This is a genomic window from Pseudoflavonifractor intestinihominis, assembly GCF_040096055.1.
Taxonomy (GTDB): domain Bacteria; phylum Bacillota; class Clostridia; order Oscillospirales; family Oscillospiraceae; genus Pseudoflavonifractor; species Pseudoflavonifractor intestinihominis.
This window is the reverse complement of the sequence record NZ_JBBMFK010000005.1, coordinates 1-57,671: the sequence shown is the minus strand read 5'-3', so window position 1 is coordinate 57,671 and position 57,671 is coordinate 1. Positions and strand designations below refer to the sequence as shown.

At 64.0% G+C, this 57,671-nt stretch carries 47 protein-coding genes, 1 pseudogene and 1 riboswitch (1 of these 49 running past the window's edge); of the genes and pseudogenes, 39 read left to right on the top strand and 9 right to left on the bottom strand.

Annotation, left to right across the window (positions count from 1 at the left end):
* Positions 1–763: the 3' end of an FAD-binding protein gene (locus WMO64_RS04520; RefSeq protein ID WP_349231157.1), read on the top strand. 1,604 nt of this gene lie to the left of the window's left edge; only the last 763 of its 2,367 coding nucleotides appear in the window; the start codon falls outside the window, past its left edge; the stop codon is at positions 761–763.
* Between the two features lie 66 nt (positions 764–829).
* Here WMO64_RS04520 and WMO64_RS04515 read toward each other — a convergent pair whose 3' ends face one another.
* Complete coding sequence (locus WMO64_RS04515) at positions 830–1,777, bottom strand: hypothetical protein (protein WP_349231156.1); 948 nt, start codon at positions 1,775–1,777, stop codon at positions 830–832.
* A gap of 163 nt (positions 1,778–1,940) precedes the next feature.
* Here WMO64_RS04515 and WMO64_RS04510 point away from each other — a divergent pair, with 163 nt between their 5' ends.
* The 3 genes from WMO64_RS04510 (at position 1,941) to WMO64_RS04500 (ending at position 5,533) form a co-directional block, all read left to right on the top strand.
* On the top strand, positions 1,941–4,103 hold the full coding sequence (locus tag WMO64_RS04510; protein WP_349231155.1) for a Tex family protein: 2,163 nt from the start codon (positions 1,941–1,943) through the stop codon (positions 4,101–4,103).
* A gap of 119 nt (positions 4,104–4,222) precedes the next feature.
* Positions 4,223–5,146, top strand: a complete 924-nt coding sequence (locus tag WMO64_RS04505) for a helix-turn-helix transcriptional regulator (RefSeq protein ID WP_349231154.1) — start codon at positions 4,223–4,225, stop codon at positions 5,144–5,146.
* Positions 5,147–5,155: 9 nt separating this feature from the next.
* Positions 5,156–5,533: a metallopeptidase family protein gene (locus WMO64_RS04500; RefSeq protein ID WP_349231153.1), complete on the top strand. Its 378-nt coding sequence runs from the start codon at positions 5,156–5,158 to the stop codon at positions 5,531–5,533.
* 68 nt (positions 5,534–5,601) lie between these two features.
* Here the strand turns inward: WMO64_RS04500 and WMO64_RS04495 are convergent, their stop codons facing one another.
* A complete protein-coding gene (locus WMO64_RS04495; protein WP_349231152.1) occupies positions 5,602–6,552 on the bottom strand; it encodes a ferredoxin-like domain-containing protein in 951 nt (316 codons plus the stop codon).
* A 55-nt stretch (positions 6,553–6,607) separates the two neighbouring features.
* On the bottom strand, positions 6,608–8,236 hold the full coding sequence (locus tag WMO64_RS04490) for an FAD-dependent oxidoreductase (protein WP_349231151.1): 1,629 nt from the start codon (positions 8,234–8,236) through the stop codon (positions 6,608–6,610).
* 139 nt (positions 8,237–8,375) lie between these two features.
* Between WMO64_RS04490 and WMO64_RS04485 the strand changes: the two genes are divergently transcribed.
* The 22 genes and pseudogenes from WMO64_RS04485 to rpiB all read left to right on the top strand — a co-directional run bounded on the left by WMO64_RS04485 (position 8,376) and on the right by rpiB (position 35,026).
* Complete coding sequence (locus WMO64_RS04485) at positions 8,376–9,287, top strand: LysR family transcriptional regulator (protein WP_349231150.1); 912 nt, start codon at positions 8,376–8,378, stop codon at positions 9,285–9,287.
* Positions 9,288–9,449: 162 nt separating this feature from the next.
* Positions 9,450–9,983, top strand: a complete 534-nt coding sequence (locus WMO64_RS04480) for a pyridoxamine 5'-phosphate oxidase family protein (protein ID WP_294521915.1) — start codon at positions 9,450–9,452, stop codon at positions 9,981–9,983.
* Positions 9,984–10,158: 175 nt separating this feature from the next.
* Positions 10,159–10,989: pseudogene (locus tag WMO64_RS17130) on the top strand (collagen-like domain-containing protein); the annotation flags it as partial.
* Positions 10,990–10,998: 9 nt separating this feature from the next.
* On the top strand, positions 10,999–11,415 hold the full coding sequence (locus WMO64_RS04470) for a hypothetical protein (RefSeq protein ID WP_349231148.1): 417 nt from the start codon (positions 10,999–11,001) through the stop codon (positions 11,413–11,415).
* 99 nt (positions 11,416–11,514) lie between these two features.
* Positions 11,515–12,111 (top strand): helix-turn-helix domain-containing protein, encoded by a 597-nt coding sequence (locus WMO64_RS04465; RefSeq protein WP_294521689.1) that lies wholly within the window; start codon positions 11,515–11,517, stop codon positions 12,109–12,111.
* A 226-nt stretch (positions 12,112–12,337) separates the two neighbouring features.
* Positions 12,338–14,338 carry a 1,4-alpha-glucan branching protein GlgB gene (gene glgB / locus WMO64_RS04460; protein WP_349231147.1) on the top strand — a complete coding sequence of 667 codons (2,001 nt, stop codon included), beginning with the start codon at positions 12,338–12,340 and terminating at the stop codon, positions 14,336–14,338.
* Between the two features lie 92 nt (positions 14,339–14,430).
* Positions 14,431–15,645 (top strand): glucose-1-phosphate adenylyltransferase, encoded by a 1,215-nt coding sequence (locus WMO64_RS04455; protein WP_349231146.1) that lies wholly within the window; start codon positions 14,431–14,433, stop codon positions 15,643–15,645.
* The gene (glgD, locus tag WMO64_RS04450) at positions 15,642–16,760 is read left to right on the top strand and encodes a glucose-1-phosphate adenylyltransferase subunit GlgD (RefSeq protein ID WP_294521682.1); all 1,119 of its coding nucleotides are present in this window, start codon (positions 15,642–15,644) and stop codon (positions 16,758–16,760) included. The genes WMO64_RS04455 and glgD overlap by 4 nt, the downstream gene beginning before the upstream one ends.
* A gap of 130 nt (positions 16,761–16,890) precedes the next feature.
* Entirely contained in the window at positions 16,891–18,330 is a 1,440-nt protein-coding gene (gene glgA, locus WMO64_RS04445) for a glycogen synthase GlgA (RefSeq protein ID WP_349231145.1), read from the top strand.
* A 140-nt stretch (positions 18,331–18,470) separates the two neighbouring features.
* Positions 18,471–20,909 carry a glycogen/starch/alpha-glucan phosphorylase gene (locus WMO64_RS04440; protein ID WP_349231144.1) on the top strand — a complete coding sequence of 813 codons (2,439 nt, stop codon included), beginning with the start codon at positions 18,471–18,473 and terminating at the stop codon, positions 20,907–20,909.
* A gap of 123 nt (positions 20,910–21,032) precedes the next feature.
* A complete protein-coding gene (locus WMO64_RS04435) occupies positions 21,033–21,536 on the top strand; it encodes an RNA polymerase sigma factor (RefSeq protein WP_349231143.1) in 504 nt (167 codons plus the stop codon).
* Positions 21,523–22,737: a hypothetical protein gene (locus tag WMO64_RS04430; RefSeq protein WP_349231142.1), complete on the top strand. Its 1,215-nt coding sequence runs from the start codon at positions 21,523–21,525 to the stop codon at positions 22,735–22,737. Before WMO64_RS04435 ends, WMO64_RS04430 begins: the two co-directional genes overlap by 14 nt.
* A 109-nt stretch (positions 22,738–22,846) precedes the next feature.
* Entirely contained in the window at positions 22,847–23,983 is a 1,137-nt protein-coding gene (locus WMO64_RS04425) for a cysteine desulfurase family protein (protein WP_349231141.1), read from the top strand.
* Positions 23,984–24,005: 22 nt separating this feature from the next.
* Positions 24,006–25,406, top strand: coding sequence for an MATE family efflux transporter (locus WMO64_RS04420; protein ID WP_349231140.1), 1,401 nt, complete (start codon positions 24,006–24,008; stop codon positions 25,404–25,406).
* 37 nt (positions 25,407–25,443) lie between these two features.
* Entirely contained in the window at positions 25,444–26,202 is a 759-nt protein-coding gene (locus tag WMO64_RS04415; protein ID WP_349231139.1) for an MBL fold metallo-hydrolase, read from the top strand.
* Between the two features lie 234 nt (positions 26,203–26,436).
* Positions 26,437–27,498, top strand: coding sequence for a heat-inducible transcriptional repressor HrcA (gene hrcA / locus WMO64_RS04410; RefSeq protein WP_349231138.1), 1,062 nt, complete (start codon positions 26,437–26,439; stop codon positions 27,496–27,498).
* A gap of 17 nt (positions 27,499–27,515) precedes the next feature.
* A complete protein-coding gene (gene grpE, locus WMO64_RS04405; protein ID WP_294521657.1) occupies positions 27,516–28,082 on the top strand; it encodes a nucleotide exchange factor GrpE in 567 nt (188 codons plus the stop codon).
* Between the two features lie 187 nt (positions 28,083–28,269).
* Positions 28,270–30,141: a molecular chaperone DnaK gene (gene dnaK / locus WMO64_RS04400; protein WP_349231137.1), complete on the top strand. Its 1,872-nt coding sequence runs from the start codon at positions 28,270–28,272 to the stop codon at positions 30,139–30,141.
* 65 nt (positions 30,142–30,206) lie between these two features.
* Complete coding sequence (gene dnaJ / locus WMO64_RS04395; RefSeq protein ID WP_294521652.1) at positions 30,207–31,373, top strand: molecular chaperone DnaJ; 1,167 nt, start codon at positions 30,207–30,209, stop codon at positions 31,371–31,373.
* A 162-nt stretch (positions 31,374–31,535) separates the two neighbouring features.
* On the top strand, positions 31,536–33,752 hold the full coding sequence (locus WMO64_RS04390) for a phospholipid carrier-dependent glycosyltransferase (protein ID WP_349231136.1): 2,217 nt from the start codon (positions 31,536–31,538) through the stop codon (positions 33,750–33,752).
* Positions 33,753–33,763: 11 nt separating this feature from the next.
* Positions 33,764–34,570, top strand: coding sequence for a PHP domain-containing protein (locus WMO64_RS04385; protein ID WP_294521648.1), 807 nt, complete (start codon positions 33,764–33,766; stop codon positions 34,568–34,570).
* An 18-nt stretch (positions 34,571–34,588) separates the two neighbouring features.
* Complete coding sequence (gene rpiB, locus WMO64_RS04380) at positions 34,589–35,026, top strand: ribose 5-phosphate isomerase B (protein ID WP_349231135.1); 438 nt, start codon at positions 34,589–34,591, stop codon at positions 35,024–35,026.
* A gap of 65 nt (positions 35,027–35,091) precedes the next feature.
* Here rpiB and WMO64_RS04375 read toward each other — a convergent pair whose 3' ends face one another.
* Positions 35,092–37,446, bottom strand: a complete 2,355-nt coding sequence (locus WMO64_RS04375; protein WP_435412049.1) for a vitamin B12-dependent ribonucleotide reductase — start codon at positions 37,444–37,446, stop codon at positions 35,092–35,094.
* A gap of 444 nt (positions 37,447–37,890) precedes the next feature.
* Between WMO64_RS04375 and WMO64_RS04370 the strand changes: the two genes are divergently transcribed.
* The 6 genes from WMO64_RS04370 (at position 37,891) to WMO64_RS04345 (ending at position 43,887) form a co-directional block, all read left to right on the top strand.
* Positions 37,891–38,895, top strand: a complete 1,005-nt coding sequence (locus WMO64_RS04370; protein ID WP_349231134.1) for a methionine ABC transporter ATP-binding protein — start codon at positions 37,891–37,893, stop codon at positions 38,893–38,895.
* Positions 38,888–39,619 carry a methionine ABC transporter permease gene (locus WMO64_RS04365; RefSeq protein WP_294519863.1) on the top strand — a complete coding sequence of 244 codons (732 nt, stop codon included), beginning with the start codon at positions 38,888–38,890 and terminating at the stop codon, positions 39,617–39,619. The genes WMO64_RS04370 and WMO64_RS04365 overlap by 8 nt, the downstream gene beginning before the upstream one ends.
* Positions 39,620–40,222: 603 nt before the next feature.
* On the top strand, positions 40,223–41,113 hold the full coding sequence (locus WMO64_RS04360) for a MetQ/NlpA family ABC transporter substrate-binding protein (protein ID WP_294519858.1): 891 nt from the start codon (positions 40,223–40,225) through the stop codon (positions 41,111–41,113).
* A gap of 112 nt (positions 41,114–41,225) precedes the next feature.
* Positions 41,226–42,161, top strand: a complete 936-nt coding sequence (gene cysK, locus WMO64_RS04355; protein ID WP_349231133.1) for a cysteine synthase A — start codon at positions 41,226–41,228, stop codon at positions 42,159–42,161.
* Between the two features lie 208 nt (positions 42,162–42,369).
* Positions 42,370–43,320 (top strand): hypothetical protein, encoded by a 951-nt coding sequence (locus tag WMO64_RS04350; protein WP_349231132.1) that lies wholly within the window; start codon positions 42,370–42,372, stop codon positions 43,318–43,320.
* A gap of 69 nt (positions 43,321–43,389) precedes the next feature.
* Positions 43,390–43,887: a hypothetical protein gene (locus WMO64_RS04345; RefSeq protein ID WP_349231131.1), complete on the top strand. Its 498-nt coding sequence runs from the start codon at positions 43,390–43,392 to the stop codon at positions 43,885–43,887.
* 58 nt (positions 43,888–43,945) lie between these two features.
* Here WMO64_RS04345 and WMO64_RS04340 read toward each other — a convergent pair whose 3' ends face one another.
* Positions 43,946–44,455 (bottom strand): nucleoside-triphosphatase, encoded by a 510-nt coding sequence (locus tag WMO64_RS04340; protein ID WP_349231130.1) that lies wholly within the window; start codon positions 44,453–44,455, stop codon positions 43,946–43,948.
* A gap of 117 nt (positions 44,456–44,572) precedes the next feature.
* A riboswitch (molybdenum cofactor riboswitch) is annotated at positions 44,573–44,714 on the top strand.
* Between the two features lie 109 nt (positions 44,715–44,823).
* Here WMO64_RS04340 and WMO64_RS04335 point away from each other — a divergent pair.
* The 4 genes from WMO64_RS04335 (at position 44,824) to WMO64_RS04320 (ending at position 48,570) form a co-directional block, all read left to right on the top strand.
* Positions 44,824–45,852 (top strand): FecCD family ABC transporter permease, encoded by a 1,029-nt coding sequence (locus WMO64_RS04335; protein WP_349231129.1) that lies wholly within the window; start codon positions 44,824–44,826, stop codon positions 45,850–45,852.
* A complete protein-coding gene (locus WMO64_RS04330) occupies positions 45,849–46,673 on the top strand; it encodes an ABC transporter ATP-binding protein (RefSeq protein WP_349231128.1) in 825 nt (274 codons plus the stop codon). Before WMO64_RS04335 ends, WMO64_RS04330 begins: the two co-directional genes overlap by 4 nt.
* Before the next feature lie 11 nt (positions 46,674–46,684).
* The gene (locus WMO64_RS04325) at positions 46,685–47,833 is read left to right on the top strand and encodes an ABC transporter substrate-binding protein (RefSeq protein WP_349231127.1); all 1,149 of its coding nucleotides are present in this window, start codon (positions 46,685–46,687) and stop codon (positions 47,831–47,833) included.
* Positions 47,834–47,964: 131 nt separating this feature from the next.
* Positions 47,965–48,570 carry a hypothetical protein gene (locus WMO64_RS04320; RefSeq protein ID WP_349231126.1) on the top strand — a complete coding sequence of 202 codons (606 nt, stop codon included), beginning with the start codon at positions 47,965–47,967 and terminating at the stop codon, positions 48,568–48,570.
* Positions 48,571–48,573: 3 nt separating this feature from the next.
* Here WMO64_RS04320 and WMO64_RS04315 read toward each other — a convergent pair whose 3' ends face one another.
* On the bottom strand, positions 48,574–48,999 hold the full coding sequence (locus WMO64_RS04315) for an RrF2 family transcriptional regulator (protein WP_294519829.1): 426 nt from the start codon (positions 48,997–48,999) through the stop codon (positions 48,574–48,576).
* A 328-nt stretch (positions 49,000–49,327) separates the two neighbouring features.
* On the opposite strand from WMO64_RS04315, the gene aroF reads away from it, so the two are divergent.
* The gene (gene aroF / locus WMO64_RS04310; protein ID WP_294519826.1) at positions 49,328–50,344 is read left to right on the top strand and encodes a 3-deoxy-7-phosphoheptulonate synthase; all 1,017 of its coding nucleotides are present in this window, start codon (positions 49,328–49,330) and stop codon (positions 50,342–50,344) included.
* Between the two features lie 15 nt (positions 50,345–50,359).
* The gene (locus tag WMO64_RS04305; protein ID WP_294519823.1) at positions 50,360–51,226 is read left to right on the top strand and encodes a prephenate dehydrogenase; all 867 of its coding nucleotides are present in this window, start codon (positions 50,360–50,362) and stop codon (positions 51,224–51,226) included.
* A 42-nt stretch (positions 51,227–51,268) separates the two neighbouring features.
* Here WMO64_RS04305 and WMO64_RS04300 read toward each other — a convergent pair whose 3' ends face one another.
* Together WMO64_RS04300 and WMO64_RS04295 are read right to left on the bottom strand one after the other, a co-directional pair.
* Positions 51,269–53,218 carry a sulfatase-like hydrolase/transferase gene (locus tag WMO64_RS04300; RefSeq protein ID WP_349231213.1) on the bottom strand — a complete coding sequence of 650 codons (1,950 nt, stop codon included), beginning with the start codon at positions 53,216–53,218 and terminating at the stop codon, positions 51,269–51,271.
* A gap of 231 nt (positions 53,219–53,449) precedes the next feature.
* Positions 53,450–53,923: a hypothetical protein gene (locus WMO64_RS04295; RefSeq protein ID WP_294519816.1), complete on the bottom strand. Its 474-nt coding sequence runs from the start codon at positions 53,921–53,923 to the stop codon at positions 53,450–53,452.
* A gap of 286 nt (positions 53,924–54,209) precedes the next feature.
* Between WMO64_RS04295 and WMO64_RS04290 the strand changes: the two genes are divergently transcribed.
* Positions 54,210–56,273 carry a serine hydrolase domain-containing protein gene (locus WMO64_RS04290; protein WP_349231125.1) on the top strand — a complete coding sequence of 688 codons (2,064 nt, stop codon included), beginning with the start codon at positions 54,210–54,212 and terminating at the stop codon, positions 56,271–56,273.
* 91 nt (positions 56,274–56,364) lie between these two features.
* Here WMO64_RS04290 and WMO64_RS04285 read toward each other — a convergent pair whose 3' ends face one another.
* A complete protein-coding gene (locus WMO64_RS04285; protein ID WP_294519811.1) occupies positions 56,365–57,534 on the bottom strand; it encodes a phosphoglycerate dehydrogenase in 1,170 nt (389 codons plus the stop codon).
* Positions 57,535–57,671: the final 137 nt, after the last annotated feature.

Here is a 57,671-nt window from a genome sequence, read left to right as displayed (position 1 = left end):
CGCCTACCCCATGAGCCACCAGCGTATGGGCGAGCAGTTCATCACCGCCTTTGAGGTCCAGACCGCCGACGACGGTACCCAGTGGTCCCCCAACGACCTGACCGTCATCCTGGCCTGCAACCCCGACGGCGTGTTCGTGGAGGACGACGGCACCTCCTTCCGCCCCGAGGACTATGACGCCTACAACCCCATGGGCGGCTTCTCCGGCGCCATGGGCACCTACTCCATCGGCTCCTCCTACTATGTGGTCTACTCCGCCGAGCAGCTCCAGGCCTACGCCGAGAGCGGCCTGACCAGCAACGCCATGGGCTTCCAGAACGTGGGTCTGGGCATCCCCGCCGGCATGGCCCTGGGCGACTGGGTGGATACCGTCATGGAGCAGGCCGTGAGCCAGGGCTTTGCCTGGAAGGTGTCCTCCCTGTCCGAGGGCGACGCCCTGCTGGGCTTTGAGGACGGCACTCTGGCCGCCGCCTACGGCACCAGCACCTCCGATGCCAATGCCGACGGCAGCGAGTACTACTATGTGATGAAGTGCTGCGGCCTGGCCATCAGCTCCTGCGGCGGTGTGGAGGTCAACAGCAACATGCAGGCTGTCCGTGAGGACGGCACCGCCATTGAGAACCTGTTCGTGGCGGGCAACGACGGCTTCGGCAACATCATGGCCACCGGCGCCGAGTACCCCATCGGCGGCGACGCCGGTATGTGGGTCTTCGGCAGCGGCTATATCGCCGGCGAGCAGGCCGCCGCTGTGGCGGCAGGCTGAGCCCCTTTCCATAAGCAAACAAAGGCGCGGCCCGGATTGCTCCGGGCCGCGCCTTACTGTCTGGATTTATCCCGCTTCCGTGATGCGCGCCAGCTCCGCCTGAGCCCGGGCAATGCCCGTCTCTTCCTCCCCCTCCAGGCCGGCCAGCTGCTGGAGCACCGACTTCACCTCCATCCCCGCCCGGACCACGCTGTCCCGGGACTGCTCGATCTGTTCCTGCACCGCCAGGTCGGCAAAGAGTCCGTCAAAGAAGTAGTCGGCAAAGGTGGCGAAGTCCCCGATGGACACCTGGGCCCGGGAGATCAGGTCCACGTCGGCCAGCTCGGTGCGGAACCGGGACATGGCCTGCTGGGCCCGGTCCACATAGTTCCGCGCCTCGTCCAGCTTGTCGTGCTTCATCATGGTGACGAAGACTCCGCCGCCCAGCATGTCCCAGGTGCCCAGGCCCTGGGCCTCGTCCAGCTTGTCGTCTGCCACGTCCAGGCAGGAGAACACCTCTTCCCCGGCGGCCGAGGCCTCCCGGAGCTCCTTGATCCTGTCCTTCCGCCGGGCGATCTCCTCTTCCAGCTCGGCGATCCGCTCCCCGGTCGGGCCGCCCGCAGTGCGCAGCAGGGCCCGCTTCTCCTCCAGGGCCGCCTCCAGCTCCGCCGTGCAGTCGGGCATGCCCTCCAGCTCCCGTTCCATTTCGGCCAGCCGGTTTTGGGCCGCCTCCACGTCCCGGAGGGCCTGCTCATACTTGGCCTGGGCCGCCAGCGCCTCCGCTTCCTCCTTGGACAGCCGCACCTCCCGGTCACCGGTGATGCGCAGCCACAGCCCCTTCAGGCTCACGCCCTCCAGCTCCTCCACATCCCGCCGCTCCTTGGCCAGCTGCTGGGCCAGCTCCTCCGCCCGGGCGGAGCGCTCCCGCGCCTCGTCCCCCAGAGCGGACCGCTGGACCAGCAGCCGCCGCCGTCTCTCCTGCCGCTCCCCCAGCTCCGCCAGGGTGCGGTTGAGCTCTTCCAGTGTGCGCGCCATGTTCCGTCGCTCCTTTCGCCGGTTTTCTCTCTTTTATTCTACCTGTTCCCCTGCCGCTGCGCAAGCTTTCCCCTGGACTTCCGGGGGGAGATGCCGTAAAATATACCTCACAGGACAAGCCTGCCGGCGGCACCGCCGGGTATTGATATAAAGGAGTTTTGCAATGGAGACCATTGTTCAGATCCTGGCCCGGGAGCTGGGCCGAAAGGAAGAGCACGTCCAGAACGTCATCACCCTGCTGGACGAGGGGAACACCATCCCCTTCATCGCCCGGTACCGCAAGGAGATGCACGGCACCATGGACGACACCACCCTCCGCACCCTGGCCGACCGCCTGACCTACCTGCGCAACCTGGACAAGCGGCGGGAGGAGGTCAAGGCCTCCATCGAGGGCCAGGGCAAGCTGACCGAGGAGCTGTCCGCCGCCATCGACGCCGCCGCCACCCTGGCGGAGGTGGAGGACCTGTACCGCCCCTACAAGCCCAAGCGCCGCACTCGGGCCACCATCGCCAAGGAGAAAGGCCTGGAGCCTCTGGCCCAGCTGCTCTTTGCCCAGGGCAGGGACTGCCCCGCCCCTGAGACGGCGGCGGCGGACTATGTGGACCCGGAGAAGGGGGTCAACTCGGTGGAGGAGGCCCTGGCCGGGGCGTCCGACATCATCGCCGAGGCCATCAGCGACGACGCGGACCTGCGCAAGCGCCTGCGGGAGCTGTGGCGGAGCAAGGGCAGCCTGGTGTCCAAGGCGGCGGACAAGGAGCCCGAGGACACGGTGTACCGCCTGTACTACGACTTCAGGACCCCGGTCTCCCGGGCCATGGGCCACCAGATCCTGGCCATCAACCGGGGCGAGCGAGAGGAGGTGCTGAAGGTCTCGGTGGAGATGGACCGGGCGGCCGCCCTCATCGTGGTGCGCAGGGCGGTGCTGGTGCCCGGGGCCCCCTCCATGGCCTTTGTCCGCGCCGCCGCCGAGGACGCCTACGACCGGCTCATCTCCCCCAGCCTGGAGCGGGAGATCCGCAACCTGCTCACCGAGCAGGCCGACGAGGGCGCCATCAAGATGTTCGGACTGAACCTGAAGCCCCTGCTGATGCAGCCTCCGGTGAAGGGCTTTGTCACCATGGGCCTGGACCCGGGCTACCGCAACGGCTGCAAGGTGGCCGTGGTGGACGGCACCGGCAAGGTGCTGGACACGGCGGTGGTCTACCCCACCTTCAACGAGCGGAAGAAGGAGGAGGCCATCGACGTGCTCTCCAAACTCATCCGCAAGCACGGCGTGGCCCACATCGCCATCGGCAACGGCACCGCCAGCCGTGAAACCGAGCAGATGACGGTGGAGATGATCAAGCGGCTGGGGGGCGGCGTGAGCTATATGATCGTCAGCGAGGCGGGGGCCAGCGTGTACTCCGCGTCCAAGCTGGCCGCCGAGGAGTTCCCCGAGTACGACGTGAACCTGAGAAGCGCCGTGTCTATCGCCCGGCGGCTCCAGGACCCCCTGGCCGAGCTGGTGAAGATCGACCCCAAGGCCATCGGCGTGGGCCAGTACCAGCACGACATGCCCCAGGCCCGGCTGGACGAGACCCTGTCGGGCGTGGTGGAGGACTGCGTCAACTCGGTGGGCGCCGACCTGAACACCGCCTCCGCCCCCCTGCTCACCCGGGTGGCCGGCCTCAACACCACCACCGCCAAGAACATCGTCAAGTACCGGGAGGAAAACGGCGCCTTCACCTCCCGCAAGCAGCTGCTGAAGGTGCCCAAGTTGGGCCCCAAGGCCTTTGAGCAGTGCGCCGGCTTCCTGCGGGTGCCTGAGAGCGCCAACGTGCTGGACAACACCGGCGTCCACCCGGAGAGCTACGACGCCGCCGGCAAGCTGCTGGAGCTGTGCGGCTACGGCATGGCCGACGTGAAGGCAGGCAACCTGTCCCAGCTGCCCCAGCGGGTGAAGGACTACGGCGAGGAGAAGGCCGCCCAGGCCTGCGGCGTGGGTGTGCCCACCCTGCGGGACGTGGTGGGCGAGCTGATGAAGCCGGGCCGGGACCCCCGCGACGAGCTGCCCAAGCCCATCCTGCGCACCGACGTGATGGAGATGAAGGACCTGAAGCCAGGCATGGAACTGACGGGCACGGTGCGCAACGTCATCGACTTCGGCGTGTTCGTGGACATCGGCGTCCACCAGGACGGCCTGGTCCACATCTCCCAGCTGGGAGCGGGCCGCCGGGTGAAGCACCCCAGCGAGGTGTGCGCCGTGGGGGATATCGTCACTGTCTGGGTGCTGGAAGTGGATGAGAAGAAAAAGCGCATCTCCCTCACCATGAAGAAGCCCTCCTGAGCCCGAAAGCAGCCGCGCAACCTGAAGTTGCGCGAAAAAAATCCCCGCCGAAACGCCGGGTTGGTGGTAAAACCGGCCTTCTTCCGGCAAAATGGTGCTGAAAGGAGTGACCGATTTAAATGACTCATTTTGAACATAACCTGCCCATCCTCCGCCGCCGGGCCGGGTACACCCAGGAGGGCCTGGCCGAGGCCCTGGGGGTGAGCCGCCAGGCGGTGAGCAAGTGGGAGAGCGGCCAGAGCCTGCCCGAGGCCGCCACCCTGCTCACCCTGGCCGACCTGCTCTCCTGCACCCTGGACCAGCTGATGCGGGAGGAGCTGTCCGAGGCGGATTTTCCCCCGCCCCCTGCCCCTGACACAGAGGCAGAGGAGGCCCGGTTCGCCCTCTTCGTGGCCTACGACCAGCACATGGACCGCTTTTCCGCCCTCATGGCCGCCGGGGTGTTCCTGTCTGTGGCCAGCGTGGCCGCCCTGCTGGCGGGCTATCTGAAGTGGGGAGACACCGGCCTGATGGTGCTGCCCTTCTTTCTGTGTGTGGCGGCGGCGGTCTTTCTCTTCGTGTGGGGCGGCATCGCCCACAGCGACTTCCGCAAGGCCCACCCGGACATCCCGCCCTTCTACAACGCCGACGCCATAGCCGCCTTCCGCAAGGTGTTCCGGGCAGGCATCGCCGCGGCAGTGGCCGCCATTCTGGTGGCGGTGGCCCTGCTGATCGGGCTGTCCGTCCTGTGGCAGTCCCAGCCCAGCGGCGGCGCGGCGGCCTGCACGGTGTTCTTCCTGGTGGTGGCCGCTGCGGTGGCGGTCCTGGTCTACCTGGGCATTGAGCACAGCAAGTACCACGGCAGCGTCGCCGCCGCCGAGACCGGCAGCTATGAGTACAAGCCCAATGAGGCCGCCGACCGCCGGTGCGGCTTCATCATGTCCGCCGCCACCATCATCTTTCTTGTGGCGGGCTTTGTGTTCAACGCCTGGCACCCCGCCTGGGTGGTGTTCCCGGTGGGTGGACTCCTCTGCGGTATGGTGAGCGGAACAGCCAAGAAATGAGGAATACGCATGACTTTTGATGAAGCTGGCGATCTGCTGGACCAGATGGCGGAGGAGTTCCCCGAGGCGTTTTACACCGACCTCAACGGCGGCATCTCCCTGCTGCCAGACGAGAAGCCGGACCCGGAGTTCCCGCCGGGGGAGATGTACATTCTGGGCGAGTACTGCGACGACCAGATGGGCCGGTACATCCTCCTGTACTACGGCTCCTTTGCCGCCCTGGCGGCCAAGGAGAACTGGACCGAGGAGGACTGGGAGGAGGAGCTCTACACCACTCTGGCCCACGAGTTCACCCACCACATCGAGGGTCTGGCCGGCGAGCACGGCCTGGACCGGAAGGACGAGGCCTTTCTGGAGGCCTGGCGGGACGGCCTGGAGCCCGAATAATCCCATAAAGAGACAGACCGCCCTCCGGTAGTGCCGGAGGGCGGTCCTTGTGTTGATTGGGTGTTGGCTCAGCAGGTGGCGCCGCCGGTGATGTGCAGCTGGGCGTCCAGAATGGCCTGCTTGCGGGAGAGGATGTCGTCGGAGAGGAGCTCCTTCTCCACGTGGTCAAAGCCCAGGCGCTCGATGGTGTCGGCAAAGCGCTCACCGGTCTTGCCCTGCTCCCGGAACAGGAGGATGGCCTTCTCGATGATGCTCAGGGCCTCCTCCTTGGTGGAGATCAGCTTGCTGAGGGGCCGGCCGGTGGCGGTGTGCTTGCCCCAGCGGCCGCCGATGTAGATCTTGTAGGCAAAGGTGCCGCCGTCCATGGCGTCAAAGTGGCACTTGTCGATGCAGCGGCCGCAGTTGTTGCAGACGTCCTTGTCAATGGTCAGCTCGCCGTCCTCCAGCTTGGCCGCGCCCATGGGGCACACCTGGGCCACGCCGCACTTCTTGCAGCCGTTGCACTCCTCGGGGTCGAAGTTGGGGATCATCTGGCCGATGATGCCCAGGTCGTTCAGGTCGGGCTTGACGCAGTTGTTGGGGCAGCCGCCCACGGCAATCTTGAACTTGTGGGGCAGGCGGACATTGCGGTAGCCCTTGTAGAACCGCTCGTGGATCTCCTCGGAGAGGGCGAAGGTATCGTGGAGGCCGTACTGGCAGGTGGTGCCCTTGCAGGACACCACGGGGCGGACCTTGGAGCCAGTGCCGCCGGTCTCCAGGCCGGCCTGGGCGATGTAGGCCCGGAAGGGCTCAATGTTGTCATAGTGGACGCCGGGGACCTCCACGGTCAGGCGGGTGGTGAAGGCCACGGTGCCGTTGCCGAACTTCTCGGCGGCCTCGGCGATGGTCTGGTTCTGCTTGGCGGTGATCTTGCCGTTTACGGTGATGATGCGCGCATTGAAGCAGTCGGTTCCCTTGTTGTTGAGAAAGCCCAGGGCTTTCACCCGCTTGATATCCTCAGGGCTGATGGTGCAGGCCATAATTGTTACCTCTCCTTATGTATAATTTTATGTCTCAGCGCAGAACGTATCTCGATTACTTCACCAGCTCGGTGCCGTTGACGGTGGTGCCTCCCTCCAGCACCACGGTGTTGGCATAGCCCAGGGCGCGCAGCCGGTTCTGGGTCAGGTAGGCCCGCTTGCCCTTGGCGCACACCAGCAGGAGCTTCTCGTCCTTGCCGATGCCCTCCAGCCCGGCGGGCAGGGCGGTGAAGTCCAGGTAGGGGGCGCCGGTGACGGCGGGGGCCATGCCCACGTCCAGGATGCGGTAGCCCTCGGCCTTGCCGGCCTGGAAGTCGGCGGGGCCCATGCTCACCAGCTTGCCGGAGAGCTTGTTGAGCAGGATCTGCACCGCGGCCACAAAGGGGTGGATGGCGGTGGAGAAGGGGGGCGCGTAGGCCATATCCATATTGGCCAGGTCGGCCAGGCGGGCCTTCATGGTGATGGCGGTGACTGCAATATCCACCATCTTATCCACGGCGCCCTTGCCCAGCACCTGGATGCCCAGCAGCCGCTGGTCCTCACGGGCGGCCACCAGCTTGATGATAAACTCGCCGGAGCCGGGGTAATAGTGGGCCTTGTCGTCCAGCACGCACACCACGCTCTCGGCGTCGATGCCGGCGGCGGCGGCCTGGGCCACGCTCATGCCGGTGCGGCCGGCGTTGAGGCCGGGCAGCTTGCACACGGCGGTGCCCAGCACGCCCAGGTACTCGCTCTCGCCGCCCGCCAGGTTCACGGCGGCGCTGCGGCCGGCGATGTTGGCGGTGGAGCCCATGGGGGACCAGGCGGGGGCGCCGGTGATCAGGTTGTGGACCATGGCGCAGTCGCCCACGGCCCAGATGGCCGGGTCATTGGTCTGGCCGTGGAGGTCGGTGAGCAGGGTGCCCTTCACCATGTCCAGGCCGCTGTCCATGAGCCACTTGGTGTTGGGCCGGATGCCGGTGGACAGCACCACCAGGTCGGCCTTCATCTTCCGGTTCTCGCACAGGACCTTCTCCACCTTCTCCTCGCCGGTGATGGCGGTGACCCGCTCGTTGGTGAAGACCATGATGTCCTGGTCGGCCAGGCGGTCCTCGGCCCAGGCGGCCATCTCCTGGTCAAAGCCGGGGAGGATCTGGGGGGCCATCTCCAGCACGGTGGTGCGGATATCCCGGGAGGCCAGGTTCTCCGCAGCCTCCAGGCCGATGTAGCCGCCGCCCACCACCACGGCCCGGCGGACCTCGCCGCTCTCGGCGGCCTGGCGCAGGGCCACGGCGTCCTCAGGGGTGCGGAGGAAGAACACGTTCTTCAGGTTCACGCCCTCAATGGGAGGGGCCACGGGGGACGCGCCCACAGCCAGCACCAGCTTGTCGTAGCTGTACACGCTCTCGCTGCCGTCGGAGAGGTTCTTGGCGGTGACGGTCTTGGCAGCGCGGTCCAGGGCCACGGCCTCCACGCCGCACTTCACCGCCACGCCGGTGAGCTTCTCAAACTTGGCGGGGGTGTTGACGATCAGGGCACTCCGGTCGGCGATGACGCCGCCCACGTAGTAGGGCAGGCCGCAGCCGGCGTAGGAGATGTCCTCGCCCTTGTTGAGAATGGTCACTTCCGCTGTGGGGTCCTCGCGCTTGAGCTTGGCGGCTGTCTTCGTGCCCGCAGCCACGCCGCCGATAACCAAAATTTTCATTGGAATATCCATCCTTTCCGGCGGCTGACCCGCCTTTCACGCATTGTTTTTATTTTATCACTTGTTCTGCTATTGGTAAAATAGTAAAATTGGATACAGGCAATCAGAAAAACCGATACCGTCAAAGGAGGGGGCACAATTGATCACCATCCGCCATCTGAAAATCTTTCTCACCGTGGCCGAGACCCGGAATATGAGCGAGGCGGCCGCCCGGCTCTACGTGTCCCAGCCCACGGTCTCCCAGACCATCGGCGAGCTGGAGAAGATGTACAAGGCCCGGCTGTTTGAGCGCTACCCCAAGGAGCTCTTTCTCACCGAGGCAGGCCGCACCCTCCGGGCCCAGGCCCTTCTGGCGGTGGAGGCCTTCGACCGGCTGGACGAGGTCATGAAGGGCGAGGGAGAGCGGCCCGCCCTCCGGGTGGGCGCCACCCTCACCGTGGGCAGCACGGTGCTCTGCCCCATCCTGGACGAGCTGCGGTCGGTCCGGCCCAACGTGGACCTGTCGGTCCAGGTGGACAACACCCGCACCATTGAGGGCAAGCTCCTCCAGAACGAGCTGGACGCCGCCATTGTGGAGGGCATCATCCACCGGGAGGAGATCCTCTCCTCCCCCATCATCAGCGACTGCCTCATCCTGGTCTGCGCGCCCGACCACCCCTTTGCCGCCCGGAAGGCGGTGGAGCCGGAGGAGCTGGCCGGACAGCCCTTTATCCTCCGGGAACAGGGCAGCGGCACCCGCGCCCTCTTCGAGTCCTTTATGGCCCGCCGCCTGCCCCTGAACATCAGGTGGGAGTGCAGCAGCGCCACCGCCATCAAGCAGGCCGTCATGCGGGGGTACGGGCTGGCCGTCCTCTCCGCCCGGCTGGTCAGCGGCGAACTGGCCCGGGGCGAGCTGCGGCGGGTCAACGTGGAGGGCTGCGTGTGGCAGCGCTCCTTCCTGCTGTGCTACCACCGCAACAAGGTTATCAGCGACACCCTCCGCCGCTTCCTGGACATTGCCGCCTCCTACTCCTCCTACGGCGCCCCCTGTCCCATGGAGGGGCAGATATGAGCGCAACTTCTCTGTCAATTTTCCCTATCGCCAGTATTTGGTCTATATATTCATGCGCATTTTGTACATTTGACCTTTGACAAATTCCTGACAATACGATAGAATACCATCGTTTAACAAGGAAACGATTCTATCTGTGATTGAAAAGGAAGGAGTCCCACCATGAAAAAGAACGCGCTTGTCCTTGCCGCCCTGGCCGGCGTAATGGCCCTCAGCCTCACCGCCTGCAGCCAGCCCGACGCCGGCGAAAGCTCCCCCGCTCCCACCGACGGCAACGCCGACGCCGTCACCACCGCCTCCGTCACCACCGGCCTGTACGGCAACATGAGCCAGCAGGAGCTGCTGGACGCCATCGCCGCCTACAGCGGCGTGTCCGTGGTGTCCACCGTCAACGCCGACGGCACCCCCAACATCGCCATCTTCACCCCCGGCGCCGCCGGTGACGACAGCCACATCGTCTTCGGCTTTGCCGACAACGCCACCAAGACCAACCTGCTCCGGGACAAGGTGGCCAAGATGGTGTTCGACATCCCCAACACCGCCGCCGAGACCAAGGAGGAGCGCCACCAGGGCGCTGTGGTCAAGCTGGAGCTGGAGGAGGACCAGGACGTCCTGGCCGACCTGATGGCCAACAACGACCGCATCACCGAGAACTCCGTGGTGTGCCGCATCGTGGAAGTGCTGCCCGTGGGCTGAGCCCATCCCAACTGAAAAGCAGAAGAGCTGCCGCCCCTGTCCGAGGCTTCTCGGCACAGGGGCGGCTCTTTTCTCCCGCGCCTCCGCCCTGTCATATACTGGGGCGGAGGTTTTGACTATGAACAACTTTTCCGGCAATCCCGATCCCCGCCGCCCCTTCTGTCCCTGGTCCACTGTGACCGTATGCCCCATCCCCGGCCCTACGGGGCCCACTGGACCCACAGGCCCGGCAGGAGATTCCGGGCCCGCAGGACCCACAGGGGCGACCGGCCCCACAGGACCCGCAGGCGAAAACGGCGCTCCGGGGGCCACGGGGCCCACAGGCCCGGCAGGAGACCCCGGGCCCGCAGGGCCGACAGGGGCGACCGGACCCACAGGGCCCGCAGGCGAGAATGGCGCTCCGGGGGCCACGGGGCCCACAGGTCCGGCAGGAGACCCCGGGCCCGCAGGGCCGACAGGGGCGACCGGGCCCACAGGACCCGCAGGCGAGAACGGCGCTCCGGGGGCCACAGGGCCCACCGGGCCTGCAGGAGAGCCCGGGCCCGCAGGACCGACAGGGGCGACCGGACCCACAGGACCCGCAGGCGAGAACGGCGCTCTGGGGCCCACCGGTCCGGCAGGAGACCCAGGGCCCGCAGGGCCGACAGGGGCGACCGGACCCACAGGACCCGCAGGTGAGAACGGCGCTCCGGGGGCCACAGGGCCCACCGGGCCTGCAGGAGAGCCCGGGCCCGCAGGACCGACAGGGGCGACCGGACCCACAGGACCCGCAGGTGAGAACGGCGCTCCGGGGGCCACAGGGCCCACCGGGCCTGCAGGAGAGCCCGGGCCCGCAGGACCGACAGGGGCGACCGGACCCACAGGACCCGCAGGTGAGAACGGCGCTCCGGGGGCCACGGGACCCACAGGGCCAACCGGTCCCACAGGGCCTGCGGGTGCGGACGGACAGGACGGCCAGGCTGGACCCACCGGTGCGACCGGTGCTACCGGCGCCACAGGCCCCACACAGCCCGCCGTGTACGGCAATTTCTCCAGCAGCGCAGCCCAGACCTTCTATACCCCCCGCTACGGCTCCATCACCTTCGACCAGTTCAACGGCAAGGGCATCACTCAGAGCGCCAACGGCCAGTACGCTGTCATCCAGACCGCCGGGCTCTACCTCATCAGCTTCGGCGCCCTGTCCAACACCGACCTGCCCCACTATATCACCATCGGCATCACCCCCGGCGGCTATCTCTCCTGGGCCCGCACCCCCCTGGCCAACGGCGTACTGGTGAGCCGCACCATCGCCGTGCCCCTGCTGCCCACCTTTCTTGTGGGCATCCACGTGGACTCCGCCGACAACAACACCCCGGTCTCCCTCCCCGCCACCCCCGCCTACTCCAACGCCTTCCTCACCCTGACGCTGGCGGGCCCCTTCCCTCTGCCCTGAATTTTCCAGGCCTGTCCGCCATTTTTCAATTGTAAATTGTCTCCATACCTGCTACAATGACAGAGGAGTAAATCTCAGTTACGCAGGGAGGGACCAGCCATGACCCTTGGCCAGAAGATCCGCGAGGCCCGCCAGAGCAAGGGAATGACCCAAAAAGAGCTGGTCGGGGACTATATCACCCGCAATATGCTCTCCAAAATCGAAAATGACAGCGCCATTCCCTCCGTGCGCACCCTGGAGTATCTGGCCGGGGCCCTGGGCTTTCCCACCGGATATTTTCTCTCCGGCGCACCGGTGTCCGACGGCACCGCCCCCGACGGTCTGGACGAGGCCCGCGCCGCCTACCGGGAGCACCGCTGGAACGACTGCCTCACCGCTCTGGAGGCGGACAACAAGGCGGGCACCACGGACGAGGGCTATCTGCTCCACGCTCTGGCCGGTGCCGCCGCCGCCCGGGAGGCCCTGGACGCAGGCCGCCTGGTGGAGGCCAGAGAGCTGGCGGAGAACGCCCAGTATTACAATCAGGAGGGCATGTACGGCAGCGCCTGGCTTTCCGCCGAGCTGTCCCTGATCCTGGGGACCTGCCTCACCCGTCTGGGGGAGGAGGGCTATGCCCAGCAGCGGGCGGCTTTTCTCCGCGCTTTTGAGGCCATGGAGCAGAACCACCAGGCCGCCTCCGGCGAGCAGACGGATTGATCTGAAATCCGTCTGCCTTTTTTGTGCCCATTTCCCCTGTTTGCAGGCGGGTTTCACACCTTATTTAGTTTTTACCAGTTCCACCCTTGACTGATACCCCGTATTGTTGTATAATTTATACAAATAAGTTCCGTTAAAAACAGTCAATTGTGTCAATTCGACAATCAAAACCGCTCATTTGTCTTCTTTTTTGTAACTTTTTTCCAATTCTCTGGAGGTGTTCCCTATGACCCGCACGGATCAATCTACCCCGGCCCCCCAGCAACCTGATACACCGCTTTTTCATTTTTTGCAGGGGGATAACTGCCACACCCAGGACTATTTGGGCGCCCACCCCGCCAGTGTGGACGGGCAGGACGGCTATGTCTTCCGCGTGTGGGCGCCCCACGCCAGGGGCGTGTCCGTGATGGGCGACTTCAACGGCTGGAGTGAGGAGTCCCACCCCATGAACCGCCTGGACGGCGGCGTGTGGGAGCTGTTCATCCCGGGCATGAAGCAGTACGATACATATAAGTACGCGGTCCACGCCCGGGACGGCCGGGTGCTGGCCAAGTCCGACCCCTACGCCTTCCACGCCGAGACCCGTCCCGGCAACGCCTCCAAGCTCTACGACCTGTCCGGCTATCAGTGGGGCGACCAGAAGTGGCTGGAGTACCGGAAGAGCCATCCGGTCTACCACAGTCCGCTGAATATCTACGAGATGCACCTGGGCTCCTGGCGCCGCACCGGCGAGGGCGAGTTCCTCAGCTACCGGGACATCGCGTGCTGGCTGGTGCCCTATGTGAAAGAGATGGGCTTCACCCACGTGGAGATGATGCCCATCACCGAGCACCCTCTGGACGCCTCCTGGGGCTACCAGTGCACCGGCTACTTTGCCGCCACCAGCCGGTTCGGCATCCCCCACGACCTGATGTACCTCATCGACCAGCTCCACCAGGCCGGCATCGGCGTGATTCTGGATTGGGTGCCCGCCCACTTCCCCAAGGACGCCTTCGGCCTGTACGAGTTTGACGGCGAGCCCTGCTACGAGTATGCCGACCCCCGAAAGGGCGAACACGCCGACTGGGGCACCAGGGTGTTTGACTACGACAAGAAGGAAGTCCGCTCCTTCCTGTTCTCCTCCGCCCTCTTCTGGCTGGAGCAGTACCACATCGACGGCCTGCGGGTGGACGCCGTGGCCTCCATGCTCTACCTGGACTACAGCCGCCAGAGCGGCGAGTGGGTGCCCAACAAGTACGGCGGCCACGAGAATCTGGAGGCCATCGACTTCCTGCGCACCCTCAACACCCACATCTTTGTCCCCCACCCCGACGTGCTGATGATCGCCGAGGAGTCCACCGCCTGGCCCCTGGTGTCCCACCCGGTGGACGAGGGCGGCCTGGGCTTCAACCTGAAGTGGAACATGGGCTGGATGAACGACATCACCCATTACATGAAGCTGGACCCCTACTTCCGGCAGTTCAACCACAAGGACATCACCTTCTCGCTGATGTACGCTTTCTCGGAGAACTTCATCCTGCCCCTGTCCCACGACGAGGTGGTGCACATGAAGGGCTCCTTCCTCAACAAGATCCCCGGCCCCTACGAGGAGAAATTCGCCGGCGTCCGGGCCTTCTACACCTACATGCTCACCCACCCCGGCAAGAAGCTGCTGATGATGGGCAGCGAATTCGGCCAGTGGAACGAGTGGCACTACGAGTACTCCCTGGACTGGCACCTGCTGGAGAACAAGGAGAACCAGGACATCAAGGCCTTCTTCCAGGCGGCCAACGCCTTCTACCTGGAGAACAAGCCCATGTGGGACCTGGACTTCTCCTGGGAGGGCTTCCAGTGGATCTGTGCCGACGACAACCAGAACAACTGCGCCTCCTTCCTGCGGAAGGACAGCAAGGGCGACTTTATCCTGGCTGTGTGCAACTTCTCCCCGGTCCACCGGCCCGGCTACCGGCTGGGCGTCCCCTACCGGGGCACCTATCAGTGTGTGTTCAACTCCGACGACGAGCGCTTCGGCGGCTCCGGTCTGGGCGACAAGGAGCCCCTGAGCTCCGAGGATATCCCCATGCACGGCCAGGACCAGTCCCTGGTCATCGACATCCCCCCCATGAGCGGCGTGATCTACCGGTGCACCCGGAAGAAGCCCGCCCTCAAGAAGAAGACAGCCAAGACGGCCGGCACCGTCAAGCTGACCCCCGTGGGCAAGAAGCGCTCCACGGCCAAAAAATCCTGATTTTTCTCCGGGACGGCCTGCCCCAGCCGTGCCGCCCTGGCGGAAAGTTATACATCCAGCGCATTACCACCAAATAAGCAGAGGTGTTAGGAATGAAAAAGGAATGTGTCGCTATGTTGCTGGCCGGTGGACAGGGCAGCCGTCTCTACGCCCTGACCAGCCACGTAGCAAAACCCGCCGTCCCCTTCGGAGGAAAGTACCGCATCATCGATTTCCCTCTCTCCAACTGCATCAACTCCGGCATTGACACCGTGGGCGTGCTGACTCAGTATCAGCCCCTGGAGCTCAACGCCTACCTGGGCAACGGCCAGCCCTGGGACCTGGACCGGTCCGACGGCGGCGTGCACGTGCTGCCGCCCTACGTCCGGGAGGGCGCTTACGGCACCTGGTACAAGGGTACCGCCAACGCCATCTATCAGAACATCGGCTTCCTGCAGCTGTATGATCCCGACTATGTGCTGATCCTCTCCGGCGACCACATCTACAAGATGGACTACGGCGCCATGCTGGCCTACCACAAGGCCAAGGGCTCGGCCTGCACCATCTCCGTGCTGGAGGTTCCCATTGAGGAGGCCAGCCGTTTCGGCATCATGAACGTGGACGAGGAGGACAACATCTACGAGTTCCAGGAGAAGCCCAAGGAGCCCAAGAGCAACCTGGCCTCCATGGGCATCTACATCTTCACCTGGTCCAAGCTGCGTGACTACCTCATCGCCGACGAGGCCAACCCCGACTCCTCCAACGACTTCGGCCACGACGTCATTCCCGCCATGCTGGGCGCCGGCGAGAAGATGGCCGCCTACCGCTTCAAGGGCTACTGGAAGGACGTGGGCACCATCAACTCCCTGTGGGATGCCAACATGGACATGCTGTCCATCGGCACGGGCATCGACCCCTACGATCCCAGCTGGCCCATCTATGCCCGGTCGCCAACGAAGCCCCCTCACTTCACCGGCCCCGACGCCAAGATCACCCACTCCATGGTCACCGGCGGCTGCGAGGTGTACGGCAAGGTTGAGAACTCGGTGCTCTTCCACTCCGTCACCGTGGAGCCCGGCGCCACCGTGCGCTACTCCATCCTGATGCCCGGCACCGTGGTCAAGGCCGGCGCCACTGTGGACTACGCCATTGTGGCGGAGAATGCGGTCATCGGCCGCGACGCCACCGTGGGCACGCCGCCTCCCAGCGGCGAGCCCGGGGACTGGGGCATCACTGTGGTGGCCCAGGACATCGAGGTGGGCGACGGCGCCGTCGTGCCCGCCAACGCCATGATTACCCGTAATGTGAAAGGGGGTGCTGCGAAATGATGAACAAGCTGCATGGCATCATTTTCGCGTACCGCTCCAACGCCGACCTGCGGGAGCTGACCCAGGTGCGTAACACCTGCTCCGTCCCCTACGGCGGCCGCTACCGTATCATCGACTTCATGCTCTCCAACTTCGTCAACGCCGGCATTGCCGACGTGGGCATCATCGTCCACGCCAACTATCAGTCTCTGCTGGACCACCTGGGCTCCGGCAAGGACTGGGACCTGTCCCGCAAGCACGGCGGCCTGCGCATCCTGCCCCCCTTCGGCTATGCCAACAAGCAGCGGGGCGGCGTGTGCCGTGGCCGTATGGATGCCCTGGAGGGCGTCTACTCCTACCTGAAGAACATCAAGCAGGAGCACGTGGTGCTGGCCGGCGGCGATATCGCCGTCAACCTGCCCATGCGTGAGATCTATCAGCAGCACATCAAGAGCGGCGCCGACATCACCGCCGTGTGCACCCGCAACCCCAAGGGCGATCCCAAGTCCTCCGACTACTTCACCATCGGCGCCGACGGCCGGGTGACCGACGTGTCCGTCCATCCCTATGCCCCGGTGGGCTGCGAGTCCCTGGAGGTGTATATCCTCTCCAAGAGCCTGCTGCTCTCCCTGGTGGATCACTGCGCCGCCCACAATATCCCCTCCTTCAGCCAGGGTGTGCTCCAGTCCATGGTCCACTCTCTGAAGATCGTCCCCTACATCTTCGACGGCTACGCCGCCCGGCTCCAGTCTGTCCCCGGCTACTTCGCCCGCAGCATGGAGCTGCTCAAGCCCGAGGTCCGGGCCGACCTGTTTGTGCCCGACCGCCCCGTCAAGACCAAGGACCAGTCCAACCCCTCCACCTACTACGGGGAGCAGGGCAGCTCGGTCAACTCCCTGGTGGCCGACGGCTGCATCATCGAGGGCACGGTGCGCAACTCCATCCTCTTCCGCGGCGTGCGGGTGGAGGAGGGCGCTCTGGTGGAGAACTGCATCCTGATGCAGGGCACCACCATCCAGCAGGGCGCTGTCCTCAAGTACACCATCACCGACAAGAACGTCCACGTCAACCCGGGCCGGATGCTCATGGGCCACGAGACCTATCCTCTGGCCATCGCCAAGGACGAAACTGTATAATCTGACCGGCGGACGGCGACCGCCGAGACCGCGAGAGACGGGGCCGGACAGGCTTCGTCTCTCGCTCGCGTCCTCCCCAAAATAAAATTCACCGGCCTCCCCGGCGGCCGGTTCTGAAAGGAGCTCCCATATGAATATCCTCTTTGCTTCCTCCGAGGTAGCCCCCTTTATCAAAACTGGCGGACTGGCGGATGTGGCCGGCTCCCTGCCCAAGGCCCTGGCCGCCATGGGCAACGACGTACGGGTCATCCTGCCCCTCTACGAGGGCATCAGCCAGGACTGGCGCAGCCAGATGACCTACCTGTGCAATTTCCACGTCCATCTGGCCTGGCGCACCCCCTACTGCGGCATCTTTGAGCTGCAGCGGGACGGCGTCACCTACTACTTCGTGGACAACGAGTACTACTTCAAGCGCTCCCAGATCTACGGCCACTACGACGACGGCGAGCGGTTCGCCTTCTTCTCCCGCGCCATCATCGAGACCCCCGGCCACATAGGCTTCTGGCCCGACGTGATCCACTGCAACGACTGGCAGACCGCCCTGGTGCCCATCTACCTGCTGGAGGAGCGCCACGTGGTGCCCGAGCTGCGGGGCGCCAAGAGCGTGTACACCATCCACAACATCGAGTACCAGGGCCGGTACGGCAGCCAGGTGCTCAAGGATCTGCTGGGCCTGGCGCCGGGCTATTTCAACGAGCATATGCTGGAGTACCACGGAGACGTGAACCTGATGAAGGGCGCCATCTACGCCGCCGACTATGTCACCACCGTCTCCCCCACCTACGCCCAGGAGCTCCAGTACGCCTTCTACGCCCACGGCCTGGAGGGCGTCGTCGCGGACAACCGGAACAAGATCCGGGGCATCCTCAACGGCATCGACACCGAGCTCTACAACCCCGCCAACGGCAACGGCCTGGCCGCCGCCTTCAATCCCGACGACCTGGCGGGCAAGCAGGCCTGCAAGGCCGCCCTGCAGCAGGCCTGCGGCCTGAACCAGGACCCGGATGCGCCCATCATCGCCTGCATCTCCCGTCTGGTCAAGCACAAGGGCTTTGACCTGGTCACCTCCTCCATCCACGACATCATGAGCATGCACAACGTGCAGATGGTGGTGCTGGGTACCGGCGACTGGAACTATGAGGAGGCATTCCGCCACGCAGCGGCCCAGTATCCCGGCCGCTTCGCCGCCCACATGATGTACTCCGCCTCCCTGTCCACCGCCATCTACGGCGGCGCCGACCTGTTCCTCATGCCCAGCGAGGCCGAGCCCTGCGGCCTGTCCCAGATGATCGCCATGCGGTACGGCACCGTGCCCGTGGTCCGGGAGACCGGCGGCCTGAAGGACACCGTGTGGCCCTACAACAAGTTCACCGGCCAGGGCCGGGGCTTCACCTTCGCCAACATCAGCGCCCACGACATGATGTGGGTCCTCCACGAGGCCGTGGATCTGTACCACAACAACCCCAAGGCCTGGCGCGGTCTGATGCACGCCGGCATGACCGCAGACTTCTCCTGGAACAAGTCCGCCGATGAGTACCTGGAGATTTACGGTTGGATTACCGGAAAATAAGCTGTTATTTTTGTCTTAATCTCCGATTTTACATCTGTTGCGTTGACATTAAATAACTCCTTGTGGTAAAATAGGGCGCTGCTACCAAGGCAGCTATTCTGTTTTCCCAGCCTATTTTATGTTATAGGAGATGCGTTCCCTTGCATAACTATACGAAAACTGAATTGACCAACCTGATCACCGGCAAGCTGCGCCGCAACTTCGGCCGGGATGTGGATGAGGCCACTGTTCCTCAGATGTTCAAGGCCTGCGCCATGGTGCTGCGGGATATCATGTCCGCCCACGAGCTGGAGACCGAGGACCGGGTGAAGGACAGCCACGCCCGTCAGGTCCACTATCTGTCCCTGGAGTTCCTCATGGGCCGGTCCCTGATGAAGAACGCCTATAACCTGGGCGTGCTGGAGCCCCTGACCCAGGCCATCGAGTCCCTGGGCTTCTCCGCCGCCGACCTGTTCGAGGCCGAGCCCGACGCCGGCCTGGGCAACGGCGGCCTGGGCCGTCTGGCCGCCTGCTACCTGGACTCCATGACCACCCTGGAGATCCCCGCCACCGGCTACTCCATCTGCTATGAGCTGGGTATTTTCAAGCAGAAGATCGTGGACGGCCAGCAGGTGGAGCTGGCGGACAACTGGCTGGGCCTGGGCGACGCCTGGCTCATCCCCAAGGTCGACGAGACCGAGACCGTCCACTTCGGCGGCAAGGTCACCGGCTACTGGGATGAGAACGGCCGCCACCGCGTGGCCTACGAGGGCGGCACCGACGTGCTGGCCATCCCCAAGGACATGGAGATCGCCGGCTACGGCACCGACCACGTGAACGTGCTGCGCCTGTGGGACGCCAAGAGCCCCGTGCCCGTGGATATGTCCCTCTACTCCCGCGGCGAGTATCTGAAGGCGGTGGAGCAGCAGGCCATGGCCGAGGTCATCGCCAAGGTCCTCTACCCCGACGACAACCACTACGAGGGCAAGTCTCTGCGCCTGAAGCAGCAGTACTTCTTCGTCTCCGCCACCATCCAGTCCATCGTGCGCAAGCACCGGGCTCAGTACGGCACCCTGCACAACTTCCACCAGAAGCACGTCATCCAGATCAACGATACCCACCCCACCCTGGTGATCCCCGAACTGATGCGGATCCTGCTGGATGAGGAAGGCTATACCTGGGACGACGCCTGGTATATCGTCACCCACACCGTGGCCTACACCAACCACACCGTCATGATCGAGGCCCTGGAGCGCTGGCCCCAGGAGCTGGTCCAGACCCTGGTGCCCCGCGTGTGGGAGATCATCGTGGAGATCTCCAACCGCTGGCAGCAGAAGCTCACCGAGGCCTTCCACGGCGATATGGGCCGTGTGGAGCGCAACGCCATCGTCTGGGGCGGCGACGTGCGCATGGCCAACATGTGCGTGTGCGCCTGCTACGCGGTCAACGGCGTGTCCGCCCTCCACTCCGACATTCTGAAGAAGGACCTGTTCCGGGATATCTACGCCATCACCCCCGAGAAGTTCCAGAACGTGACCAACGGCATTGACCACCGCCGCTGGCTGTCCCAGTGCAACCCCAAGCTGGACGCCCTCATCAAGGAGTGCACCGGCGGGGATGACTACCTGCTCCAGCCCGAGGCCCTGAAGAAGCTGGAGAAGTACAAGGACGACGCCGGCGTGCTCACCCGCCTGGGCAAGATCAAGGCGGAGAACAAGCAGGCCTTCGCCTCCTACGTGGCCAAGGAGAGCGGCATCATCCTGAACACCGACGCCATCTTTGATGTGCAGGTGAAGCGGCTGCACGAGTACAAGCGCCAGCTGCTCAACGTGATGCACATTATCTACCTGTACCAGCGTCTGAAGAGCGACCCCCACTTCACCTTCACCCCCCGTGTGTACCTCTTCGGCGCCAAGGCGGCTCCCGGCTACTATGTGGCCAAGGAGATCGTCCACCTCATCAACTCCCTGTCCGCCACCATCAACGCCGACCCGGTCTGCAAGGACCGGCTGCAGGTGGTGTTCCTGGAGAACTACCGGGTCAGCCTGGCCGAGCGGCTCATGCCCGCCAGCGAGCTGAGCGAGCAGATCTCCACCGCCGGCAAGGAGGCCAGCGGCACCGGCAACATGAAGTTCATGATGAACGGCGCCCTGACCATCGGCACCCTGGACGGCGCCAACGTGGAGATGCACGACCGTCTGGGCGACGAGAACATCTTCCTCTTCGGTCTGAAGGCCGACGAGGTGGTGGAGCTCAAGCGCCGGGGCTACAAGCCCTACGAGTACTATGTGGGCTCCCCCAGCATGAAGGCCGTGCTGGACCAGATTGCCCGCGGCTTCAACGACGGCGTCAGCTACACCGACCTGACCAACCGGCTCCTCTTCGGTCAGAACGGCAGCGCCCCCGACGAGTACCTGCTGCTGGCCGACTTTGAGAGCTACCGTGCCGCCCACGAGCGGGCCGGCAAGGCCTATCTGGACCAGAAGGCCTGGAACCGGATGTCCCTCATCAATATCGCCCGGTCCGGTATCTTCGCCGCCGACCGCTCCATCCGGGACTATGCCGAGAACATCTGGCATGTCCCCACCCGGGAGCTGTAATATAACCAGTCCCCTCAGCCGCCCGTCCCTCTCCGAGGGGCGGGCGGTTTTTCGTTTTTTTCCCTTCCACGCAATCAAATCTCCTCCCACGCTGTTTTATAGGTAGAAGGGAGTTGAAACGCTATGCTCACCCTGCAAGGTTCCCCTCTCTCCTGGGAGGAGGTTCTGGACCGGTACAGCCCCCTGGTCTTCCGTCTGGCCTGGCAGTCCCTGGGCAACCGGCAGGACGCCGAGGACGCGGCCCAGGAGGTCTTTGTTGCCCTGGTCCGGTCCAGCCCTTCCTTCCGGGATGAGACCCATCTCCGTGCCTGGCTCATCCGCACCACCTCCCACCGCTGTAAAAACCTGGCCGCCTCCGCCTGGAAGCGGCGCACCGTCCCCCTGGACCCGGACTGGACCCCACCCGCCGGGGAGCCGCCCCAGGCCGGAGCGGTGCTCTCCGCCGTGGGCCGGCTGCCGGAGAAGTACCGTACCGCCGTATACCTCCACTATGTAGAGGGGTACACGGCAGAGGAGATCGCCGTCCTGCTGGGCTGCCCCAGGGGCACGGTGCTCTCCCGGCTCATGCGGGCCAGAAAGCTGCTGCGCGATCTGCTGAAGGAGGAATTTGACCATGACCAACGCTGAACTTTACCGGCAGTCCCTGTCCTCCCTCACGCCTGGGGAGGACTGGCGGGAGCGCACCCTGGCCGCCATGGAATCCGCCTCCCCCCGCCCGGCCAGACGCCGGACGCTCCCCATCCTGGCCGCCTGCGCCGCTCTGGTGATTGCCGCCGGACTGGGCTGGCGCTGGTTCTCCGGACCCACGCCCCGCACCTTCCCCGGCGGCACGGTCAGCCAGGACCCGGGCTACACCTCCGCCCAGACCCTGGAGAAAATCTCCTGGTCCGCCCCGGTGGGCATGGGTATGGGCGGCTCGGATGACACCCAGGGCTCCTTTATGGTACATGACCTGGAGGAGATGACGGGCGTCAATCCCACCCTGGACAATACGGACAGTATAAAAGAGTTGCCTGTATACAAAAATCCCATCCCCAGCCAGGAGGAACAGCTTCGCTTCGCCCAAAATGTCGCCGCCGCCCTGGGAACGGAGATCACCGATTATGAGAGCTACGGCCCGGAAACCGGCTCACCCTACCGCTTCTTCTCCGCGCATATGGCTGATGGCGGACGGATGAGTATGGAAAATCTCATCAGCTGCCACGTCTGGCTGCCGGAGGACCTGCCCCTCCCCGCCTGGGCGGACACCCTGGAAAAAGCTGCCCCGCTGCTGCGGGAGCAGCTGGCCCCCCTGGCCGGATTTGACAGCCCCGTCCTGGAGGTCACCACCCATTACAATATCTACGGCGAGCAGAGCCAGAATTTCTTCTGGTTCCACCATGACCTGGAGGACTCCCTTACCGACCAGCTGCTGGACTACTGCTTCAACCGCATCGGGGATACATTTTGGCACGAGTCGGATGGCGGCATGTCCGCCTTCCACCTCCCCTGCTGGCCCACGGAAGAGGGTGTGCTCTACCCCATCCGTACGGCAGAGGAGGCGGTGGCAGACTTCCGCGCCGGGGATTATCTGGGCATGGACGCCCCCACCGACGGCGCCAATGCCCAAATCCTCCATGTGGAGCTGGTGTATATGAACCAGAGCTATCAGCCCTACATCCAGCCCGCCTATTGCATCACCTACACCCAGGACTACTGGGATGAGACTGATGTCATGTCCGATGCCCCCGACCCGGAGTCCTTCTCCAGCGTCAGCGTGGCCTACGTCCCTGCTGTGGTGGACGAATACCTGGAGGAGCTGGACGTGCAGTACATGCCCAACACCTGATTTCACTCCCCCAAGCGGGGCGGCCTTTCTGTCAGGCCGCCCCGCTTGACTTTATACTGGTTCCGAATTAGAATTGAGGGGAAATTGTGAGACTAAGGAGCGAATTTCTTTGATTTATCTGGACAATGCCGCCACCACCCGGGTGTGTCCCCAGGCCGCCCAGGCCGCGCTGGAGGCCATGACGGAGCAGTACGGCAACCCCTCTTCCCGCTATCCCCTGGGCCGTGAGGCCGCCAAGCGACTCAAGGATCAGCGCAGTCAGGTGGCCGCCGCCCTGGGCTGCGCGGCGGAGGAGATCTTTTTCACCTCCTGCGGCACCGAGGGGGACAACTGGGCCATCCGCGGCGCCGTGGAGCTGGGCAAGCGGAAGGGAAAGCACATCATCACCACCGCCTTTGAGCACTCCGCCGTGCTGGAGCCCTGCAAGGCCCTGGAGCGGGAGGGGTATGAGGTCACCTGGCTCAAGCCGGACAAGACCGGCCACATCTCCATGGACGAGCTGACCGCCGCCCTCCGGCCGGACACGGTACTGGTGTCCATGATGCTGGTGAACAATGAGGTGGGCACCATCCAGCCCGTAGCCCAGGCCGCCCGGGCCATCAAGGCCGCCGGCTCCCCTGCCCTGCTCCACACCGACGCGGTGCAGGCCTTTCTGAAAATCCCCTTCACCCCCAAGGCCCTGGGGGTGGACCTGCTCACCATCTCGGGCCACAAGATCCGGGCCCCCAAGGGCGTGGGCGCCCTGTACATCCGCAAGGGCCTCCGGTTCCCGCCCCTGATGCTGGGCGGCGGCCAGGAGGAGGGCATGCGCCCCGGCACCGAGGCCACCGCCCAGACCGCCGCCTTTGCCGCCGCCTGCGCGTTGGGCAAGCGGGAGATGAACTCCTATACCGCCCGTATGAAAGAGCTGAAAGAATACGCGCTGGAGTCGCTTCCGGCGGCCATTCCGGAGCTGAAGCGGGTGGGCGAGGGGGAGGCCCCCCACATTCTCTGCTTCACCCTGCCCGGCTACAAGAGTGAGGTGCTGGTGCGGGTGCTGGGGGACATGGGTGTGTGCGTGTCCGCCGGGTCGGCCTGCCACCGGGGCAAGCCCAGCCATGTGTTCGCCGCCATGGGCCTGCCCAAGAACGAGATGGACGGGGCTTTCCGGGTGTCCTTCTCCCCGGACAGCACCAGGGAGGACGTGGACGGCCTGCGGGAGGCCCTGGTCAAGGCCCGGGACACCCTGTTTACCACCCTGTCCTGAGACGGGATAAAGAGAGGTGGCTATGCTCTCCTACATGAACCGGGGCGGGGCCTTCTACCGTGACGTGGTCCGGCTGGCCCTGCCCATTGTCTTTCAGAATCTTATCACTGAGTCCCTGGCACTGGTGGACACCTTTATGGTGGGCTCCCTGCCCGGAGACGCCCCCATGGCGGCGGTGACCCTGGCCAACATCCCCATCTTCGTCATCCTGCTGCTCATTTTCGGCCTCCAGAGCGGGGCCTCCGTGCTCATCAGCCAGTTCTGGGGCAAGGGGGACACCGACTCCATCAACCGGGTCATCGGCATCGGCTTCTACGCAGCCGGCAGCATCACCCTGCTCTTCGCCCTGGTGATGTACTGCTTCCCGGTGGAATTCCTGGGCCTGTTCTCCAACAACCGGGAGGTGGTGGAGCTGGCGGCGGGGTACGGCCGGGTGGTGGGCTTCTCCTACGTGTTCAACTCCATCACCCAGGTCTACCTGGGGGCCCACCGGTCCATGGAAAACCCCAAGCTGGGCCTGTGCGTGCTGGGCGTGTCCATGGTGTCCAACACCTTTCTCAACTGGGTGTTCATCTTCGGCAACCTGGGCGCGCCCCGGCTGGGCGTGGTGGGCGCCGCCGTGGGCACCCTGCTGGCCCGGATGCTGGAATTTGCCGTCATGGTGACCTACGCCGCCCGCAGCCGCCGCTTCCCCTTCAAACCCGCCCTGGTGTTCCGCCCCGGCCGGGAGCTGCTGGCCCGGTACATTCGGTACTCCACCCCGGTGGTGCTCAACGAGACCCTCTGGGGCCTGGGCACCGCCCTCTACCCCACCATCATGGGCTATATGGAGGGCTCCACCGAGATTCTGGCGGCCTACGCCATCTCGGGCAACATTGAAAAGGTGTGCACGGTCATCGTCTTTGCCACCGCGGGCACGGCGGCCATCATCATCGGCCGCGAAATCGGCGCCGGCCGGATGGACACGGTCTACGACACCGGCCGCACCCTGAACACCCTGGCCTTTCTCTCCGGGCTGGTGGTGAGCGTGCTGGGCATCCTGGGCACCCTGTTCTTCATCAGCCCGGTGGTGTACCCCAACTTCGGCCTGTCCAGAGAGGCCCAGAGCATCGCCACCATGATGCTGCTGGTCACCTTCGCCTTCCTGTCCGTCCGCTCCTTCAACACCACCAACATCGTGGGCGTGCTCCGGGGCGGCGGCGACGTGCGGGCCGCCACCCTCAACGACCTGCTCCCTCTCTGGTGCTTCGCCCTGCCCCTGTCCGCACTCTTCGGGCTGGTGCTCAAGCTGGACATCTTCTGGGTCTATCTGGGCATCTCCCTGGAAAACGTGCTGAAATTCTTCATCGGCCTTTGGCGGTTCCGCTCGGGGGCCTGGATCCACGACGTGACCCAGGTCAGCTACCGGAAATCGCCGGAATGATTCTCGTGCCGGGCCGCCCGGCGGAAAGGAGCTCCCCATGAAGGTCACCGTCCTGATGGAAAACACCTCCCCCGACTGCCTGCTCCACGAGCACGGCCTGTCCCTCCACCTGTCCTATGAGGGCCACAGCGTCCTGCTGGACGCGGGCTCCTCCGGCCGGTTCACGGAGAACGCCGCCGCCCTTGGCGTGGACCTGTCCGCCGTGGAAAAGGCCGCCCTCTCCCACGGCCACTGGGACCACGCCGACGGCCTGGCCGCCTTTTTCGCCTGCAACGCCACCGCACCGGTGTACGCCCGGCCCGCCGCCCTGCTGCCCCGGTACCGGGAGAAGGACGGCAGCTACGACGGGGTGAGCCCCGCCCTCATCGAACAGTTCCGGCACCGCTTCGACCTGGCCGACGGACCCCGGGACCTGCTGCCCGGACTCCACCTCATCCCCGACGCGGTGGAGCACGAGCAGTCCCTGGTGGCCGAGACGGCCAAGGGCCTGGTGGTCATGAACTCCTGCTGTCACGCCGGGGCCGGGTATATTGTAAAGGATATCCTGTCCCGCTTCCCCGGAGAGCGGGTGTACGCCATTCTGGGCGGGTTCCACCTGATGGGCAGCGGCGGCACCGCCACCCTGGGGGTGGCCCCCGGCATTGTCCGCAACCTGGCCCACTGGCTCACCGACGAGCTGGGTGTGGCACAGGTGTACACCGGCCACTGCACCGGCGGCCCCGCCTTTGCCCTGCTCCAGGAGGAGCTGGGGGAAAAACTGACCTATCTCCGGACCGGCCTGACCCTGGAATTCTGAATCGCCCCATCTGCCGCCGCGGCAGGGACGGAACTTCCGCCTCTGCTGCGGCGGTCTTTTTCCCTTCTCCGCCGGTTCTTAGCAATCTTTCCTCCCATCTGCTTTCCCTGTTCCCAAATTTTTTCTGTTCACAAATCATTTACAACCAACCTATTGACAATATCGGGGGATGGTGGTACATTTACGTTAGCACTCAGGAAGTATGAGTGCTAAAACAAGAAGGGAGGCAGCACGATGGATCTGACAGACCGAAAGAAACGCATTCTGCGGGCTATCATTGATAACTATATCGAATCGGCGGAGCCGGTGGGCTCCAAGACCATCGCCGAGTCCTCCGGACTGGATGTCTCCTCCGCCACCGTCCGCAACGAGATGGCCGACCTGGAGGCCATGGGCTACCTGGAGCAGCCCCACACCTCCTCCGGGCGCATCCCCTCCCCCAAGGGCTACCGGCTCTACGTCAACGAGCTGATGGACGACTACCGCCTCTCCGTCCAGGAGACCCAGCGGATCAACCAGGCCCTGCGGATGAAGATGCAGGAGCTGGACCGGGTCATCGACCAGGCGGGACGGATCGTCTCCCAGCTGACCCAGTACCCCGCCTTCGCCCTCTCCTCGGGCATGGAGCGGGTGACCATCAAGCGGTTCGACCTGCTGATGGTGGAGCGCAGCGCCTTTATCATCGTGGTGATGACGGACACCAACGTGGTCCGCAACCGGCTGGTGCGGCTGCCTACTGATCTGAGCGAGCCCCAGCTCCAGCTGCTCAACACCCTGCTCAACACCACCTTTACCGGACTCACCCTGGAGGAGATCACCCCCGAGCTGATGCGGGTGGCCCAGCACGCCGCCGGCGACTCCTACGGGCTGATCAGCCTGGTGGTCTCCTTTGCCATCGAGGTCCTGGAGGAGCTGGAGCACCGGAAGGTGCACACGGCGGGCATCGCCCATCTCCTCGAGCACCCCGAATACCGCAGCCTGGAGAAGGCCCAGACTCTGATGAGCTACCTCTCCGAGGACAACGACCCCAGCCGCTTCCCCGTCCCCAAGGACAACCCCATGAGCATCCTCATCGGCCCGGAAAACGTAGCCGACGCCCTGAAGGACACCAGCGTGGTGGTGGCCAGCTATGACATCGGCGAAGGGATGCGGGGCGTCATCGGCGTGGTGGGTCCCACCCGTATGGATTACGCCAAAATCACCGCCCGCCTGTCCTATCTGGCCCAGGGCCTTTCCAAGCTGTTCGGACAGAGCGAGCTTCCCCCCGTGGAAGAGAACCATGACGGCAAGAAATAGGAGTGAGCACATAAGCTATGAGTAAAAAGGATAAGGAAAAGGAGCCCGTCTCCCAGCAGGAGACCCCCCAGGCCCCCCAGGAGGAGGCCGTGTCCCAGGCCGGAACGGCTGACGCCCCCGACAGCGCCCAGCTGACCGCCGCTCTGGAGTCCGCCGAAAAGGCTATGGCCGCCCTGAAGGAGAAGGAGGACCAGTTCCTCCGCCTGGCCGCCGAGTACGACAACTACCGCCGCCGCAGCCAGAAGGAAAAGGAATCGGCATGGAACGACGCCAAGTCGGAGACCGTGCTGGCCTTCCTCCCGGTGTACGACAATCTGGAGCGGGCCCTCAAGCAGGACACCGCCGACGAGGCCTTCAAAAAGGGCGTGGAGATGACCATGACCCAGCTGCGCGACATCCTCAAGAAGCTGGGCGTGGAGGAGATCCCCGCCCTGGGTCAGCCCTTTGACCCCAATCTCCACAACGCGGTGATGCACGTGGAGGATGACTCCGTGGGCGAAAACACCATTGTGGATGTGTTCCAGGCCGGCTTCAAGTCCGGCGACAAGGTGGTCCGGTTCGCTATGGTAAAAGTGGCGAATTAAAGAGAAGCGCTGAGCCGTCGTGAGCAGCCCGGATGGACCGGAGCGAGGGCGCGAAACCGAAGGGCCGCACAGCGGGCCTGTTTCAAGCCTGAGCCGCAGGGAAGCCGGGTGTCGCGAACAGGCGAAGCGTGACACCACCCATTCCACTCGTTAAAAAACAATTTCGATATATTGGAGGAAAAACACTATGTCTAAGATTATTGGTATCGACCTTGGTACAACCAACAGCTGCGTCTCCGTCATGGAGGGCGGCGAGGCCGTCGTCATCCCCAACGCGGAAGGAAACCGCACCACCCCCTCTGTCGTCGCCTTCTCCAAGGACGGCGAGCGTATGGTGGGCCAGGTGGCTAAGCGCCAGGCCATCACCAACCCCGACCGCACCGTGATGTCCATCAAGCGCCACATGGGCACCGACTACAAGGTGGACATTGACGGCAAGAAGTACACCCCCCAGGAGATCAGCGCCATGATCCTTCAGAAGCTGAAGGCGGACGCCGAGGCCTATCTGGGCGAGACCGTCACCGAGGCGGTCATCACCGTCCCCGCTTACTTCTCCGACTCCCAGCGTCAGGCCACCAAGGACGCCGGCCGCATCGCCGGTCTGGACGTGAAGCGTATCATCAACGAGCCTACCGCCGCTTCCGTGGCCTACGGCATCGATAAGGAGAAGCAGGACCAGAAGATCATGGTCTACGATCTGGGCGGCGGCACCTTCGATGTGTCCATCCTGGAGATCGGCGACGGCGTCATCGAGGTTCTGGCTACCTCCGGCGACACCCACCTTGGCGGCGATGACTTCGATCAGCACATCATGAACTGGATGGTGGACGAGTTCAAGAAGGAGTCCGGCATCGACCTGTCCGGCGATAAGGTGGCCATGCAGCGCCTGAAGGAGGCCGCCGAGAAGGCCAAGATCGAGCTGTCCGGCGTCACCTCCACCGCCATCAACCTGCCCTATATCACCGCCGACGCCACCGGCCCCAAGCACCTGGACCTGACCCTGACCCGGGCCAAGTTCGATCAGCTGACCGCCGACCTGGTGGAGCGGACCGCCGGTCCTGTCCGTCAGGCTATGAGCGACGCCGGCCTGTCCTCCTCCGACCTGTCCAAGGTCCTGCTGGTGGGCGGCTCCACCCGTATCCCCGCCGTGCAGGACATGGTCAAGAAGCTCACCGGCAAGGAGGGCTTCAAGGGCATCAACCCCGATGAGTGCGTGGCCATGGGCGCCGCCATCCAGGGCGGCGTGCTGGTGGGCGACGTGAAGGGCCTGTTGCTGCTGGATGTCACCCCCCTGTCCCTGGGCATCGAGACCATGGGCGGCGTGATGACCAAGCTCATCGAGCGCAACACCACCATCCCCGCCAAGAAGAGCCAGATCTTCACCACCGCCGCCGACAACCAGACCTCCGTGGAGGTCCACGTGCTCCAGGGCGAGCGTGAGATGGCCCAGTACAACAAGACCCTGGGCCGCTTCAACCTGGACGGCATCGCTCCCGCCCGCCGCGGCGTGCCTCAGATCGAGGTCACCTTCGACATCGACGCCAACGGCATTGTGAACGTGTCCGCCAAGGACCTGGGCACCGGCAAGGAGCAGCACATCACCATCACCTCCTCCACCAACATGTCCAAGGAGGACATCGACAAGGCCGTCCGCGAGGCCGAGCAGTTCGCCGCTGAGGACGCCAAGCGGAAGGAAGAGGTGGACGTGCGCAACCAGGGCGACCAGATGGTGTACCAGACCGAGAAGGTCATGGAGGACCTGAAGGATAAGCTGTCCGCCGAGGACAAGAACACCCTGGACGCCGCTCTGAACAAGCTGAAGGACGCTCTGAAGGGCACCGACACCAACGCCATCAAGACCGCCACCGAGGAGCTGGGCAAGGCCTTCTACCCCATCAGCGAGAAGCTGTACAGCCAGGCTGGCGGCCAGCAGGCCGGCCCCGGCCCCGACATGGGCGGCGCGGGCTTCGGCGGCGCTCAGGCCGGCCAGAGCGATAACGGCGACCCCAACGTGGTGGACGCCGACTACAAGGTCGTGGACGACGACAACAATAAGTAATTTCAACTGGGATATCAGGCGGGGGCTTGTCCCCCGCCGTTTCCCGCGTAAAGAGGTGAACTCCCATGCCAGATCAGAAACGGGATTATTATGAGGTCCTGGGCGTGTCCAAGAGTGCGTCGGACGACGAGATCAAGAAGGCCTACCGCAAGCTGGCCAAGCAATACCACCCGGACCTGAACCCCGGCGATAAGACCGCCGAGGCCAAATTCAAGGAGGTCAACGAGGCCTACGAGGTCCTGTCCGACAAGGACAAGCGGGCCAAGTACGACCAGTTCGGCCATGCCGGCGTTGACCCCAACTTCGGCGCGGGAGCCGGAGGACCCTTCGGCGGCTTCTCGGGCGCCGACTTCGGGGACATCGACCTGGGCGACATCTTCGGCTCCTTCTTCGGCGGCGGATTCGGCGGCGGCTCCTCCAGCAGCCGGCGCAACGGCCCCATGAAGGGCGACACCCTGCGGGCCGGTGTGACCATCACCTTTGAGGAAGCTGCCTTCGGCTGTGAGAAGGAGATCATCCTCAACCGGGAGGAGTCCTGCGACACCTGCCACGGCACCGGCTGTGAGCCGGGCACCACCGCCGAGATCTGCCCCAACTGCCGGGGCACCGGCACCGTCCGCATCCAGCGGGGCGGCGGGGCCTTTACCTTCGCCACCACCACCACCTGCCCCAAGTGCGGCGGCACGGGCAAGATCATCCACCAGCCCTGCAAGACCTGCAACGGCTCCGGCTCGGTGCGCAAGCAGCGCAAGATCACCGTAAAAATCCCCGCCGGCATCGACAACGGCCAGGCCGTGTCCCTGCGGGGTCAGGGCGGCGCGGGCCGCAACGGCGGTCCTGCCGGAGACCTGATCATCAGCGTCACCGTCCGGCCCCACGCCTTCTTCAAGCGGGACGGCACGTCCGTCTACATGGAGCAGCCGGTGTCCTTCCTCCAGGCCACCCTGGGCGCAGAGCTGGAGATCCCCACCATTGACGGCAAGGTGAAGTGGACCCTGCCCGAGGGCACCCAGCCGGGCACCACCTTCCGCCTGCGGGGTAAGGGCATCCCCTCCATCAACGGCAGAGGCCGCGGCGACCAGTTCGTCACGGTCCAGGTCCAGGTCCCCAGGAACCTGAGCCGGGAGCAGAAGGAGGCGTTGCACGCCTATGGCCAAGCCATGGGCGAGATTCCAGCGGACCATGAAGACGGCCTGAAGGGCTTCTTCGACAAGAAGCGGAAGAAGAAATAACCCCCCACCCCTGCGGTGCGGAGCATATGCCATAAAAAATAGAGGGCGGACTTTGGTCCGTCCCCTATTTTTTTGCGCCGATCTATGGTAGAATGACTCTGTGTTATGCCCTACGGCGGAGATGTCCTCCACCCCCGCCCATTCTGTCTCCGGAGGTCTGCCATGATGAACCTCATGCAGTATATCACCCCCACGCTGGTGCTCCCCATCGTGGTCCTGGCCGCCATGTTCTGCCTGCTGAGCTACTACCGCCACGCCATGTCCCCCCGGACAGGCACCCTGGAGTGGGTCACCGCGGCCAGCCGCACCCCCCGCCCCCTGTCCTTTCCCCGCCGCCGGTTCCCCATGCGGCGGAAGGACGCCCTGCCCCTGCTGCTGCTGACAGCGGTGTACGCCTTCACCGCCTTCTGGAACCTGGGATCCTTTACCAACCCCCAGTCCTTCTGCCAGCTCTCCGCCGGTCAGACCGTCACCTTCACTCTGGCCGAGCCCACCGCCATCTCCCGGGTCATGTACTACACCGGCCTGAATACCGGCAGCTACACCCTGGAGGCCAGCCCGGACGGCGAGACCTGGTATACCCTGCTCGCCTACGAGGATGAGGAGAACCACGTCTCCGGCCTGATCTGGAAGGAGAACAAGAGCGGCTCCACCCTGCCCGCCGGGCTGGACAGCGGCAACACCTCCGCCGCCCTCCACCAGAAGTACTCCGACCTGTTCAAGTGGATCGACAACTCCGTGCTGCGCACCGGAGAGGGCCCCGATCCCCTGTCCCTGGAGGTGCGGATGTTCCGCCTCACCGGCAACCCCGACAGCGGGGACCAGTGGCTGGAGCTGGGCGAGCTGGCCCTGTACGACACCGACGGAGCGCTCATCACCCTGCGGAACATCTCCTACACCGGCGAGGGCGCCTCCCCCCTGTTTGACGAGGGGGACACCGTGCCCGCCATGCCCACCTGGTACAACTCCTCCTACTTCGACGAGATCTACCACCCCCGCACCGCCTACGAGCACATCCGGGGCATCTACCCCTACGAGATCTCCCACCCGCCTCTGGGCAAGCTGATCATCGGCCTGGGCATCCGCATGTTCGGCCTGACCCCCTTCGGCTGGCGGTTCATGGGCGCCCTCTTCGGCGTGCTCATGGTGCCTCTGCTCTATGTGTTCCTGAAAAACCTGTTTGGCAAGACGGTGGTGGCCTTCTGCGGCACGGCTCTCTTCGCCTTTGACTTCATGCACCTGACCCAGACCCGCATCGCCACCATCGACACCTACGGCGTGTTCTTTATCCTGGCCATGTACTACTTCATGTACCGGTACCTGACCCTGCCCGCCGGCACCTCCTTCCGCAAGGGGGCCCTGCCCCTGTTCCTGTCCGGCCTTATGTGGGGTATCGGCGCGGCCAGCAAGTGGACCGTGATCTACGGCGCAGTGGGCCTGGCCCTGCTCTACTTCATCGGGCTCTACTTCAAGTGGCGGGACTGGCCCCAGGCCGAGGACGCCCCCCGGTTCGCCCCCTGGCTGGTCAAGACCCTGCTGTTCTCCGTGCTGTGCTTTGTGCTCATCCCGGCGGTGATCTACACCGCCTCCTACCTGCCCTACGCCGCCGCCAAGGGGGACACCAGCCTGGAGAACCTGATCAAGGTCATGTGGGACAATCAGGTCTACATGCTCACCTACCACGAGGGCGTCCACACCCCCCACCCCTACTCCTCCCGCTGGTATCAGTGGATCGTGGACGGCCGTCCCATCCTCTACTACCTGGACAACACCAGCGGCGCGTCCCAGGGCCTCAAGTGCGCCTTCGGCGCCTTCTCCAACCCCATCGTGTGCTGGGGCGGCCTGCTGGCCATGATCGCCTGCGCCGCCCAGTCCTTCCGCCGGTTCCGCTCCAAGATGCTCTTCTTCCTCCTGTCCGGCCTGGTGGCTGCCGGTGCGGTCATCGGCGTGGACGGGGTGCTCAGCGCCGAGCTGGACAATCTGGTCCGGCTGCGCAACCTGTGCCTGCTGGTGGGCGGGGTGCTCATCTACTGGGTACTGGGCTATCTGGCCAGCAGGGCCTTCCCCCGGTACTCGGCCAAGGCCATGTTCATCCTCATCGGCTATCTGTCCCAGCTGGTGCCCTGGATGTTCATCGGCCGCATCACCTTCGCCTACCACTACTTCCCCTCTATCCTCTTCCTGGTGCTGGCCCTGGCCTATGTGTTCAACGACCTGGCGGGCCGCAGGGCGCCCGGCTGGCGGGCGGCGGTCTACGGCACCACCGGCGGCGCCGTGGCCCTGTACGCCGCCTTCTACCCCGTGCTGGTGGGCATCATGGTCCCCATCTGGTACACCACCAACTTCCTGCGCTGGATCCCCGGCGCGTGGCCCTTCTGAGGAGGTGCGCTGTGTTCCTCTCCGACTACCACTCCCACAGTCTGGTGTCCTTTGACGGAAAATTCCCCATGATCGACATGGCCCAGGCCGCCGTGGCCGGTGGGCTCAATGAGCTGTGCATCACCGACCACTGCGACTTTTTGGATGAGAACGGCGTCCCGGTGCGCACCTACGACTGGGACAAGGCCCTGGCGGAATACGACGCCGCCGACGGCTTCCACAGCCGGACGGGCTTCTCCCTCCGGCTGGGCCTGGAGCTGGGCATGCCCTACCTGGACCCCGCCGTGGCGGAGCGCATCTGTGCCCAGCCCCGGCTGGACTTTGTGCTGGGTTCGGTCCACAACCAGTCCCCGGAGCGGGGCGGCGTGGACTTCTACTACGCCGACTACTCCACCGCCGCCGCCTGCCGGGAGGCTCTGGACGACTACTTTGCCTCTCTGGCCCTGCTGGCGGAGACCGATTTCTACGATGTGCTGGCCCATATCATCTACCCCCTGCGGTACATGAAGCCCGCCGACGGCCCCGTCACCCTGGAGGGCTACGAGGACCGTCTGGACGCCCTGCTCCGCACCGCCATCGGCCGGGGCAGGGGCATGGAGGTCAACACCTGGTGCGGCCGGACGCTGGAGGACTGGATGCCCCTGCTGAAGCGGTACCGCGCCCTGAGGGGCGAGATCGTCACCGTGGGCTCCGACGCCCACGCCCCCGACAACGTGGGCAAGGGGGTCCCCCAGGCCTTTGAGCTGCTGCGGGAGGCCGGGTTCCGCTATGTGACCGTATTCCGGCGGAGAAAGCCGGAATTTATCCCCATTATTTAAAAAACGGAGGTACCTGTTATGACGATTGCACTTGGTTCCGATCACGGCGGCTTTGCGCTCAAGGAACACATCAAGACCTACCTGGACAGCCGCGGCATTGCCTGGAAGGACTTCGGCTGCAACAGCACGGAGAGTTGCGACTACCCTGACTTCGGCGCCGCCGCCGCCAAGGCGGTGGCATCCGGCGAGTGCGAGAAGGGCATCGTCGTGTGCACCACCGGCATCGGCATCTCCATCACCGCCAACAAGATCAAGGGCATCCGCTGCGCCCTGTGCCGGGACGTGCTCTCCGCCCAGCTCACCCGCCAGCACAACAACGCCAACATGCTGGCCCTGGCCGGCGGCTTCACCGGCCCCTTTGAGGCCGACCACATCGTGGCCGCCTTCCTGGACACCCAGTTCGAGGGCGGCCGCCATGAGCGCCGGGTGAACAAGATCATGGCCCTGGAGAACTGAGCCCCTTCCACGCCATAAAAAATCAGGCATTGCCTTCCGGCAATGCCTGATTTTTTATACTCTTATCAGCCGCACTTGGAGTATCCGCAGTTGCGGCAGGTGACGCAGCCGCCCTCATGCTCCAGCTTGCTGCCGCACTCGGGGCAGAACTTGGCCAGCTTGGCCTCAGCGGGGGTCATATTGGGGTTCACCGGGCCCTTGGCGCGGGGCGCAGACGCCTTGGCGGACGCGGAGACGGTGGGCTGGGGCTTGTTGCCGTCGTGGGTGGCCTTGATGACCTTCTCGATGGACTTGGCGATGGCGTCGGGGCAGGAGGTGACGGGCACGCCGGGCTGGCGCAGGCAGGAGGGGCAGCGAATGCCCTTGAGCTGCTGGATGATCTCCTTGGGGTCCATGCCGGAGCGGATACCCACGCTCACCAGACGGGCGGTGGCCTCACTCTGGCTGGGACAGCCGCCGGCCCGGCCGGTGTTGGTGAACACCTCGCAGATGCCGGTCTCATCGTAGTTGACGGTGATATACAGGTTGCCGCAGCCGATCTTCACCTTCTCGGTAAAGCCGCTGGTGACGGCGGGACGGGGACGGGGCAGGATGGTGCCGTAGGCGCTGGTCTTCATGACGCAGGCGGCACCGTCACAGCTGGCCTCCAGCACGGCGTCCACCATGGGGTCGCCGGTGGTGTCCTTCTTCTCCGCCTTGTCCTTGCCGTCGTTGACCTTGCCGATGTTGAGCACCTGCTCGTCACGGCTGCCGTCCCGGTAGATGGTGGTGCCCTTGCAGCCCAGCTTGTAGGCCAGGGTATACACCTCGGCCACCTCCTCCTTGGTGGCGGAGTTGGGGAAGTTCACCGTCTTGCTGACGGCGTTGTCGGTATAGGCCTGGAAGGCGGCCTGCATCTTCACGTGCCAGATGGGGGACACGTCGTGGGCGCAGACAAAGACCCGCTTGATGTCCTCGGGGATGCCGTCCACGTGGGCCAGGCTGCCCTGCTCCACGATCTGGCGCATCAGCGCGTCGGAGTAGAGGCCCCGGGAGACCAGCACGTTCTTGAGGATCTGGTTGGTCTCGATCAGGTGGGTGTTGTCCATCACGTTGCGGATATAGGCGTAGGCAAACACGGGCTCCACGCCGGAGGACACGCCGGCGATGATGGACAGGGTGCCGGTGGGGGCGATGGTGGTGACGGTGGCGTTGCGGAGGGGCTTGCCGTTGCGGTAGGTGCTCTCGCTGAACAGGGGGAAGGCGCCCCGGACCTGGGCCAGGGCCTGGCTCTCCTCGTGGCCGATGGTGTTCACCAGCTCCATGACCTCCCGGGCCATGGCCACGCCCTGGTCGCTGTTGTAGGGGATGCCCATGTAGAGCAGCATGTCGGCAAAGCCCATGACGCCCAGGCCGATCTTCCGGGTGGAGCGGGTCATGGCGTCGATCTCGGGCAGGGGGTACTTGTTGACCTCAATGACGTTGTCCAGGAAGTGGACTGCATTGCGGATGGTGGTGGTCAGCTTGTCCTTGTCCAGCACCCAGCGGCCGTCCTCCTCCTTCAGGTGGGTCACCAGGTTGATGGAGCCCAGATTGCAGGCCTCGTAGGGCAGCAGGGGCTGCTCGCCGCAGGGGTTGGTGGACTCGATCTCGCCCTGCTGGGGGCAGGGGTTGTCCCGGTTGAGCCGGTCCAGGAAGATGATGCCGGGCTCGCCGGTCTGCCAGGCGGAGGAGACGATCTTGTCAAAGACCTCCCGGGCGCTGAGGGTGCCGGTCACCTTGTGGGAGGCGGGGTCCACCAGCTCGTAGCTTCCCCCGTTCTCCACGGCCTGCATGAACTTCTCGGTGATGCCCACGGAGATATTGAAGTTGGTGATCTCCTTGGTGTCGTTCTTGCAGGTGATGAAGTCCAGGATGTCGGGGTGGTCCACCCGGAGGATGCCCATGTTGGCGCCCCGGCGGGTGCCGCCCTGCTTCACCGCCTCGGTGGCGGCGTTGAACACCTTCATGAAGGAGATGGGGCCGCTGGCCACGCCGCCGGTGGAGTTGACGGTGGAGCCACGGGGACGCAGCCGGGAGAAGGAGAAGCCGGTGCCGCCGCCGGACTTGTGGATGAGGGCGGCGTTCTTGATGGCGTCAAAGATCTCCTCCATGGAGTCCCCCACGGGGAGGACAAAGCAGGCGGACAGCTGGCCCAGAGGGCGGCCGGCGTTCATCAGGGTGGGGGAGTTGGGCAGGAAATCCAGCCCGGTCATCATGTCGTAGAAGCACCGGGCGGTGGCGGCCACGTCGGCCTTGGGGTCAAAGGAGGCGTCCGCCGCCGCGATGGCGTTGGCCACCCGGTGGAACAGCTCCTCCACCGTCTCGGTGGGCTCCCCCTTCTCGTCGCGGATCAGATATCGCTTCTCCAGCACGGCTCTTGCGTTCTCGGAAATCGCCATGTCGTTCTTCCTTTCTTCCGGTAGGTTTATAGGCCGCCGGGGCGTGGGCCCCTGTTTCCGGCCAAAGCAAGACCCGCTCTCACAGTGAGGCGGGTCGGATCGGTCACGCAATATATTGTATCATGATGACGGCTTCTGTCAACATGTTGTTCTTCCCATTCCGCGTAGAATTTTGGCCCTCATTCTTGTGGAAAAAAAGCGATTGACAGCCAACTGTCCGGAAGGGCGCGGGAATTTCGCCTTGACAGCATTGCCTCCCTGTCATACAATTTAGGATACCCATTGCCCCCTTTTTTCAACAGATGGGCAAAATCCGTCTTCACAGGAGGGATACAGTCATGCTTTTTCTGGGGTGCTCAGGCCGTTTTCCCTCCGGGGAGCGAATGTGAAGGGCCTCCCACCGGAGCGACGGCTCCCATCATACAAGCGGAAGGAGACTTCACCATGATCGAGATTCAGCATCTGCAAAAGACCTTCCCCACGCCGGACGGCACGTTCACCGCTCTGGAGGACGTGAACCTGACCATCCGGGACGGGGATATATTCGGCATTGTGGGCATGAGCGGCGCGGGCAAATCCACGCTGGTGCGCTGCATCAACCTGCTGGAGCGGCCCACCTCCGGCCATGTGATCATTGACAGGGAGGACATGACCGCCCTCTCCCCCAAGGCGCTGCGGGAAAAGCGGCGCTCCATCAGCATGATCTTCCAGCAGTTCAACCTGCTCATGCAGCGCACCTGTCTGGACAACATCTGCTTCCCCATGGAGATTGCGGGCGTGCCCAAGGCCAAGGCCCGGCTCAAGGCCAGGGAGCTGCTGGAGACCGTGGGCCTGCCCGACAAGGCCGACTCCTACCCCGCCCAGCTCTCCGGCGGCCAGAAGCAGCGCATCGCCATCGCCCGGGCCCTGGCCAGCAACCCCAAAATGCTCCTGTGCGACGAGGCCACCTCCGCCCTGGACCCCACCACCACCCGCTCCATCCTGCGGCTCATTCAGGACATCAACAGGCGGCTGGGCATCACGGTCATCGTCATCACCCACGAGATGGCGGTGGTGGAGGAGATCTGTTCCCACGTGGCGGTGCTGGAGCACGGCCACGTGATGGAGACCGGCACCGTTGAGGAGGTCTTTTCCAACCCCAAGAGCGAGGCCGGCCGGCGGCTGGTGTTCCCCGACGGGGTGGCCCTGGACCAGTTCCCCGTGGCCAAGGTGGTGCGGGTGGTGTTCAACGGCGGCTCCTCCTACGAGCCCCTCATCGCCTCCCTGGCCATTGACTGCGGCGTGAAGGTGAACATTCTGGGCGCCGACACCCGGAACATCGACGGCAAGGCCTTCGGCTCCATGCTGCTGGGCCTGCCCCAGGACAGCACCGAGGCCGCCAAGGCCATGAACTATCTGAAGAGTCAGCGTGATGTCACCGTAGAGGAGGTGCAGGACTACCATGGATAAGTTTCTTGCGGATCTGACCGACGCTTTCTCCAATCCTGCCCTGTGGGAGGAGTTCCGGGCGGGCACCTGGGAGACTCTGTACTCCACCGTCATCGCCACCTTCTTGGCCTGCGTCCTGGGCCTGGTGCTGGGCGTGCTGCTGGTGGTGGGCGAGAAGGACGGCGTCCGCCCCCTGCCCGCCCCGGTGATGAGCGCCCTCAATTTTGTCATCAATATCCTCCGCTCCGTGCCCTTCCTCATCCTGATGCTCATGGTGCTCCCCCTGAGCAAGGTGCTGCTGGGCACCCGCATCGGCACCCTGGCCTCCATCCCGCCCCTCATCATTGCCGCCGCCCCCTTTGTGGCCCGGCTGGTGGAGACCTCCCTGCGGGAGGTGGACAAGGGCGTCATTGAGGCCGCCCAGTCCATGGGCTGCTCCCCCTTCCAGATCATCTGGAAGGTCATCCTGCCCGAGAGCAAGCCCTCCCTCATCGCCGGCGCCACCACCGCCTTTATCACCATCCTCAGCTACGGCGCCATGGCAGGCGCCATCGGCGGCGGCGGCCTGGGCAAGATCGCCATCAACTACGGCTACAACAAGTATAACTACGCCGTCATGCTTATCGCGGTCATCTTCATCGTCATCCTGGTGCAGATCTTCCAGTCCCTGGGCACCTGGCTGGCGGTGCGCAGCGACAAGCGGCTCACCCACACCCGCCGCAGAAAAAAGTCCAAGCGCAAGTAATCCATCTTGCGCCCTCCGGCAGGCCGCCCCCATGGGGCGGCCTGCCTTGTTTTGTTTTTCACAAAGTCTGGACATTTTCCGCTTGAATCCCCGTTTTTTCTCCCCTTCCTCCGGCTTGCCAAAACTTTTTCACCGTCCTTTTGTGCAGAATACACAATTGACTTTCCCGCCGGAGCGGTATACACTAATCCCAAGTTCCAAGACAACTGAACAGGCTTACCCAAAGGCAAGGAAGAGAAGAGTAAGCTGGGAGATACGTCACAGAGAGCCCGGATTGGTGGAAACGGGTACGGAAGGCCTGGCCGAACATGGTCTCGGAGCCGCGCACCGAGTGTATCTGCATTAGGCTGCGACGGGAGCGCCCGTGACAGCGCAGGAGTATCGGAGTTTCTCCCGTACTTCATAAGGCCCGCATCCGTGAGGAGCGGGTGAAGCAAGGTGGTACCACGAAGCCAAAGGCTCTCGTCCTTGATGATGCATCAAGGGCGTTTTTTGTTGCCCAAAATGCCAAAAACAGCCTGAAATCGATGTCGGCTGCTCCGGCGGTACCCCGGGACAGTTTACATAACCCTAATCAATCCAACAGAAAAGGAGAAATACATCATGAAGAAGCTCACCTCTCTGCTCCTCACCGGCGCTCTGGCTCTGGGCCTGCTGGCCGGCTGCTCCAGCGCCCCCACCGGCGGCGACACCGGCACCCCCCAGTCCTCCGCCCCCGCTCAGTCCTCCGAGTCCGCCCAGCCCTCTGCGTCCACCCCCGCCGAGGGCACCACCATCACCGTGGCCGCCTCCCCCACGCCCCACGCCGAGATCCTGAAGGTAGCCAAGGAGGTCCTGGCCCAGCAGGGCATCACCCTGGAGATCAAGGAGTTCACCGACTACATCCAGCCCAACCTGGCCACCGAGGAGGGCGAGGTGGACGCCAACTACTTCCAGCACATCACCTACCTGAACAACTTCAACGAGGAGAACGGCACCCACCTGGTGAGCGCCGCTGAGATCCACTACGAGCCCTTCGGCATCTACGCCGGCACCACCGCCTCCCTGGACGACCTGCCCGACGGCGCCAAGGTGGGCGTGCCCAACGACCCCACCAACGAGGGCCGCGCCCTGCTCCTGCTCCAGCAGGAGGGCCTCATCACCCTGAAGGAGGGCGTAGGCCTGACCGCCACCAAGCTGGACATCGCTGAGAACCCCAAGAACCTGCAGATCGAGGAGCTGGAGGCCGCCCAGCTGCCCCGCTCCCTGGACAGCCTGGACCTGGCCGTCATCAACGGCAACTACGCCCTTCAGGCCGGTCTGAACGCCGCCGACGCCTTGGCTGTCGAGTCCACCGACGGCGAGGCCGCCCAGGCCTATGTGAACGTGCTGGCCGTCAAGGAGGGCCGGGAGAACGACCCCGCCATCCAGGCTCTGGTGGCCGCCCTCCAGTCCGACGAGGTCAAGGCCTTCATGGAGGAGACCTGGCCCGGCGCCGTGGTGCCCATGTTCTAATGGTTGACAACCGGCTGTCCCTCTGCTAAAATGTTGGAAAATGTCCCGGCAGGGCCGGGACATTTTCTCAAATTAATTTCATAGTATTCATACTGAATAAGGAGGAAATAAAATGAAGATCGCACACTCCCTCATTGACCTCATCGGCAACACCCCCCTGCTCCGTCTGGAGCGGTACGAATCCGCCAACCACCTGCCCGCCGCTCTGCTGGCCAAGCTGGAGTGCTTCAACCCTCTTTCCTCCGCCAAGGACCGGGCCGCCAAGTACATGATCGAGGACGCGGAGGCCAAGGGCCTGCTCAAGCCGGGCACCGTCATCGTAGAGCCCACCAGCGGCAACACCGGCGTGGGCCTGAGCTATATCGCCGCCATCAAGGGCTATCAGGTCATCCTCACCATGCCCGAGACCATGAGCCTGGAGCGGCGGAACCTGCTCTCCGCTCTGGGGGCCAAGCTGGAGCTGACCCCCGGCGCTCAGGGCATGAAGGGCGCCATCGCCAGGGCGGAGGAGCTGCTGCGCACCCTGCCCTCCGCCTGGATGCCCGGCCAATTCGACAACCCGGCCAACGCCAAGGCCCACTACGAGACCACTGGCCCTGAGATCTGGCGGGACACCGACGGTAAGGTGGACGTGCTGGTGGCGGGCGTGGGCTCCGGCGGCACCGTCACCGGCGCGGGCCGCTACCTGAAGGAGCAGAACCCCGCCATTGAGGTCGTCGCCGTGGAGCCCGCCGAGTCCCCGGTGCTCTCCGGCGGCCAGGCCGGGCCCCACAAGATCCAGGGCATCGGCGCGGGCTTCGTACCCTCGGTCCTGGACCGCTCCGTGGTGGACCGGGTCATTACCGTCCCCGGCGACGACGCCTTTGCCGCCAGCCGGGCCCTGGCCCAGACCGAAGGCCTGCTGGTGGGCATCTCCTCCGGCGCGGCCCTGTCTGCCGCTGCTTCCCTGGCCAGGGAGGACGCCTACCGCGGCAAGAACATTGTGGTGGTGCTCCCCGACACCGGCGAGCGCTACCTGTCCACCGGTCTGTTCCAGAAGAGCGAATAAACAGCCATGGCGGCCCGTCGAAATCCGGCGGGCCGCCGCGGCTGTTTATATTGTTGACAATTGCCTTTTCTTGTGATACATTATTTATGCAAAATAGCCAAATTCTTTCGTACCGCCATTTAAGAAAGGAGTACGCCAATGCAGTAATGTAGCAGCAGTATCCCGGCATATTCGAGAAGAAGAAATCATCTGGTCTGTTGCAAAGGAGATGCTGGAGCAGCTGCCCAGTGATGAGGCCGGGCTTGTCGAGATGGGGTTGATTACGCCCGAAGAATGCGTCAGTAACCGTCCGATGCCCGCGTCTCTAGCGGCCACAAATTACGGCCCCTATACCACGCTCAATATGCCTTCTATCGCAGCTTATATTATGATAACATCTCTGTCTGAGCGGGGCCGCCCCTCTGTCGTGAACTGTTCAGATAAGACATGTTATCAGTTTGTATCTGATGAGGGCACCGTATACGTTACGACGGACGTATTTGATCAGGCAAGTGCATATGGACAATACCCCAGCAACGATACTATTTCGGAAGATGTCACAGAGTATCTGAATAGCGGCATTACCAAGGGATATTATTCCTGTAAATTCAATATCTATTCCGCGGACGGCGGCCAGTATGTGGATATGACGCTTTATTGTGTTCAGGTGGGAAAAATGGGTTCGGATGAAATAGTTCCCAGCATCAAAATTCAGGATTCCGTCACCACTTACAGCGATTTTGCTGTAATTAATCCCGGTAGTGTTGGGGACGCGCTCATTTCAAAACCGGATCTTGAACTTCAAATGGTAAACGCCGGCGATGCCGAAGCTTACTTTAACGCATTTTATGTGAAGGGAAAAGGTACGGGCAGCTCTGTCAATGTGAGCAAGCTGCTCTCCGTGGGTTATCTGGGCTATCAGATTGCCTCCTCGGTTCCCCCCCTGACCATTGCGACAGCCTACGCTGTCTTGGGTACGGCGCTTGACTTGGAACCCAGCAGCAGTGGTTTTTTGACGAAAACGGCTTCTTTGAGCAACCCCGGAAAAAAGATCTATGTTTACAGCTGTGCGCTTCAGTCCACTTACAATCTTGCAAACGTGGGAGATTACTTCCAGATGTGTATTGGTGTTGGCAATATCAACAGCGGATGTGAATATGCAGTTACCGTATCCATATAACGCCAGGCCGTTCCGCTCGGTGCGGCTGGCAGAAGAGAAGTACGGCTGTCCGGAGAGGGGGAGACCACAATGAAACGGATACGGGCCGGGGCGCTATCGTTCCTTCAAAAGCTGCGGGCCATTCCGGCGGAGCACAAGAAACTCTTCGCTCTCCTGCTCTTCCCTGTCCTTGTTTTTACCGTTGTGACCGTCTCCGACGCATACCGAGGCTGGAAGCGCGCGGGGGGAGATCTCCCTCTGAACTGCACCTATGACAGGGAACACAATGTCCTGACCATTTACGCCCAGAACGGAACCAGGATTGACCATTACGACCGCTTCGCCCAGCCTTATCCACCCATCCCGGTCGCCTCGGATCTGGAGGCCACAGGGGAATCCGATCCGCAGTCCTTTTCCTTCCAGCTCTTTGAGGGGGGAGATCCGGAATGCCTGAATGTCTTTGTCTACCTGAAGGTGAAGGATTCCATGGACAGTTATGAATTCTATATCATTCACGAAGAGGTAGGATTGCGAGTCGAGATGTGTCAGCCTGGCGGACTGATAAAGGTACATAATTGGATGTTTTAGAAAATGATGCAAACAGCCATGGCGGCCCGCCGGATTCCGGCGGGCCGCCTGTTTTCCCTTATTTTCCCCTCAGCCGCGCCCGAATCAGCCCAGGCAGGGCGTCCCGGTTGTCCTCGGTGACTGTGATAAGCTCCACATTGGGGTGGTCAGCGATGGTCTTGGTCCACCCCGGGAAGCCCTCCCGCACCACGCCCAGCACCGGCGTGTCCCCCTCCAGCTTTTCCAGAATGGCCTGCTGAAAGGCCAAGGCGTCCCGCTCCAGGCGGCCGCACTCGTCCATCACCCACAGTGTGGGCGTCCCGGTCAGGCAGGCGGTGCCCAGGGCGTCAAACCGGCCGTGGATGGCCTCCGGCGCACAGCCGTTGAAAAACTTCACCACCGCATGGTCCTGGTCGTACCTGGCAGGCTCCACCGCGCTCCACAGGTAGAGCAGCCGCTCCGGGCAGGCCCGGTCGGGGCCAAAGCCGGTACGGAAGCCCCCTACCGCCCCGCTCCATGCCTCCAGCACCCGGGTGATGACCGTGCTCTTGCCGCACTGGACCGAGCCGGTTAGAAAAATATGTCTCATGCAAACCTCCAAAAATATTGACAAGCAGCCTCAAAAATAGTATACTTTTTACAATACCCCCGTGGGACACCTTGTTCCCACTGTCTTTCACGTGGTATCATACTCCGGTTTTTTCCACAATTCAATATTCTCCGAGCCCCTGCGCCTACGGCTTTGCTATGGCGCCCGGGCCGTGGACGCCGCCACGGCGTCCTTTCAGGGTCTGTGCTGGAAACGGACAGGCCTTCCGTGTTTGAGAAGGAGAGGTTTTTTCAGGCTGTACCGCTGTATGCGCGGTATGGTTTGATTGTTGTTGCCTCCGTCCTCTCGACGGAGGTTTTTTTGTCCCCTTTTTCGCCCGCTCGGAGAAACAGAGAGGAGCTCCGCCCATGCCGTCTGCATCGCCCCATGGGGGCAGAAGAAAAGTCCTGATCATTCTGATTATGCTGGTTTTGCTGGTGTGTACCGCCATTTTGTCCTTTGGTCTGGGCCGGTACCCCATCACACCGGCGGAGCTGGCGGGCATTGTGCTCTCCCGCTTTTTCCCCATTGAGCAGTTCTGGGCCGACACCATGGTAAACGTGTTCTTCAACGTCCGCCTGCCCCGCATCATCATGGCCTGTCTGGTGGGCTGCTGCCTGTCCGCTGCCGGCTGCGCCTACCAGGGCATCTTCCAGAACCCCATGGCCTCCCCCGACATCCTGGGTGCCACCAAGGGCTCCGCCTTCGGCGCCTCGGTGGCCATTATCGCCGGGTTCGGCGCCCAGCTCATCATGCTGATGGCCTTCGGCTTCGGCATCCTGACCGTAGTGCTGGTGTGGCTGGTGAGCAGCAAGGCCAAGGGCAAGCGGGTCATGAGCCTGATTTTGTCCGGTATCGTCATCAGCTCCCTCTTTGAGGCGGGCACCTCCTACATCAAGCTGGTGGCCGACCCCAACGAGGCCCTGCCCAAGATCACCTACTGGCTCATGGGCAGCCTGTCGGGCACCACCCGGGACAAGGTGTCCTTTGTGTTCCTGCCCATGCTGATCGGCCTGGTGATTCTGTTTGTGCTCCGGTGGCAGCTGGGCGTACTCACCATGGGCGACGAGGAGGCCCGCACCATGGGCGTCAACGCCAAGGTGGTGCGGCCGCTGATCATCCTGGCCTCCACCCTCATCACCGCCGCGTCGGTGTCGGTGTGCGGCGCCATCGGCTGGGTGGGCCTGGTGATCCCCCACCTGTGCCGCCGCCTGGTGGGCAGCAACACCCGGTACCTGATGCCCGCCTCCATGGTGGGCGGGGCGCTGTTCCTGCTCATCGTGGACAATATCTCCCGCAACCTCTACGCCACCGAGCTGCCCATCGGCATCCTCACCGCCTTTGTGGGCGCGCCCTTCTTCCTCTATCTGATGATGAAGGGAGGCGATGTGACGTGAGCATTGAGGTCAAACATCTCTCCTTCTCCTACGGAAAGCGGCAGGTGCTCAAGGATGTCAGCTTCTCCGTGGGCAAGGGCCGGCTCCTCTCGGTGCTGGGCCCCAACGGCGTGGGCAAGAGCACCCTGTTCCGCTGCATTCTGGGCCTGCTCCACGGCTTCCAGGGCGAGATCACCGTGGACGGCGCGTCGGTCAGCAGCCTGGGCGCCCGAGACCTGGCCCGCCGGGTGGCCTACATCCCCCAGTCCAACTACCCGGCCTTTCAGTACAGTGTGTTCGACATGGTCCTCATGGGCACCACGGCCCAGAGCAAGGGCTTCTCGCCCCCCGGCCCCAAGCAGGAGGCCGCCGCCCGGGAGGCCCTGGAGCGGCTGGACATCGGCCACCTGGCCGAGCGGAGCTACACCCGCCTGTCCGGCGGCGAGCGGCAGCTGGTGCTCATCGCCCGCGCCCTGGCCCAGCAGTCCACCGTGCTGCTGATGGACGAGCCCACCGCCAACCTGGACTACGGCAACCAGATCCGGGTGCTCACCAAGGTGCGGGCTCTGGCCGACGCGGGATACACCGTCATCCAGTCCACCCACAACCCGGAGCAGTCCTATCTCTTCTCCCACCAGATCCTGGCCATGAAGGACGGCCAGGTCCTCTCCCACGGCACCCCCGACGAGGTGATGAACGAGGACCTGATCCGGGCCCTCTACGGCATCGACGCCGAGGTGGTGCCCCTACGGGACGGACGGATGCGGGTGTGCATCCCCCGGGATCTCCCCACGTTTTCCCCCTGCGAGCAGGTGGAACATACAGCCGCTTCAACACAGTAAGGAGGATTTTTATGAAACAGAAAGCCCTGTCTCTGCTGCTGGCTCTGGCCATGGTGGTCTCCCTGGCCGCCTGCACCCAGAGCACCCCCGCTTCCAGCCCGTCGGCCTCCGGCTCCCCCGAGCCCTCCGTCTCCCAGACCCCCAGCGCCCAGCCCTCTGAGGAGAACACCGCCGACACCGTCATGTTCACCGACTCCTGCGGCCGCACGGTGGAGCTCCCCGCCCAGATCGACCGCATCGCCCCCTCCGGCCCCATGGCCCAGATCGTGCTCTTCGCCCTGTGCCCCGACAAGTTCGTGGGCCTGGCCAGCGAGTGGGACCCGGGCGCTGAGCAGTTTATCGACGCCAAGTATTACAACCTGCCCGCCCTGGGCCAGCTCTACGGCTCCATCGCCGGTGAGCTGAACCTGGAGACCCTGGCCGCCGCCGATCCCCAGGTGATCATCGATATCGGCGAGCCCAAGGACTCCATCGTGGAGGACATGGACGCCATCACCGAGCAGCTGGGCATCCCCTCCGTCCACGTCGACGCCAACACCGCCACCATGGGCGACACCTACCGCATGCTGGGCCAGCTGCTGGGCATGGAGGAGGAGGCCGCCGTCATCGCCGACTACTGCGACGAGATCTACAACAACACCGTCTCCATGATGGAGACCATCGGCGACAACAAGGCCAACATCCTCTACTGCCTGGGCGACCAGGGCCTGAACGTCATCGCCCAGAACTCCTACCACGCCGAGGTCATCGATCTGATGACCAACAACCTGGCCGTGGTGGACTCCCCCTCCTCCAAGGGCACCGGCAACGAGGTGGACATGGAGCAGCTCCTCCTCTGGAACCCGGACATCATCCTCTTCGCCCCCGACAGCTACTATGACCAGGTGGCCGACGACCCGGTGTGGCAGGACCTGACCGCCATCCAGAACGGCGACTACTACGAGGTGCCCTTCGGGCCCTACAACTGGATGGGCTTCCCCCCCTCCGTCAACCGCTATCTGGGCATGCTGTGGATGGGCGCCCTCCTCTACCCCGACCAGATCGACTATGACCTGTACACCGAGGTGGCCCGGTACTATGACATCTTCTACCACTGCGACCTGACCCAGGAGCAGTTCGACGCCCTCACCGCCAACTCCATCGGCAAGCTGGCGGGCTGAGCCTGAGCAAACCAAAAAGAGCTGCGGCGCATCTGCGCCGCAGCTCTTTTTTACTGGATTTATACCCTCTCTTCTGGTATGCTGGTGATAAGGAAGAGCGGCTTTTCGTACACGATAAGGAGGGACCCGGCATGAAACGGTTTTTCACTCTGCTCCTGTCCCTGGGCCTTGCCCTGGCGCTGGCCGCCTGCGGCCCTGTGGAGGAATCCCCCGCCCCCAGCGGCACCGCGCCATCTCCCGTTGGGAGCGTTCAGTCCACCCCGCCGCCGGAGGAGAGCCAGCCGTCGGAGACGCCTCCTGAACCCACGCCGCCCCAGGACAGTCAGCCGCCGGAGGAGACCCCTCCCGCTGAGACGGAGGATTCGGAGCCGGTCGTCTCGGCGGACTACGCGGACCCGGACCTGCTCGCCCGGCCGGAGGACTATGACCTGCTGGTGCTGGACGAGAGCGAGTACCGGGTGGACGTGGCCATCACCGCCACTGAGACGGTCACCGACATCCAGGTGGTATCCATCCCTATGGACGATATGGGCTTCCGGCTGGGGGCGGTTCTGGGCACCCTGGACGCCATCACGCCCGGCCGCCCCTTTGTGGTGGCCATGGCCTTCCCCGGCGACATGCCCAATACCGCCCTGGTCTTTACCGATTCGGCCGGCGCCGTCCATTATTGCGCCATCTCCATGAGCGGCAAGGACGGCTCCTTGCTGCTCACGCCCTTTGAGCCTGTCCAGGACTGAGCCTCACGCCTCGGGGCACTTCTCCCGGTAGCGCTTCACCAGGTCGGCCAGGGTGATGTTGTCCACCACATTGTCCACCGCGTCCTGGATCTGCTGCCACACCTCCAGGGTGACGCAGCGATCCGCCCGGCCGCAGCAGGCCCCGCCGGACACGCAGCTCACCGGGGCCAGGTTGCCCTCCAGCTGGCGGAGGATCTCCCCCACGGTGTACTCCTCAGGCGCCCGGGTCAGCAGATAGCCGCCCCCCGCGCCCCGGACGCTGCGGACCAGGCCGCCCCGGGCCAGCTGGGTGACGATCTGTTCCAGATATTTATCGGAGATCTCCTGCCGCTCGGCCACGTCCCGCAGGGGGACGGCGGAGTCTCCAGGCTGGACCGCCAGGTCCAGCATCAAACGAAGGGCATAGCGGCCCTTGGTGGAAATTTTCATGTCAGTGGCTCCTCTTCATCAGGTAGTTATAACTATATTACCACGGGTTTGGTAGGAATTCAAGCAAAAAAAGCTCTTGACTTTAACAACAAAAAGTGTTAAAGTCACGGTATCAACAGGAGAGGAGCTCCACCATGGCGCTGTGCTTCGGCTATGCATATGGCTATTACCGCTATTACCGTAGCGGTCATTTTGCCTGCCCATAACCGGTTTGCCAGCTGGGAGCACTCCCTCATCGGAGAACACACCGCGGCGGTCCGTTTTGGGCCGCCGCGTTTTCTTTTGCGCGGCGGCGGGAACCGCCGGAATGAGAAAGGATGAAATTGATATGGTCGTGATTTTAAAGCCTGATTTTACCGCGGAGCAGATGGACGAGGCCATCCGCGCCATGGAGGCCGGCGGGGTCAAGGTGATGGTGTCCAAGGGCACCGAGACCACCATCCTGGGCGCCGAGGGCGACACCAGCCGTCTGGACGAGGAGAAGCTGTCCCAGCTGCCCGGCGTGGAGCGGGTCATGCGGATCAGCGAGCCCTTCAAGAAGGCCAACCGGAAGTTCCACCCCGACGACTCGGTCATCGACCTGGGCGGCGGCGTGACGGTGGGCGGCAGCAAGCTGGCCGTCATCGCCGGGCCCTGCTCGGTGGAGAGTGAGGAGCAGATCGTGGGCGTGGCCAGGGCGGTGCAGGCCGCCGGGGCCGTGGCCCTCCGGGGCGGCGCCTACAAGCCCCGCACCTCCCCCTACGCCTTCCAGGGCATGGGCTCCCGGGGCATCGAGCTGCTGCGGGAGGCCAGAGAGGCCACCGGCCTGCCCATTGTCACCGAGCTGATGAGCGCCGACCAGATCCCCCTCTTTGAGGCCTGCGTGGATGTGATCCAGGTGGGGGCCCGGAACATGCAGAACTTCGACCTGCTCAAGAAGCTGGGCAAGGTCAACAAGCCCATTCTGCTCAAGCGGGGCCTCAGCTCCACCATTGAGGAGTGGATCATGTCCGCCGAGTACATCCTGGCCGGCGGCAATCCCAACGTGATCCTCTGCGAGCGGGGCATCCGCACCTTTGAGACCTACACCCGCAACACCCTGGACCTGTCCGCCGTGCTGGCGGCCAAGCAGATGACCCACCTGCCCGTGGTGGTGGACCCGTCCCACGCCTGCGGCAAGGCCTGGATGGTGGAGCGGATGAGTCTGGCCGCCGTGGCCGCCGGCGCCGACGGTCTGCTCATCGAGGTCCACAACGACCCCAAGAACGCCCTGTGCGACGGCGCCCAGTCCATCACCCCCGACCAGTTCAAGGACCTGATGGGCAAGATCCGCAGCGTGGCCGCCTGCGTGGGCCGCAGCGTGTAAAGGGAGGTCTTTTTCATGTCAAAAACCATTGCTGTCATCGGCCTGGGCCTGATCGGGGGCTCCATGGCCCTGGCTTTGAAGGGCTTTGAGGATTTTGAGATCGTGGGTGTGGACGTGTCGGAGCCCACCCTCCGCTTCGCCGCGGAGCACGGCGTGGGCGACCGCATCACCGCCGACGCCGGAGAGGTGGTGCCCCAGGCGGACATGACCATCCTGTGCCTCCACCCCAGGGGCATCACCCGGTTCCTGGAGGAGTACAAGGACCGGTTCAAGCCAGGCAGCCTGGTCACCGACGTGTGCGGCATCAAGACCGCCATCATGGCGGCGGCGGAGGTGCTGCCACCCGAGGTGGACTTCATCGGCTGCCACCCCATGGCGGGCACCGAGTTCTCCGGCATTGAGCACGCCTTTGGGGAGATGTTTCAGAAGTCCCACCTGATTCTCACCCCCCGGGAGAGCAGCAAGGCGGAGCATATCGCCCTGATGGAGCGTCTGGCCGACTACATCGGCTGCAAGGACGTGGTGCGCACCACCCCGGAGGAGCACGACGCCATCCTGGCCTACACCAGCCAGATGATGCACATCATCGCGGTCTCGGTGTGCGACGACCCCATGCTCTTCACCTGCAAGGGTTTTGAGGGCAGCTCCTTCCGGGGATGCACCCGGGTGGCCGCCCTGGACGTGGGGCTGTGGACCCAGCTCTTCTCCATGAACGCCCCCGCCCTGCTCACCGCCCTGGACCGGCTGGAGGAGAATCTCCACGCCTACCGGGAGGCCATCGCCTCGGGGGACACCAAGCTGCTGTCCGAAAAGCTGGCCTATTCCGCCGGACGGAAGCGGAAGATGAACCTGGAGGGCCCCGACCTGCTCAGCCTGGACTAAAGATCAGCGGCGCATCCCGAATATGGGATGCGCCGCTTGCTTTTACTCTTTTTCCGGCAGGAAGAAGAAGTCCTCCAGCCGGTCGTCCCGGCTGTCGAAGATCTCGTTGTACTGGAGCATCTGGTAGTCCAGCAGGCCCTCCTGGGCCGCCTGGCTCATGTCATCCGTCTGCTCGTGCCAGGTGCCGTCGGTGTTCTGGTAGCCCACCGCGTTGACCACCGGCACCGTCTCCCGCAGCCCGCTCAGGAAGGTCTGATACCCGGTCTTGGGCAGGTTGGCCGCATCCATCAGCAGCCCGGAGAGGTAGTTGAGGGACAGCTTCACGTCCTGCTGCTCCTCAATGTCGTAGTTGGCCCAGATGAGGAAGGGCACCTCCTGCTTCTTCTGGGCCTCCTCCACGGTGGGGTCGCTGCCCAGCAGGTCGGTGTAGAAGTTGGTGGCCACCTGGGGCTGGTGGTCGCCGAAGATCAGGATCATGGTGGGCTCCTCCACCTGGGAGAAGTAGTCGATCAGGTATTCAAAGGCCTTGTCGCTCTGGTAAATCAGGTTCAGGTACTGGTTCACCGTGTTGTACTTACCCTCCATCTCTCCGGTGAGCCACACCTCCTTGGGCAGGTTGGTCCAGGCCCCCGAGTAGGCGCTGTGGTTCTGCATGGTCACGTTGAAGATGAAGAGGGGCTCCCCCTCCTCCTTCTCCTCATAGACCCGGATCAGGTTCTCATAGTCGGTCTGGTCGGAGATGTACTCCCGGATGTAGTCGGGGTCCTCAAAGTCGCTCTGGAACAGCCAGCGGTCAAAGCCGAAGTCCCGGTATACGGGAATCCGGTTCCAGCCGGAGGAGTAGTAGGGGTGCATGGCCACGCTCTCATAGCCCAGGGCGTTCATCTGGGCCACCAGGGATTCCGAGCTCTCCTTCACATAGAGGTGGTAGGGCACGGTGCCCGCCGGGAGAAAGGCGGTGGTGTTGCCGGTGAGGAACTCGTACTCCGAGTTGGCGGTGGTGCCGCCGAACACGGAGGAGTAGGCCGTGCCCCGGATGGTATTCTCCGTCAGGGAGCGGAAGAAGGGCATGGGGTCCTGGTTGGTCTCCAGGTCAAAGGTGCCCGTCAGGTCGGAGAAGGACTCGTTCATGATGACGATCAGGTTGACCGGCTGCACTTTGTCGCCGCTGCCGGTGCCCGACGCCGGCACGGACTCCCCCTCCACCCCGGCGGCGATCTGGGCCAGGGTCTCCTGGGAGTAGCCCTCCGGTTCGGACACGGAGGAGTACCGCAGGCACACGGAGAAGTTGAGCACAAAGCCGTTGCCCCGGGTGGTCCACATGGAGGGTTCGATGCCAACGGCGGAGAGAAATCCGGTGCCGAAGAACACGGCCAGGAATGCGGCGCAGAGGACGGTCACTGGCAGGGCGGAGCGGAGACGGAGCCTGGCGCGGCCCTTCTGTCTGGGCAGGTCCAGCAGCAGAAGCAGGAAGAGGGCCAGGCCCAGGGCGGTGAGGGCCTGTTTGGTGTCAAAGGCGTAGTTGTAGTTGCCCGCCACGTTGACGGCAGTGCCCAGGGTGAGCAGGTCGCCGGGGAAGATGGTACGGCCCCGGAAGGCGATGACATAGTGGTTGGCCATGCCGATGAGCCAGAACAGGGCGGTGGAGATGCCGCAGGCCAGGTTGCGCCGCCCCACGATGAGCCATACCGCCAGGGCGATGATGTAGTAGAAGGCCAGGTTCAGGGCCACCTGGAGGGTGGAGAAGCTGGTGAAGGGGTTGTTCCAGTTGAGGATCTCCACCAGGGAGTACCCCACCACCGGGCCGGCAGCCCAGAACAGCCGGGACAGCCACACCGCCGCCCGGCCCTCCAGCTTGAGCCGCACCGGGATGGGCAGGGCCAGCCCCAGGGCCCACAGCAGGCTCTCCCACCAGGGGAAGCCGGACAGCAGCAGGCCCGCCAGCACCCCTGCAAAGACCAGCGCCGCCACGATCAGGCCCCAGCGCCGCATCTCCACCCACGTTCTCCCGGTGTGGACCGGTATTTTTGTCTCTGTCTTCATGGTCTCGCCTTACCTCGTATTCAAACTATACAGAATAATCTCCCGCACAAAAAACAGCCGCGCCGGAATGGCCGGTGCGGCATATTGAGCGATATCCTTACCGTTGCATCAAAATCTTACACGGATTTTACAGAAAGAGCAAGATGAAAACACGAAAGATTTTATGAATTTTTTGCCGTTTCAGGACACCTGAAAGATCCACTGCTCCCGGATCAAGGCCTCCCGCATCTCCCGGTCGGGTGAGAAGATGAGGATGCCGGTGCCGCCGCCGGGCAGCCGGTAGAGCAGGTAGCGCTTGCTCCTGGGGTCCAGGAACAGGCAGGCCCGCACCGTCCGGCTGGCCTGCCGGGCGGAGAGCTGGCCGGGGAGGTAGACGCCGTAGGCCAGGATGTCCTCCGTGTCGATGATCTCCAGCACCGGGGGATTTTCCCCGCTGCCCTGGGAGATGACGAGGCGGCTGCCGTCGTACTCATAGGTGTACACCGCGCTGAAGTAGGGCACCGCCAGCACCACCGCCACACAGAAGGGCAGCAGCATCGCCTGATGGTAGCCCATGGTCCGGGCCAGGGCCATCAGCGCCAGGGCGCAGCAGAGGCACAGCGCGCCATAGCGCGCCAGCGCATACTTTCGATACAGCCGCTGCTTCCGATACATGTGCACCCCTCCCCCTCCGGAACGGTCCTTCTATGATATAGACGTTTGACAGAGAGAATTTGTTACACACCCAGGCAAAATTTTTGAAAAAATTTTTATGTGCCTCTGCCGAGGACATTTCTGTTCCAATTGTTCCCCGGGTACTTGACCTTCCACCTGGTGAAAGGTGTATGTTTTTCTCGACCGGCGGCAGATTCTTAATCTTTTTTCATTTGACAGCAGAACAGGCCGGTGGGATAATTTTCTTACAGGCTCAGGGAACGAGCCGGGAAAGGATGAAGCAGCTATGTGGAAAAAACGACTGAGCGCCCTCGCGCTGACCGCAGTCATGGCGGTCAGTATCTCCGCGCCCGCACTGGCCGTTGAGGCGGAGCCCTCCGCTACCCGCGAGGCGTCCGCCGCCATGGCCGCCCAGTTCGCCGCCCAGTACGGCGGCGCCGTCAGCGTGCAGTACGCCGTATGGCAGGACGGGGAGATCGCCCTCTCCGGCCACGCCGGCGTGTACTCCAAGTCGGAGAACCGGGTCCTGCTGGACACCGACCTGTACGGCATCGGCTCGGTGAGCAAGATGTACGTGACAGCCGCTGTCATGCAGCTGGTGGACCAGGGCAAGCTGGACCTGGACACGCCGGTAACCAAGTACCTGCCCGAGTTCAAGATGGCCGATGCGCGGTATAAGGACATTACGGTCCGCATGCTGCTCAACCACTCCTCCGGCCTGATGAGCGCCACCCACGACATGCTGCTCTTTGCCGACGACGACCGCTCCGCCACCGAGGACCTGCTGGACACCCTGTCCACCCAGCGGCTGGTTGCCGACCCCGGCGCGTACAGCGTGTACTGCAACACCGGTTTCACCCTGGCGGAACTGGTGGTGGAGGCGGTGAGCGGCAAGACCTTCCCCGAGTACCTCCAGGAGGCCATCCTGACCCCCAACGGCCTGGAGAACACCTTCACTCCCCAGGACGAGTTTGACACCTCCCGCCTGGTGAAGACCTACCTGGGCGAAGACCCCCGGGCCCTGCCCCAGGACTGCCTGGGCACGGTGGGCACCGGCGGCATCTACGCCGATGCCGCCGACCTGGCCTCCTTCGGCGGCCTGCTCTGCTCGGATGATCTGCTCACCTCCGCCTCTCTGGACGCCATGGCCGCCCCCGAGTACAGCAACGGCATCTGGCCCGACGACACGGACGACGCCCTGGCCTTCGGCCTGGGCTGGGACAACGTGTCCCTGGCCCCCTTCCGCTATAACAACATCCAGGCCCTTGCCAAGGGCGGCGACACCCAGTACTACCACGCCGCGCTGGTGGTCCTCCCTGAGTACGACATGGCGGCGGCGGTGCTCACCTCCGGCGGCGTATCCACCTACAACCAGATGGCCGCGGCCCGGATGCTCATCGACGCCCTGACGGACCAGGGCGTGACGGTGGACGAGACCATCCCCGCCCTGCCCGCCGCCAGCCCCAGCCAGGCCATGCCCGCCCAGCTGATGGACTGCTCCGGCTACTACGCCTCCACCCTCCAGCAGTTCAAGGTGGACATCTCCGCCGACGGCGTGCTCACCATCCAGTCCCTCACCGTGCCCAGCGCCCCGGCCCAGACCTTCTACTACTTTGACGACGGCTCCTTCCGGGACCAGACCGGCGCCGCCGCCATGGTCAAGCCAGTGGTGGAGGACAACGGGGAGACCTACCTGTGGCAGAAGGCCTACGCCTTCCTCCCCGGCCTGACCGTGCTGCCCACCTCCAACTACGTGGGCCAGAAGGTGGAGCCCGCCCAGCTCTCCGCCGACGTCCAGGCCGCCTGGGACAAGTGGAATTCCACCAGCGTCCTGCCTCTGAATGAGAAGTACACCTCCCAGGTGTGGCTGTCCCTGGGCTCCGCCGCCGCTGCCGAGCTGCCTGAGTACATCCCCGGCTACGTAGGGGCCCAGAAGATTGTGGACGCCAATCACACCCAGTTTGCCGTGCAGCTGCCCGGCAACGGCGGCCGGGACGGCTCGGACACCACCATCACCGAGCAGGACGGCCACATCTGGATGGACGCCCAGGGCATCCTCTACGTAGACGCCTCCATCGCCCAGCCCATCTACTGCGGCGCGGGCGCCTACTCCACCATCCAGCCCGACGGCTATGCCCGGTGGTACACCGTGGGCAGCGCCGCCGGCCTGACCATCCGGGTGGACATCGAGGGCAACGGCGGGTTCTACGTCTATGACGGCACCGGCGCGCTGGCCGCCTCCTCCGTGGTGTGGGGGGACAGCACCGTCACCCTGACGGAGAACAGCGCCATCGCCTTTGCCGGCGACGCCGGCACCCGGTTCCATATCTCCGTGGTGCCCGCCGTCTGATCCCCGTAAGCGCAAAAGCCCGGACCGCCTCATTGCGGTCCGGGCTTTTGTTTTTTTACACATGTGGAGCTGGTTTTGTGGATAATTTTGATCAGTGGGTCAGCAGCCGCACCCGGAGGACGCCCTCCAGGGCCCGGATCTCGTCCACCACGTCGTCCCGGATCTTGGTGTTGATGTCCACCACGGTGTAGGCGTAGTCCTTCTTGGACTTGTTGGTCATGTTCTCCACGTTCACGTTGTCGTCGGAGAGGACCTTGGTGATGGCGGCGATGGCGCCGGGGATGTTCCGGTGGATGATGCACAGCCGGGCGATGCCGCTCCAGGGCTGCTCCAGGGCGGGCAGGTTCACGCTGTTGCGGATGTTGCCGTTCTCCAGGTAGTCCCGCAGCTGCTGGGCGGCCATGACGGCGCAGTTCTCCTCGCTCTCGGGGGTGGAGGCGCCCAGGTGGGGGATGGCCACCACGTTGCGCCCCTGGATGATCTTGTTGTTGGGGAAGTCGGTGACATAGCAGGCCACCTTGCCGCTCTCCAGGGCCTGGAGCAGGTCGTCGTCGGTGACCAGGCCGCCCCGGGCCAGGTTGATCAGCCGCACGCCGCCCTTCATCATCTGGAGGGCGCTGGCGTCAATCATGCCCTTGGTGTCCCCGTTGAGGGGCAGGTGGAGAGTAATGTAGTCGCAGTTTTTGTAGATGGTCTCCAGGTCGTTGGCCCGCTGGACCATACGGGAGAGGGACAGCGCCGCGTCCACGGACAGGAAGGGGTCGTAGCCCCACACGGTCATGCCCAGCTTGGTGGCGATGTTGGCCACCTGGACGCCGATGGCGCCCAGACCCACCACGCCCAGGGTCTTGCCCTGGATCTCCGGGCCCACAAACTGGCTCTTGCCCTTTTCCACCACTTTTTCCACGTCTTCGCCTGCGGCGGCCTGCTCCTTGACCCAGGCCGCGCCGCCCACTACATTCCGGGAGGCCAGCAGCATGGCGCAGATGACCAGCTCCTTGACGGCGTTGGCGTTGGCTCCGGGGGTGTTGAACACCGCGATGCCCGCCTCGGAGCAGCGGTCGATGGGGATATTGTTGGTCCCCGCGCCCGCTCGGGCGATGGCCCGCAGGTTCTCGGGGAATACGTACTCGTGCATGTCCGCCGAGCGGACCAGGATGCCGTCCTCGTTCTCCACGTCGGGGCTGACGGCAAAGCGGCTCTGATCCAGCACGGACAGGCCGGCGGGGGAAATTTTATTCAGCGCTTTGATGCGGTACATGTTTGATTCGCCCCTTCTCAGTTGTTTTTGTCGAAGGCCTTGATAAAGTCGCACAGCTTTCCCCCAGAAAAGGCTGCGCCTTTCCCGGGGACCCCTGATTTTACCTCCTCGGGCGGAGTGAATCCGCCCTGCGGCAA

What these genes read in the sequence shown, in the direction of transcription:
- WMO64_RS04295 (WP_294519816.1), bottom strand. Translation starts at nt 53,923, where the DNA reads ATGTATCGGAAGCAGCGGCTGTATCGAAAGTATGCGCTGGCGCGCTAT.
- WMO64_RS04505 (WP_349231154.1), top strand. Translation starts at nt 4,223, where the DNA reads ATGACTCATTTTGAACATAACCTGCCCATCCTCCGCCGCCGGGCCGGG.
- grpE (WP_294521657.1), top strand. Translation starts at nt 27,516, where the DNA reads ATGAGTAAAAAGGATAAGGAAAAGGAGCCCGTCTCCCAGCAGGAGACC.
- WMO64_RS04325 (WP_349231127.1), top strand. Translation starts at nt 46,685, where the DNA reads ATGAAACAGAAAGCCCTGTCTCTGCTGCTGGCTCTGGCCATGGTGGTC.
- WMO64_RS04335 (WP_349231129.1), top strand. Translation starts at nt 44,824, where the DNA reads ATGCCGTCTGCATCGCCCCATGGGGGCAGAAGAAAAGTCCTGATCATT.
- WMO64_RS04435 (WP_349231143.1), top strand. Translation starts at nt 21,033, where the DNA reads ATGCTCACCCTGCAAGGTTCCCCTCTCTCCTGGGAGGAGGTTCTGGAC.
- WMO64_RS04430 (WP_349231142.1), top strand. Translation starts at nt 21,523, where the DNA reads ATGACCAACGCTGAACTTTACCGGCAGTCCCTGTCCTCCCTCACGCCT.
- WMO64_RS04495 (WP_349231152.1), bottom strand. Translation starts at nt 6,552, where the DNA reads ATGGCCTGCACCATCAGCCCTGAGGATATCAAGCGGGTGAAAGCCCTG.
- WMO64_RS04300 (WP_349231213.1), bottom strand. Translation starts at nt 53,218, where the DNA reads ATGCGGCGCTGGGGCCTGATCGTGGCGGCGCTGGTCTTTGCAGGGGTG.
- rpiB (WP_349231135.1), top strand. Translation starts at nt 34,589, where the DNA reads ATGACGATTGCACTTGGTTCCGATCACGGCGGCTTTGCGCTCAAGGAA.
- glgB (WP_349231147.1), top strand. Translation starts at nt 12,338, where the DNA reads ATGACCCGCACGGATCAATCTACCCCGGCCCCCCAGCAACCTGATACA.
- aroF (WP_294519826.1), top strand. Translation starts at nt 49,328, where the DNA reads ATGGTCGTGATTTTAAAGCCTGATTTTACCGCGGAGCAGATGGACGAG.
- WMO64_RS04350 (WP_349231132.1), top strand. Translation starts at nt 42,370, where the DNA reads ATGCTGGAGCAGCTGCCCAGTGATGAGGCCGGGCTTGTCGAGATGGGG.
- WMO64_RS04420 (WP_349231140.1), top strand. Translation starts at nt 24,006, where the DNA reads ATGCTCTCCTACATGAACCGGGGCGGGGCCTTCTACCGTGACGTGGTC.
- WMO64_RS04375 (WP_435412049.1), bottom strand. Translation starts at nt 37,446, where the DNA reads ATGGCGATTTCCGAGAACGCAAGAGCCGTGCTGGAGAAGCGATATCTG.
- WMO64_RS04345 (WP_349231131.1), top strand. Translation starts at nt 43,390, where the DNA reads ATGAAACGGATACGGGCCGGGGCGCTATCGTTCCTTCAAAAGCTGCGG.
- dnaJ (WP_294521652.1), top strand. Translation starts at nt 30,207, where the DNA reads ATGCCAGATCAGAAACGGGATTATTATGAGGTCCTGGGCGTGTCCAAG.
- WMO64_RS04370 (WP_349231134.1), top strand. Translation starts at nt 37,891, where the DNA reads ATGATCGAGATTCAGCATCTGCAAAAGACCTTCCCCACGCCGGACGGC.
- WMO64_RS04320 (WP_349231126.1), top strand. Translation starts at nt 47,965, where the DNA reads ATGAAACGGTTTTTCACTCTGCTCCTGTCCCTGGGCCTTGCCCTGGCG.
- WMO64_RS04455 (WP_349231146.1), top strand. Translation starts at nt 14,431, where the DNA reads ATGAAAAAGGAATGTGTCGCTATGTTGCTGGCCGGTGGACAGGGCAGC.
- WMO64_RS04515 (WP_349231156.1), bottom strand. Translation starts at nt 1,777, where the DNA reads ATGGCGCGCACACTGGAAGAGCTCAACCGCACCCTGGCGGAGCTGGGG.
- WMO64_RS04360 (WP_294519858.1), top strand. Translation starts at nt 40,223, where the DNA reads ATGAAGAAGCTCACCTCTCTGCTCCTCACCGGCGCTCTGGCTCTGGGC.
- WMO64_RS04290 (WP_349231125.1), top strand. Translation starts at nt 54,210, where the DNA reads ATGTGGAAAAAACGACTGAGCGCCCTCGCGCTGACCGCAGTCATGGCG.
- WMO64_RS04285 (WP_294519811.1), bottom strand. Translation starts at nt 57,534, where the DNA reads ATGTACCGCATCAAAGCGCTGAATAAAATTTCCCCCGCCGGCCTGTCC.
- glgD (WP_294521682.1), top strand. Translation starts at nt 15,642, where the DNA reads ATGATGAACAAGCTGCATGGCATCATTTTCGCGTACCGCTCCAACGCC.
- WMO64_RS04305 (WP_294519823.1), top strand. Translation starts at nt 50,360, where the DNA reads ATGTCAAAAACCATTGCTGTCATCGGCCTGGGCCTGATCGGGGGCTCC.
- WMO64_RS04415 (WP_349231139.1), top strand. Translation starts at nt 25,444, where the DNA reads ATGAAGGTCACCGTCCTGATGGAAAACACCTCCCCCGACTGCCTGCTC.
- WMO64_RS04340 (WP_349231130.1), bottom strand. Translation starts at nt 44,455, where the DNA reads ATGAGACATATTTTTCTAACCGGCTCGGTCCAGTGCGGCAAGAGCACG.
- WMO64_RS04500 (WP_349231153.1), top strand. Translation starts at nt 5,156, where the DNA reads ATGACTTTTGATGAAGCTGGCGATCTGCTGGACCAGATGGCGGAGGAG.
- WMO64_RS04510 (WP_349231155.1), top strand. Translation starts at nt 1,941, where the DNA reads ATGGAGACCATTGTTCAGATCCTGGCCCGGGAGCTGGGCCGAAAGGAA.
- dnaK (WP_349231137.1), top strand. Translation starts at nt 28,270, where the DNA reads ATGTCTAAGATTATTGGTATCGACCTTGGTACAACCAACAGCTGCGTC.
- WMO64_RS04465 (WP_294521689.1), top strand. Translation starts at nt 11,515, where the DNA reads ATGACCCTTGGCCAGAAGATCCGCGAGGCCCGCCAGAGCAAGGGAATG.
- WMO64_RS04490 (WP_349231151.1), bottom strand. Translation starts at nt 8,236, where the DNA reads ATGAAAATTTTGGTTATCGGCGGCGTGGCTGCGGGCACGAAGACAGCC.
- cysK (WP_349231133.1), top strand. Translation starts at nt 41,226, where the DNA reads ATGAAGATCGCACACTCCCTCATTGACCTCATCGGCAACACCCCCCTG.
- WMO64_RS04480 (WP_294521915.1), top strand. Translation starts at nt 9,450, where the DNA reads ATGAAAAAGAACGCGCTTGTCCTTGCCGCCCTGGCCGGCGTAATGGCC.
- glgA (WP_349231145.1), top strand. Translation starts at nt 16,891, where the DNA reads ATGAATATCCTCTTTGCTTCCTCCGAGGTAGCCCCCTTTATCAAAACT.
- WMO64_RS04365 (WP_294519863.1), top strand. Translation starts at nt 38,888, where the DNA reads ATGGATAAGTTTCTTGCGGATCTGACCGACGCTTTCTCCAATCCTGCC.
- WMO64_RS04390 (WP_349231136.1), top strand. Translation starts at nt 31,536, where the DNA reads ATGATGAACCTCATGCAGTATATCACCCCCACGCTGGTGCTCCCCATC.
- WMO64_RS04315 (WP_294519829.1), bottom strand. Translation starts at nt 48,999, where the DNA reads ATGAAAATTTCCACCAAGGGCCGCTATGCCCTTCGTTTGATGCTGGAC.
- hrcA (WP_349231138.1), top strand. Translation starts at nt 26,437, where the DNA reads ATGGATCTGACAGACCGAAAGAAACGCATTCTGCGGGCTATCATTGAT.